At 39.2% G+C, this 57,251-nt stretch carries 59 protein-coding genes and 2 pseudogenes (2 of these 61 running past the window's edge); 51 read left to right on the plus strand and 10 right to left on the minus strand.

Annotated elements, in window-relative coordinates; genetic code table 11:
* Positions 1–318, minus strand: the start of a protein-coding gene (gene gap, locus HXT35_RS05615) for a type I glyceraldehyde-3-phosphate dehydrogenase (RefSeq protein WP_004128678.1). The gene continues 738 nt to the left of window position 1, outside the view; only the first 318 of its 1,056 coding nucleotides appear in the window; the start codon lies at positions 316–318; the stop codon falls past the left edge of the window.
* A 171-nt stretch (positions 319–489) separates the two neighbouring features.
* The gene (locus HXT35_RS05620) at positions 490–1,287 is read right to left on the minus strand and encodes a thiamine diphosphokinase (protein ID WP_004128676.1); all 798 of its coding nucleotides are present in this window, start codon (positions 1,285–1,287) and stop codon (positions 490–492) included.
* A gap of 245 nt (positions 1,288–1,532) precedes the next feature.
* On the opposite strand from HXT35_RS05620, the gene asnB reads away from it, so the two are divergent.
* The 10 genes from asnB (at position 1,533) to HXT35_RS05670 (ending at position 11,730) form a co-directional block, all read left to right on the plus strand.
* A complete protein-coding gene (gene asnB / locus HXT35_RS05625) occupies positions 1,533–3,419 on the plus strand; it encodes an asparagine synthase (glutamine-hydrolyzing) (RefSeq protein ID WP_004128674.1) in 1,887 nt (628 codons plus the stop codon).
* Between the two features lie 214 nt (positions 3,420–3,633).
* On the plus strand, positions 3,634–4,380 hold the full coding sequence (infC, locus tag HXT35_RS05630) for a translation initiation factor IF-3 (RefSeq protein ID WP_080572232.1): 747 nt from the start codon (positions 3,634–3,636) through the stop codon (positions 4,378–4,380).
* Entirely contained in the window at positions 4,361–4,555 is a 195-nt protein-coding gene (rpmI, locus tag HXT35_RS05635; RefSeq protein WP_004128670.1) for a 50S ribosomal protein L35, read from the plus strand. Before infC ends, rpmI begins: the two co-directional genes overlap by 20 nt.
* A gap of 68 nt (positions 4,556–4,623) precedes the next feature.
* Complete coding sequence (rplT, locus tag HXT35_RS05640; RefSeq protein WP_004105106.1) at positions 4,624–5,007, plus strand: 50S ribosomal protein L20; 384 nt, start codon at positions 4,624–4,626, stop codon at positions 5,005–5,007.
* Between the two features lie 96 nt (positions 5,008–5,103).
* Positions 5,104–6,063 (plus strand): site-specific tyrosine recombinase, encoded by a 960-nt coding sequence (locus HXT35_RS05645; RefSeq protein ID WP_004128668.1) that lies wholly within the window; start codon positions 5,104–5,106, stop codon positions 6,061–6,063.
* Between the two features lie 48 nt (positions 6,064–6,111).
* Positions 6,112–6,951, plus strand: coding sequence for a ParA family protein (locus HXT35_RS05650; protein ID WP_004128666.1), 840 nt, complete (start codon positions 6,112–6,114; stop codon positions 6,949–6,951).
* A gap of 207 nt (positions 6,952–7,158) precedes the next feature.
* Positions 7,159–9,084, plus strand: coding sequence for a translational GTPase TypA (gene typA, locus HXT35_RS05655; protein WP_004128664.1), 1,926 nt, complete (start codon positions 7,159–7,161; stop codon positions 9,082–9,084).
* A gap of 43 nt (positions 9,085–9,127) precedes the next feature.
* Positions 9,128–9,535 (plus strand): hypothetical protein, encoded by a 408-nt coding sequence (locus HXT35_RS05660; protein WP_004128663.1) that lies wholly within the window; start codon positions 9,128–9,130, stop codon positions 9,533–9,535.
* Between the two features lie 81 nt (positions 9,536–9,616).
* The gene (locus HXT35_RS05665) at positions 9,617–10,615 is read left to right on the plus strand and encodes a prephenate dehydratase domain-containing protein (RefSeq protein WP_004128661.1); all 999 of its coding nucleotides are present in this window, start codon (positions 9,617–9,619) and stop codon (positions 10,613–10,615) included.
* Positions 10,609–11,730, plus strand: a complete 1,122-nt coding sequence (locus HXT35_RS05670) for a prephenate dehydrogenase (protein ID WP_421788005.1) — start codon at positions 10,609–10,611, stop codon at positions 11,728–11,730. Before HXT35_RS05665 ends, HXT35_RS05670 begins: the two co-directional genes overlap by 7 nt.
* A 38-nt stretch (positions 11,731–11,768) precedes the next feature.
* Here HXT35_RS05670 and HXT35_RS05675 read toward each other — a convergent pair whose 3' ends face one another.
* Positions 11,769–12,062, minus strand: coding sequence for a DUF6725 family protein (locus HXT35_RS05675; RefSeq protein ID WP_004128657.1), 294 nt, complete (start codon positions 12,060–12,062; stop codon positions 11,769–11,771).
* Positions 12,063–12,140: 78 nt separating this feature from the next.
* Here HXT35_RS05675 and HXT35_RS05680 point away from each other — a divergent pair, with 78 nt between their 5' ends.
* The 13 genes from HXT35_RS05680 (at position 12,141) to HXT35_RS05740 (ending at position 28,492) form a co-directional block, all read left to right on the plus strand.
* The gene (locus HXT35_RS05680) at positions 12,141–13,109 is read left to right on the plus strand and encodes a tyrosine recombinase XerC (protein WP_004128656.1); all 969 of its coding nucleotides are present in this window, start codon (positions 12,141–12,143) and stop codon (positions 13,107–13,109) included.
* Between the two features lie 382 nt (positions 13,110–13,491).
* On the plus strand, positions 13,492–15,129 hold the full coding sequence (locus HXT35_RS05685; protein ID WP_421788007.1) for a peptide ABC transporter substrate-binding protein: 1,638 nt from the start codon (positions 13,492–13,494) through the stop codon (positions 15,127–15,129).
* Between the two features lie 213 nt (positions 15,130–15,342).
* On the plus strand, positions 15,343–16,269 hold the full coding sequence (locus HXT35_RS05690; protein ID WP_308582983.1) for an ABC transporter permease: 927 nt from the start codon (positions 15,343–15,345) through the stop codon (positions 16,267–16,269).
* A 14-nt stretch (positions 16,270–16,283) separates the two neighbouring features.
* On the plus strand, positions 16,284–17,261 hold the full coding sequence (locus HXT35_RS05695) for an ABC transporter permease (protein WP_421788010.1): 978 nt from the start codon (positions 16,284–16,286) through the stop codon (positions 17,259–17,261).
* A gap of 24 nt (positions 17,262–17,285) precedes the next feature.
* Positions 17,286–19,301 (plus strand): dipeptide ABC transporter ATP-binding protein, encoded by a 2,016-nt coding sequence (locus HXT35_RS05700; RefSeq protein WP_004128648.1) that lies wholly within the window; start codon positions 17,286–17,288, stop codon positions 19,299–19,301.
* 137 nt (positions 19,302–19,438) lie between these two features.
* Positions 19,439–20,305 (plus strand): exodeoxyribonuclease III, encoded by an 867-nt coding sequence (locus HXT35_RS05705; RefSeq protein WP_004128646.1) that lies wholly within the window; start codon positions 19,439–19,441, stop codon positions 20,303–20,305.
* Between the two features lie 155 nt (positions 20,306–20,460).
* Positions 20,461–21,222: a DUF3710 domain-containing protein gene (locus HXT35_RS05710; protein WP_004128645.1), complete on the plus strand. Its 762-nt coding sequence runs from the start codon at positions 20,461–20,463 to the stop codon at positions 21,220–21,222.
* 30 nt (positions 21,223–21,252) lie between these two features.
* Complete coding sequence (locus HXT35_RS05715) at positions 21,253–22,017, plus strand: DUF3159 domain-containing protein (RefSeq protein WP_004128643.1); 765 nt, start codon at positions 21,253–21,255, stop codon at positions 22,015–22,017.
* Positions 22,018–22,083: 66 nt separating this feature from the next.
* Complete coding sequence (locus HXT35_RS05720; RefSeq protein ID WP_004128641.1) at positions 22,084–23,490, plus strand: class I SAM-dependent RNA methyltransferase; 1,407 nt, start codon at positions 22,084–22,086, stop codon at positions 23,488–23,490.
* Positions 23,491–23,907: 417 nt separating this feature from the next.
* A complete protein-coding gene (locus tag HXT35_RS05725; RefSeq protein ID WP_004128639.1) occupies positions 23,908–24,516 on the plus strand; it encodes a recombinase family protein in 609 nt (202 codons plus the stop codon).
* A gap of 142 nt (positions 24,517–24,658) precedes the next feature.
* A complete protein-coding gene (locus HXT35_RS05730) occupies positions 24,659–25,975 on the plus strand; it encodes a SpaA isopeptide-forming pilin-related protein (RefSeq protein ID WP_421788012.1) in 1,317 nt (438 codons plus the stop codon).
* Between the two features lie 217 nt (positions 25,976–26,192).
* Positions 26,193–27,620 (plus strand): InlB B-repeat-containing protein, encoded by a 1,428-nt coding sequence (locus HXT35_RS05735; RefSeq protein WP_421788394.1) that lies wholly within the window; start codon positions 26,193–26,195, stop codon positions 27,618–27,620.
* 239 nt (positions 27,621–27,859) lie between these two features.
* Positions 27,860–28,492 (plus strand): metal ABC transporter permease, encoded by a 633-nt coding sequence (locus HXT35_RS05740; protein WP_004128556.1) that lies wholly within the window; start codon positions 27,860–27,862, stop codon positions 28,490–28,492.
* Between the two features lie 114 nt (positions 28,493–28,606).
* Here HXT35_RS05740 and HXT35_RS05745 read toward each other — a convergent pair whose 3' ends face one another.
* Complete coding sequence (locus HXT35_RS05745) at positions 28,607–29,410, minus strand: sulfite exporter TauE/SafE family protein (protein ID WP_004128553.1); 804 nt, start codon at positions 29,408–29,410, stop codon at positions 28,607–28,609.
* A gap of 129 nt (positions 29,411–29,539) precedes the next feature.
* Here HXT35_RS05745 and HXT35_RS05750 point away from each other — a divergent pair.
* The 12 genes and pseudogenes from HXT35_RS05750 (at position 29,540) to HXT35_RS05805 (ending at position 38,037) form a co-directional block, all read left to right on the plus strand.
* Positions 29,540–30,131 (plus strand): annotated as a pseudogene (locus tag HXT35_RS05750) (DUF4097 family beta strand repeat-containing protein).
* A gap of 91 nt (positions 30,132–30,222) precedes the next feature.
* Positions 30,223–30,507 (plus strand): hypothetical protein, encoded by a 285-nt coding sequence (locus tag HXT35_RS05755; RefSeq protein WP_004114737.1) that lies wholly within the window; start codon positions 30,223–30,225, stop codon positions 30,505–30,507.
* A gap of 107 nt (positions 30,508–30,614) precedes the next feature.
* Entirely contained in the window at positions 30,615–32,093 is a 1,479-nt protein-coding gene (locus HXT35_RS05760) for an Lsa family ABC-F type ribosomal protection protein (RefSeq protein WP_004113321.1), read from the plus strand.
* A gap of 453 nt (positions 32,094–32,546) precedes the next feature.
* Positions 32,547–32,726, plus strand: a complete 180-nt coding sequence (locus tag HXT35_RS05765) for a hypothetical protein (RefSeq protein WP_004128547.1) — start codon at positions 32,547–32,549, stop codon at positions 32,724–32,726.
* A gap of 186 nt (positions 32,727–32,912) precedes the next feature.
* Complete coding sequence (locus HXT35_RS05770; RefSeq protein WP_004128533.1) at positions 32,913–33,191, plus strand: hypothetical protein; 279 nt, start codon at positions 32,913–32,915, stop codon at positions 33,189–33,191.
* Between the two features lie 265 nt (positions 33,192–33,456).
* Entirely contained in the window at positions 33,457–33,678 is a 222-nt protein-coding gene (locus HXT35_RS05775) for a hypothetical protein (protein ID WP_004128528.1), read from the plus strand.
* Between the two features lie 163 nt (positions 33,679–33,841).
* A complete protein-coding gene (locus HXT35_RS05780; protein ID WP_004128525.1) occupies positions 33,842–34,747 on the plus strand; it encodes a BRCT domain-containing protein in 906 nt (301 codons plus the stop codon).
* A 25-nt stretch (positions 34,748–34,772) separates the two neighbouring features.
* Positions 34,773–35,576 (plus strand): KilA-N domain-containing protein, encoded by an 804-nt coding sequence (locus HXT35_RS05785; RefSeq protein ID WP_004128523.1) that lies wholly within the window; start codon positions 34,773–34,775, stop codon positions 35,574–35,576.
* Positions 35,577–35,579: 3 nt separating this feature from the next.
* Positions 35,580–35,894: pseudogene (locus HXT35_RS05790) on the plus strand (hypothetical protein); the annotation flags it as partial.
* A 449-nt stretch (positions 35,895–36,343) separates the two neighbouring features.
* Positions 36,344–36,955, plus strand: coding sequence for a CadD family cadmium resistance transporter (locus HXT35_RS05795; protein WP_421788014.1), 612 nt, complete (start codon positions 36,344–36,346; stop codon positions 36,953–36,955).
* Positions 36,956–37,441: 486 nt separating this feature from the next.
* Positions 37,442–37,621: a hypothetical protein gene (locus tag HXT35_RS05800; protein WP_004128547.1), complete on the plus strand. Its 180-nt coding sequence runs from the start codon at positions 37,442–37,444 to the stop codon at positions 37,619–37,621.
* Positions 37,622–37,938: 317 nt separating this feature from the next.
* Positions 37,939–38,037 carry an IS3 family transposase gene (locus HXT35_RS05805; protein ID WP_415692680.1) on the plus strand — a complete coding sequence of 33 codons (99 nt, stop codon included), beginning with the start codon at positions 37,939–37,941 and terminating at the stop codon, positions 38,035–38,037.
* An 89-nt stretch (positions 38,038–38,126) separates the two neighbouring features.
* Here the strand turns inward: HXT35_RS05805 and HXT35_RS05810 are convergent, their stop codons facing one another.
* Together HXT35_RS05810 and HXT35_RS05815 are read right to left on the minus strand one after the other, a co-directional pair.
* The gene (locus HXT35_RS05810) at positions 38,127–38,576 is read right to left on the minus strand and encodes a hypothetical protein (protein ID WP_032817049.1); all 450 of its coding nucleotides are present in this window, start codon (positions 38,574–38,576) and stop codon (positions 38,127–38,129) included.
* A 1-nt stretch (position 38,577) separates the two neighbouring features.
* The gene (locus HXT35_RS05815; protein ID WP_101889313.1) at positions 38,578–38,778 is read right to left on the minus strand and encodes a helix-turn-helix transcriptional regulator; all 201 of its coding nucleotides are present in this window, start codon (positions 38,776–38,778) and stop codon (positions 38,578–38,580) included.
* Positions 38,779–39,019: 241 nt separating this feature from the next.
* On the opposite strand from HXT35_RS05815, the gene HXT35_RS05820 reads away from it, so the two are divergent.
* Positions 39,020–39,667 (plus strand): recombinase zinc beta ribbon domain-containing protein, encoded by a 648-nt coding sequence (locus tag HXT35_RS05820; RefSeq protein WP_421788016.1) that lies wholly within the window; start codon positions 39,020–39,022, stop codon positions 39,665–39,667.
* 371 nt (positions 39,668–40,038) lie between these two features.
* On the opposite strand, the gene HXT35_RS05825 is transcribed toward HXT35_RS05820, so the two are convergent.
* Positions 40,039–41,313 (minus strand): ATP-binding protein, encoded by a 1,275-nt coding sequence (locus tag HXT35_RS05825; RefSeq protein ID WP_004128505.1) that lies wholly within the window; start codon positions 41,311–41,313, stop codon positions 40,039–40,041.
* Positions 41,314–41,781: 468 nt separating this feature from the next.
* Between HXT35_RS05825 and HXT35_RS05830 the strand changes: the two genes are divergently transcribed.
* Positions 41,782–42,399, plus strand: coding sequence for a DUF4097 family beta strand repeat-containing protein (locus tag HXT35_RS05830; protein WP_004128502.1), 618 nt, complete (start codon positions 41,782–41,784; stop codon positions 42,397–42,399).
* 90 nt (positions 42,400–42,489) lie between these two features.
* On the opposite strand, the gene HXT35_RS05835 is transcribed toward HXT35_RS05830, so the two are convergent.
* Positions 42,490–42,867, minus strand: coding sequence for a type II toxin-antitoxin system death-on-curing family toxin (locus HXT35_RS05835; RefSeq protein ID WP_004128499.1), 378 nt, complete (start codon positions 42,865–42,867; stop codon positions 42,490–42,492).
* On the minus strand, positions 42,864–43,112 hold the full coding sequence (locus HXT35_RS05840) for a prevent-host-death protein (RefSeq protein ID WP_004128496.1): 249 nt from the start codon (positions 43,110–43,112) through the stop codon (positions 42,864–42,866). The genes HXT35_RS05835 and HXT35_RS05840 overlap by 4 nt, the downstream gene beginning before the upstream one ends.
* A 547-nt stretch (positions 43,113–43,659) precedes the next feature.
* Here HXT35_RS05840 and HXT35_RS05845 point away from each other — a divergent pair.
* The 4 genes from HXT35_RS05845 (at position 43,660) to HXT35_RS05860 (ending at position 46,591) form a co-directional block, all read left to right on the plus strand.
* A complete protein-coding gene (locus HXT35_RS05845) occupies positions 43,660–44,094 on the plus strand; it encodes a hypothetical protein (protein WP_421788018.1) in 435 nt (144 codons plus the stop codon).
* A gap of 130 nt (positions 44,095–44,224) precedes the next feature.
* Positions 44,225–44,521, plus strand: coding sequence for a type II toxin-antitoxin system RelB/DinJ family antitoxin (locus HXT35_RS05850; RefSeq protein ID WP_004128492.1), 297 nt, complete (start codon positions 44,225–44,227; stop codon positions 44,519–44,521).
* A 494-nt stretch (positions 44,522–45,015) separates the two neighbouring features.
* The gene (locus HXT35_RS05855) at positions 45,016–45,522 is read left to right on the plus strand and encodes a GNAT family N-acetyltransferase (protein ID WP_004128489.1); all 507 of its coding nucleotides are present in this window, start codon (positions 45,016–45,018) and stop codon (positions 45,520–45,522) included.
* Between the two features lie 115 nt (positions 45,523–45,637).
* On the plus strand, positions 45,638–46,591 hold the full coding sequence (locus tag HXT35_RS05860; RefSeq protein ID WP_004128486.1) for a hypothetical protein: 954 nt from the start codon (positions 45,638–45,640) through the stop codon (positions 46,589–46,591).
* A 96-nt stretch (positions 46,592–46,687) separates the two neighbouring features.
* Here HXT35_RS05860 and HXT35_RS05865 read toward each other — a convergent pair whose 3' ends face one another.
* Positions 46,688–47,098: a hypothetical protein gene (locus HXT35_RS05865; protein ID WP_004128465.1), complete on the minus strand. Its 411-nt coding sequence runs from the start codon at positions 47,096–47,098 to the stop codon at positions 46,688–46,690.
* Positions 47,099–47,598: 500 nt separating this feature from the next.
* Here HXT35_RS05865 and HXT35_RS05870 point away from each other — a divergent pair, with 500 nt between their 5' ends.
* From HXT35_RS05870 to HXT35_RS05915, 10 genes are all read left to right on the plus strand, one after another.
* Positions 47,599–48,882, plus strand: coding sequence for a hypothetical protein (locus tag HXT35_RS05870; RefSeq protein ID WP_004128464.1), 1,284 nt, complete (start codon positions 47,599–47,601; stop codon positions 48,880–48,882).
* 212 nt (positions 48,883–49,094) lie between these two features.
* Positions 49,095–50,066, plus strand: a complete 972-nt coding sequence (locus HXT35_RS05875) for a Fic family protein (protein ID WP_004128463.1) — start codon at positions 49,095–49,097, stop codon at positions 50,064–50,066.
* Positions 50,067–50,302: 236 nt separating this feature from the next.
* The gene (locus tag HXT35_RS05880) at positions 50,303–50,752 is read left to right on the plus strand and encodes a hypothetical protein (RefSeq protein WP_004128462.1); all 450 of its coding nucleotides are present in this window, start codon (positions 50,303–50,305) and stop codon (positions 50,750–50,752) included.
* A gap of 450 nt (positions 50,753–51,202) precedes the next feature.
* Positions 51,203–52,312 (plus strand): ABC transporter ATP-binding protein, encoded by a 1,110-nt coding sequence (locus tag HXT35_RS05885; protein WP_004128461.1) that lies wholly within the window; start codon positions 51,203–51,205, stop codon positions 52,310–52,312.
* Between the two features lie 10 nt (positions 52,313–52,322).
* Positions 52,323–53,102, plus strand: coding sequence for a hypothetical protein (locus HXT35_RS05890; protein ID WP_004128460.1), 780 nt, complete (start codon positions 52,323–52,325; stop codon positions 53,100–53,102).
* A complete protein-coding gene (locus tag HXT35_RS05895; protein ID WP_004128457.1) occupies positions 53,099–54,037 on the plus strand; it encodes an ABC transporter permease in 939 nt (312 codons plus the stop codon). The genes HXT35_RS05890 and HXT35_RS05895 overlap by 4 nt, the downstream gene beginning before the upstream one ends.
* A 617-nt stretch (positions 54,038–54,654) precedes the next feature.
* Complete coding sequence (locus tag HXT35_RS05900) at positions 54,655–55,389, plus strand: M20 metallopeptidase family protein (RefSeq protein WP_421788021.1); 735 nt, start codon at positions 54,655–54,657, stop codon at positions 55,387–55,389.
* Between the two features lie 24 nt (positions 55,390–55,413).
* Positions 55,414–55,824, plus strand: coding sequence for a M20/M25/M40 family metallo-hydrolase (locus HXT35_RS05905; RefSeq protein ID WP_421788023.1), 411 nt, complete (start codon positions 55,414–55,416; stop codon positions 55,822–55,824).
* Positions 55,825–56,396: 572 nt separating this feature from the next.
* The gene (locus HXT35_RS05910) at positions 56,397–57,041 is read left to right on the plus strand and encodes a helix-turn-helix transcriptional regulator (protein ID WP_004128450.1); all 645 of its coding nucleotides are present in this window, start codon (positions 56,397–56,399) and stop codon (positions 57,039–57,041) included.
* Positions 57,042–57,046: 5 nt separating this feature from the next.
* A protein-coding gene (locus HXT35_RS05915; RefSeq protein ID WP_050543269.1) for a type II toxin-antitoxin system RelB/DinJ family antitoxin crosses the window boundary here: on the plus strand, positions 57,047–57,251 show its 5' portion. It continues 44 nt past the right edge of the window; only the first 205 of its 249 coding nucleotides appear in the window; its start codon is at positions 57,047–57,049; the stop codon falls past the right edge of the window.

Consider the following 57,251-nt stretch of genomic DNA (forward strand, 5'->3'; position numbering starts at 1 on the left):
AAATTCAACGCCATCATTCTTAACCCATGGAATGTTATTGGCATCCTTCTCGGCGTATACCTTATAAGTCTTACCATCTACGACGATTGCGTCTTCGGTAGAAGTCACCTCAACTGGGGTGCCGTCATCGTGGCGGAATGTGCCGTGGGTGCTGTCGTACTTAAGCAAGTAGGCGAGCATAGAAGGAGTGGTCAGATCGTTGATGGCTGCGACTTCGATATCACCGGCTTGACCGCCGCGAGCTTGAAGCTCAAAAATACGACGGAATGCAAGACGACCGATGCGACCGAAACCGTTAATACCAATCTTGACTGTCATGTGGTTCTCCCTTGAGTGAGACCTCGTGCGCAACGTTTAAGTCGCGCTATTTTCGCGATGAAAACTCACGCATTGTGGTCATCGTTATTTGAATTAACGGTGTTCATTTTAGTGTGCGGTCTGTACGAAAAGTTGCAGAACAGTGCACGTAATGTGTAAAGAGTTCAAGGTCTAATCGTTGTAAGTCATAGACTCTGCAGCTGCAGTAGTTGAGTCAGTTGGAGTTGCTTCACTTTCCAGAGGAACAGCTAATGCTTCAGAAATAGAAGTGTCAACTTTGCCTAAATCTCCAACAGGCCTTTTGAACCAGCTAACTTGCGGCAAAGGAGCGTTAATTGGGAAGGTTACAATAAGCGTTCCTTCATGAACATCAATATGAGCCGGTGTGTTGTTTAATAATTCGTTGCTTAAACCTTGAACAGCGTCGCCGTGCATAACAGCATGCTCAAGCTGATATTTTAAACCAGTCTCGTTTACATCATTTGAAACAGGAGTGTGCGAAAACACTGAAACTATGCGAGATTTGCTTCCGTTTGATGCTGGAAAATCAAGTGAACCATCGTGAATAGCAGTAACTATTTGACCGTCGCCATATAAGAAGCCAATTCCGCCGCGACGAGCTAAGCGAACCATAAGTTGAATATTGGAAATTGTATGGTCAACGCGTCCACCTAAGCCGCCAAAAATATGGAATTCTCTAGCTCCTTTAGACCATCCAACTTTTAATGCGGAAAGTAAATCTGGATCATCCTTTTCGGATGGCAAACGTGTAATAATGGCGTCGGTAGGAAGCTTAAGGCGAACAGAATCAAAATCTCCAATAAGGGCATCTACATGCAAACCTAATTCGCATGCATGATCCCATCCACCATCTGCAGCAATGGTTAGTGCGCGATCCGGCACATGCTCACGTGTATTGTCGTAATAATCTCCTGCTGCTAGTACTACGCAGCGTTGCAAAGGTTCCATATCATCATAATAACGCTCTATTAGTATCTATTTAATGCTTCCAAACAATAGTTTACAAACGCTGTATTGAGTAGTATTTTGTTATGTTTTTGCTTGATATTCTTCAATAACATAAAGCGCTTGATGTAACATTGCATATCAGACTAGATTTTCTAAGACATTATAGATTTTCTGCATTAGTAGCAGGAAAATAATTTGTCGGAAAATAATATGACTTGTGTTGTGCACTTTACGAGGAGAAATAAATGTGCGGAATTGCTGGGTTCATTAATGACACCCCAATTAACGTCAAAAAACAAATTGTTAAAGATATGACGGATGTAATTGCTCACCGTGGGCCTGACGAGTATGGCACAATGATTGATAATCATGCAGCATTGGGATTTCGTCGTTTAAGCATTATTGACCTTCACGGTGGTTCTCAGCCAATGTATAACGAAGACGGAAATCTTGCAGTTACATTCAACGGTGAGATTTATAACTACAAGCCACTTCGTGAAGAACTTATTAAAGATGGTCACATTTTCCACACTGATTGCGATACAGAAGTATTAGTACACGGTTATGAACAGTGGGGTAAGGATTTACTTAAGCGTTTGCGCGGAATGTTTGCGTTTGTTATTTGGAATAAGCAAACTCAAGAATTGTTCGGCGCTCGCGACCATTTTGGTATTAAGCCTTTCTATTATGCGCATATGAACGGCACTTTTATGTATGGTTCCGAAATTAAATCTCTTCTTCGTCATCCGGATTTTAAGAAGGAATTAAACGAGAATGCTCTTAAGCCTTTTATGACTTTCCAATATCCTGCAATTAGTGAGACTTTCTTTAAGGGTGTGTTTAAGCTTCCTGAAGGACATTGTTTCACTTATAAAAATGGTGAGATGAAAATCGAACAGTATTACGATCCTAATTTCCGTGAAAGCAAGCAGCATTTGAACGAGCTTGTGGATTTAATCGATAAAACTGTTTGCGATTCTGTTAAAGCTCATCAGATTGCAGATGTTGAAGTTGGTTCCTTCCTTTCTTCAGGTGTAGATTCTAGCTATGTTGCCGCTGTTGCTCGCCCAGAGCACACGTATTCAATTGGTTTTGCTGGCGGACGTTATAACGAGTCCAAGCAGGCTGGAGAATTGGCGAAAATTATTGGCTTAAATAATAAATCTGAAATTATTGATGCTGAAGATGCATTCCGCTATTTCCCGCAGATTCAATGGTATTTAGATGAGCCTGATTCTAACTTCTCTTGCGTTCCATTGTTCTTCCTGGCGAAGCTAGCTTCTCAGGATTTGCGTGTTGTGTTAAGCGGCGAAGGCGCAGATGAATTATTTGCAGGATACATTGATTATGGTGTTCACACGCGTTCCAAGCTTATTAAAGTTGTGACGCGTATGCTCGCAAAGTTGCCGAAAAAGTTGCGTTATGCAATTGGTAGAGCAGCAAAAGGAAAGCATTTCCATGGAGCATGGCATTTGTACGCTAATTTGGCTCCAGCTGAGGAGCATTTTATTGGCCAGTCAAAGGTTTTCAATGAGGAAGATGCTGTAAAACTTTTGAAGCCTGAATACCGTAAAGGTCCGCATGTTATGGATATTGTTGGTGCTATTTATAACAGAATTTTAGGTAAGGGTCTTTCGGAAGTTAAGAAGAAGCAGTATCTCGATATGCATCAGTGGATGCCGGGAGATATTTTGCTTAAGGCAGATAAAATGACAATGGCTCACTCTTTGGAGCTTCGTGTGCCTTTACTTGACCGTATGCTTATGGATGTTGCAGAGCAGGTTCCTACTAAGTATTTGATTACTGATGAAAATACGAAGTTTGCTTTCCGCCAGGCGGCTGCACGTCATTTACCTAAGGCCTGGTACGACCGTGAAAAGCTTGGTTTCCCAGTGCCAGTTAAAGATTGGTTGCGCGAAGAACGCTTTTATAAGATTGTGCGCAAAACTTTTGAAAGTGACGATGCGGCAAAGTTCTTCGATCGTGACGCTTTACTTCAAATGATAGATAACAACTATGCTAAGCGTACTGACGATCGTCGCAAGATTTGGACAGTTTACACTTTCTTGACCTGGTATGACGTGTACTTTAATCACGATGGATTGAAGCCTGATCCTGTGCAAGTTGCGTAAGTAAGTCTATTAGCGATTTGCGTAATGATTATTTGTCAAGGCATGTAGTATACTAAACATTTGGCTTGAGTAATCAAGAAAGTGGGATGTCCCCACCTGGAAGCCTACTGTGGTTTCGGGTTCATGACTTCGGTCACGCAAGTTAGTCTCTTGTGCTGCTTGCTGCGCTGTTATACAGCGTTTTATTGATATGAAGTGTTGAATCCTTAAACTAATGGACTTCTTGGTGTATTGCATTCTACCAGTATTTAGAAGGATTGGAGTCATCATTAGCGACGAACCACGCATTAACGAGGAGATTCGAGTCCCTCAGGTGCGCCTTATTGGTCCAAAAGGCGAGCAGGTGGGAGTTATCGCAACCTCTGTCGCGTTAAACCTTGCAAGGGAAGCTAACCTCGATCTCGTCGAGGTAGCGCCTACTGCTAAACCTCCAGTAGCCAAGCTTATTGACTATGGTAAGTACAAGTACAACGAAAAGATGAAGGCTCGTGAAGCGCGCCGTAATCAGACCACTGCTGAGGTTAAGGAAATTCGTTTCCGCCTCAAGATTGATGATCATGATTTTGACGTTAAAAAGGGTCATGTACTTCGTTTCTTGAACGGTGGAGATAAGGTAAAGGTCACTATTATGCTGCGTGGCCGCGAACAGTCTCGTCCAATTGGCGGCGTTGAACTGTTACGCCGACTTGCGGATGAGGTCTCTGAAAGTGGCACCGTTGAGTTTGCGCCGAAGCAAGAGGGTCGCAATATTATTATGACTCTCGCTCCAAAGGGCAAGAAGATTCATACACAGTCTGAGCAGCGTCGTCGAGGCGCTGAATCTCGTGCAGAGCGTCAAGCTCGCCAGGCTGCACGTCTTGCGGCAAAGCAGGAAGTGCAGGCACAGGCTGCAGCTGCAGTAAATGCTATGCAATCCGATCAACATCACAAGGAGGGCAGCAATGCCGAAGATGAAAACTAATTCCGCAGCGTCCAAGCGCGTTCGTCTTACCGGTACCGGTAAGGTGATGCACGATGGTAGCGCCATGCGCCACAACTTGGAGCACAAGTCGGCTCGTAAACGTCGTGCTCTTTCCGAAGATAAAGTATTGGCTACTGCGCAGAGCAAGAAGCTTAAGGGCTTGCTCGTTAAGTAAGTAACAAGTAAGAATTGCTTGTAAACGAATACGCAATCATAAATTTTTAAGAAAGCTGAGGAATACTTATGGCACGAGTAAAGCGCGCAGTAAACGCTCACAAGAAGCGTCGCGTTGTTCTTGAGAGGGCTTCTGGCTACCGCGGTCAGCGCTCCCGTCTTTACCGCAAGGCAAAGGAACAGCTGCTCCACTCATTTACTTATAACTTCCGCGACCGCAAGGCTCGCAAGGGTGATTTCCGCAAGTTGTGGATTCAGCGCATCAACGCTGCAGTTCGCGCTGAAGGCATCACCTACAATCGCTTCATTCAGGGCTTGCACTTGGCAGGGATTGAATTGGATCGTCGCGCTCTTGCTGAGCTCGCTGTTTCCGATATTGAAGCATTCAAGGCTGTTGTCGAAGCTGCTAAGGCTGCATTGCCAGCTGACGTAAATGCTCCAGTTGAAGCCTGATTTCGCTTTAATAGAGTTTGATTTTAAGCCCGTCCATTTTAAGGCGGGCTTTTTCTTTTAAAACAACAAATTTACTTATTAGCTATAATTATTTTTATGCGCTCAAATCTTGATTCTGACAATAGAAAAAATAATATTCCTGAAGAATTTGCATCTTATATTCAACGTTTTATTGCGCATATTGATATTGAGCGTGGTCTTTCTAAAAAAACAGTATCAGCATACGCTTCAGATTTGCAAGATTACGCATCTTGGCTTTATAGTGAACGAAAAATTAAAGATATTACCGCTATTTCGCAGTTAGATATTGAATCATATATTAGAACTTTGCATAAATTAGGTTTGGGATCTCGCACTGTTGCTAGAAGACTTGCAAGTATTCACGAATGGCATCGTTTTATGCTTGCTCATGGAGATATTAGCTCTGACGCCTCAGCGCAAGTAAAAGCGCCAAAGCAGGCGGATTACTTGCCGGATGTGCTAAGCGTTGATGAAGTAAATCGTGTTATTGAAGCTGCTGGAAATTTTGGTAGCGAGGACGCGATTTCTCTTAGAGACGCAGCATTACTCGAATTTTTGTACGCTACAGGAGCGCGAATTTCAGAAGCAGTAGGCGTAAAATTTGAAGATCTTGATTTAGAAGACTCCGTTGTAAAACTTACTGGAAAAGGCGCAAAACAGCGTCTAGTTCCAATTGGTGGTTGCGCTGTTAGAGCTATTTGCAAGTATATTGAAAAATCTCGCCCAATATTATCTTCAAAAGGAAAGCGCGAATTGCACACTATTTTCTTAAATAAACGCGGCAATGCTTTATCTCGACAGTCAGCATGGTTTGTGGTTGTTGATGCAGGGGAGCGCGCAAAACTTGGACGCCCCTTGCATCCACATACTTTACGTCATTCTCTTGCTACGCATTTAATAGCAGGTGGTGCGGATGTTCGCACAGTTCAAGAGCTTCTTGGTCACGCTTCTGTAACAACTACGCAAATTTACACGCATATTAGCCCAGATGCTTTATTTGAAGCGTATGTAATGAGTCATCCTCGTGCTAGATAATTTCATTCTCAGAGTTTCGTGAGTATACCTGTTGATAAAGTGGGGAACATGCCTACTGATTTACTTGGACGCGAATACGAGACTTTTCATGCGCCGCAACCGCTTACTTCTCACGGTCCTGCGCGAATTATTGCTATGTGCAATCAAAAAGGTGGAGTCGGTAAAACAACCAGCTCTATTAATATTGCTGGAGCTTTAAGCCAGTATGGTCGTCGCGTTTTAATTGTTGATTTCGATCCGCAAGGTGCTGCAACTGTTGGTCTTGGAATTAACGCTAACGCGCTTGATAACACGGTTTATACAGCATTATTCGATTCGTCAGTAGACGTTCACGACGTAATTCGTCATACTGAAACCGAAAATATTGATATTATGCCGGCTAATATTGATTTATCTGCTGCAGAAGTTCAGTTGGTTACAGAAGTTGGCCGTGAACAGATTCTCGCAGGCGTATTGCGTAAAGTTAGAGACGAGTATGACGTTATTATCGTAGACTGCCAGCCTTCTCTAGGTTTGCTTACAGTAAACGCGCTAACAGCAGCAGATGGTGTAATTATTCCGCTTGCTGCAGAGTTCTTTGCACTTCGAGGTGTTGCTCTCCTTATGCAATCTATTGAAAAAGTGCAGTCTCGAATTAATCCAGATCTTAAAGTATTTGGTGTTCTAGTTACTATGTATACACGCACTTTGCATAGCGAAGAAGTCTTACAGCGCATTTACGAAGCTTTCCAAGATCGAGTTTTGCATTCCGTGATTTCCCGCTCTATTAAATTGCCGGATTCTACTGTTGCTGCAGTTCCTATCACTATTTTTGCTCCTGAGCACAAGACTGCAAAAGAGTATCGTGAGGTTGCGCGCGAGCTTATTGCTAAAGGTGTTGTTGCTTAAGTTTTTTACGGCTTGATTTGCGCGAGTTGTTTTTACTTCTCGCGCTTTTTGTAAGACTGTCTTAGCTCGCGAGTAAAATCGGCGAGGTTTGGCAGTCTGCCGATTTTGGTTTTGCCAATAACGTATTGCGGCTATTTAATTAGCTTCATGCTTAAGATAGCTGCTCGTAAATAATTACTTAAACGCTAAGAATGGAAGAGGTTTGTGATGACTGTTCGCGGTGATATTCGAAATGTGGCAATTGTGGCGCACGTCGACCACGGTAAGACCACTCTGGTAAACGCCATGCTTCAACAGTCTCACGTATTTTCTGAGCGTGAAGAAGTTCCAGATCGCGTTATGGATTCCAATGATTTGGAACGCGAAAAGGGCATTACTATTCTTGCTAAGAACACTGCTGTGCAGTACACCGGCCCGTTGGCTGAAAAATATGGTCACCCAGAAGGCATTACTATTAACGTGATTGATACCCCTGGCCACGCTGATTTTGGTGGTGAGGTTGAGCGCGGTATTTCTATGGTTGACGGTGTTGTTCTGCTTGTTGATGCTTCTGAAGGTCCACTTCCGCAGACTCGTTTTGTGCTTCGCAAAGCTTTGGAAGCTAAGCTTCCTGTGATTTTGTGCGTGAATAAGGTGGATCGTCCGGATGCTCGCATTGAAGAAGTTGTTGGCGAATCAACAGATTTGCTTCTTGGTTTGGCTCAGGACGTTGTTGAGGAAGGTATTGATCTTGATCTCGACGCTTTGCTTGATTTGCCGGTAATTTATTGCGCTGCTAAAGCCGGTTACGCTTCTGCAAATCAGCCAGAAAATGGTGGTTTGCCAGATAATGACAATTTGGAACCACTGTTTGATTCTATTATTTCCAACATTCCAGCTCCGCAATACGAAGAGGGTGCTCCTCTTCAAGCTCATGTTGCAAACATTGATTCCTCCGACTTCCTTGGACGCTTAGGCTTGGTTCGTATTTATAACGGCGTTTTGGAAAAGGGCAAAACTTACGGTCTTTCTCGAGTCGACGGCTCTATTGAAAACTTCCGTGTTTCTGAGCTTCTTCGTACTCAAGGTTTGGAGCGTACTCCTGTAGCTTCTGCAGGTCCTGGCGATATTGTGGCTGTTGCTGGCGTTAACGACATTATGATTGGCGAAACGATTGTTGATCAGAACAATCCAAAGCCTCTTCCGTTAATTCATGTTGACGATCCTGCGATTTCTATGACTTTCGGCGTAAATGATTCTCCTCTTGCTGGTACTGAAGGAAAAGATCATAAGCTTACTGCTCGTATGATTAAGGATCGTTTGGACCGCGAGCTTATTGGTAACGTTTCTATTAAGGTTATTCCAACTGAGCGTCCAGATGCTTGGGAAGTTCAGGGTCGTGGCGAGCTTGCGTTGGCTGTGTTGGCTGAGCAGATGCGTCGCGAAGGCTACGAGCTTACGGTTGGCCGTCCTCAGGTTGTTACTAAGACTATTGATGGTCAAATTAACGAGCCTATGGAAAGTACAACTATTGACGTTCCAGAAGAATACATGGGTACTGTTACACAGCTTATGGCTGATCGTAAAGGCCGCATGGATTCTATGAGCAACCACGGTTCTGGTTGGGTTCGTTTGCAGTTTACTGTTCCTTCTCGTGGTCTTATTGGTTTCCGCACGGCTCTTCTTTCTGCTACTCGCGGAACTGGTATTGCAAGCTCTATTTCCGCCGGTTATGCTCCATGGGCTGGTCAGATTGTTACTCGCCAGAACGGTTCAATGGTTTGCGATCGTAAGGGTGTTGCAACTCCTTATGCTATGCAGCGTTTGCAAGCTCGCGGCATCTTCTTTGTGGATCCGCAAAGCCCAGTTTACGAAGGTCAAATCGTTGGTATTAACAACAAGCCAGACGAGTTGGATGTAAACATTACGCTTGCTAAGCATATGACTAACATGCGTTCTTCAACCGCTGATGTTCTCGAAACTTTAACTCCGCCAATTAAGATGAGTTTGGAAGAGTCTCTTGATTTTGCTAACGAAGACGAGTGTGTGGAAGTTACACCTGAAGCAATTCGTGTTCGCAAGATTATTTTGAGCCGTGACGAATGGTATAAGTGGCGTGCTAAGCAGCGTCGTCAAAATAATAATGCTGCGTGATGCATTCTCGAAAATACTATTTGTAAATTAAGGCTGATTTATTATGACAGCAAAACCGTGGTCGCATCGCTTACCTTTATGGGGTAGGTATGCGACCACGTGTGTTTCTTCTGCAATATGTGCGCTAATTGGAACTTTTGTGCATCGTGCTGGAGCAATGGATAATTTGCCATATGGTTTTGTTGTTGCCATAATATTACTTGCGCTTTCTGCTTGGTGTTCCAGAGCTCGTAGTGGATGGTGGGGATTATTTATTCACGCAGTAGTTTTTTCTTCTGTTGTATGGATTCTAGCGCTTGGTTTTATTGGTAGTGCAATTCTTGTTCCTGTAGGATTTACTATTCCTATGCCTTGGTGTGTGAAATACGTTGGGTATTTTTGGCTTTATGGCATTCTTATTGCTCACGCAATTTTGCTTTGTATGCCTCAGCGTTGGTTTGTTGTTGAATAGTGTTAAATAAGTAAAGAATTTACAGTAGTCTTTACAATAGTTTTGACAGTATTTTTTACAGTGGTCTTTAAGGAAATAGTCATGGATAGTAATAAGAACAGTAATAGTGCTCGTAAATTATGTTATTTAGGGCCGGAAGGTTCTTTTACTCATCAAGCTGCTTTAAAAGTTCAACAGCAGTTACAATCATTTGATAATTTGCAACTTATTCCAACTGCTTGCGAAAATGTTCTTAGCATTGCTAGTGAAATTGAAGAGCATAACCATTGGGGTGTTATTGCGTGGGAAAACAATATTGAAGGCGTTGTAATACCTAATTTAGATTTACTAATCGATGCAAAAAATATGGTTGGCATTGCTCGCGTAGGCGTTGATATTAGTTTTGATGCTGTTATTTGCAAGTCAGATTCAATTGATAACTGTTCGACTATTGTTGCTCACCCTCACGCGCTGGCGCAATGCCGTAAGTTTGTTCAAGAGCGCGGGTTGCAAGAAAAAACTGCGTCTTCAAACGCTGCTGCCTGTAGAGATTTAGTTCCTGGCGAAGTTGCTTTATGCCCTAGAATTTGTGCAGATTTATACAATAGGCGGATTGTGAGCGAAGGTGTTGAAGATTTTTCCGGTGCGCGCACTGAGTTTTTAGTATTAGCTCCTCGAGATGAGGTTTTAGATTTTGTTAATATTCAGCGTGAAAACTTTTCATCATTTTCATCAATTATTGCTTTTATTCCGCGTTGCACAGGCGCTGGCGTGCTAGCAAATTTGCTTGACGTTGTTCGTGATCATGGTCTTAATATGACTTCTTTTATGTCTAGACCGATTAAAGGGCAGGATGGTTTATACAGTTTTATTGCAACAGTTGATTCTGCCCCTTGGGATTCTATGTGTAAAGATATGATTCAAGAGGTTCTTGAGCATGGAGATTGGGTTCGAGTCTTAGCAGTGTATCCTTCTGAGAAGCGCAATAATCCCGTGATGAACGATTGGATGCTTCCTAATGGCGGAGTGTGTGTTGATCCTTCGGTTGATTCTTTGCGCAATTTGAACGTAATGCAGGCAGAAAGAGAATTATTATGGTAGAGAACGCTGAATTTTCTCAAAATTTTTCTGTTGGTATTGTAGGTCTTGGTCTTATTGGTGGATCTCTTGCAAAAAGACTTGCAAAATTGCCTGAATGTAGCGTTTATGCGTGGAATCGTCATCATAATCCATACGAAGAAGCTGAAAATTTAGGAATTGACTGCGTAGAAAATGTGCAAGATTTAGCTAAGCTTCGCCCAAACGTCCTAATTTTGTGCAATTCTCTATCTTCTATGCCAAGTATTTTGCAGGAAATCGCACCTTATGTTGACAAATCTCGTACAACTATTAGCGATGTTGGTAGTGTAAAAGCTTTAGTTCGTGAGCAAGTTGCTGCGGCAGGTTTGCAGGATTGTTACGTTGGTGCGCATCCTATGGCGGGTAGTGAATTTACTGGTTGGAAAGCTTCTAGTGCTGAGCTTTTAAATGGTGCTTTGTGGGCTTTAACTGTTGATAACAACACTGAGTTTTGGCGAGTTAGCAATGTTTTACGAATGATTGTTTCGCTATGCAAGAATCGTGCAATAGTTTTAGACGATGAAACGCACGATAAGTCTGCAGCTCTTATTTCTCACATGCCTCACGTTGTTGCAACAGCTCTTGCAAACGTATTATGTGAACAGTCTAACCGCGCTATTGCTTTGCAATTATCTGCAGGCTCTTGGCGAGATATGACGCGCGTTGCTCTTACGGATCCTCAACGCACGCGCGCAATGGTAAGCGAAAATCGTCATAATACTGCGAAATTATTGCGTTCTGTAATTTCTGAGCTAACTTTTGCTGCAAATATGTTGGATAAAGATGAGCAACTTGCTGACGATGATGAGCAAGAGTTTTTTGCTAAAGCTCAATCGTGGCGAGAATATAAATATCAGCAGCGCAAATCGTCTAAAACTAATACGAATCAAAGCGATGATACGAATCAAAGCGATGATACGAATCAAATAGATGATGCAAATATTAGATTGTGGAAGTATGTTTCCAGCAGCAATTGGCAGAAAGATTTGCTGGATTCAGCGCGCTTAGGTGAATCTATTGTTGAAATCTGCGGATTTAATACCAACGAATCTTCGCAACTACTATTGCGTGCAAATAGTTCGCTAAACAACTTATAATGTGAGTTCCTTGCTTGCTGTTGCGCGAGTTTTAATGTCTATATTTTAAGCGGCTTTTGGAATTTGCGTTCCGGAATTGGCTTTAAGCGTGCAATTGTTCTGGCATCAATGAACATTTCTTCGGCAGCTCTAGTGCCGTTTGCTGCAGGATCTCGAAGTAAGTGAAGCGTTTCTCCATCCCACTCGAGTACGTGCCCAATCGCATCATGATACTCGATTTTTTGCACTCCATCGTTATTTTCTTCTATAATTTTGTATGTTCTTACTACTATGCGCGTGCCTGCAGGTATTCGCTGTGGTAGTGTAGTCAAGTTTTTTATACGTGTTTCCATAACATGCTCCTTGTTGTATTATGCATGTGGCTGACGCGTATGGCAAACGTTTATAAAGTTACGCAAGGGTGATTAAGCATGGAAAATAAGCGAGTGGCTTCCAATAGTTTCGTAAATTTTCCTGCCCAATATGCGAGTTTAGTAGATGATTACATTACGTATGTGAGCGCGAATAAGGGCTTGGGGGAGCGCACGAATCGAGCTTACACAATTGATATTAAACAGTGCTTATCATGGTGTAATCGTCATGGTTTTAAAAATATTTCAGATCTTACTACGGATGATTTGCGCTCTTGGATGGCAGACGCTTCTAGAAATCATGCTCGTTCAAGCTTGGCTAGAAAAGTTGTTGCGGTGCGCGGATTTTTCGCATGGTGCCAGCATGTTGGGTTTATAAATAGTGATCCTGCAGAAATTTTGATGACTCCAAAAATTAAGAATGTTCTTCCATCTGTTTTAGATGAGTCTCAGGCAGAAGCGCTAATGAATAATATTGATTCTAAAGCTAATGATTCATCTTCGTGTAATAAAAATCAGAAAGCTGTTGAACTTCGCAATGCTGCAATTATTGAGCTTTTATATGCCACCGGCATTCGCGTTGGTGAGCTTACTGGCTTGAACATTCAAGATATTAATTTTTCATCGCATACTATAAAAGTTACAGGTAAGGGAAATAAGCAGCGCGTTGTTCCTTTTGGGATTCCGGCCGCAAAAGCTTTGTCTGAATGGCTTTCAGAGAGCGGGCGAAAAATTTTATTGAAAGATTCTGCACAAACTGCAATATTTCTTGGCGCTCGTGGGAAGCGCATTGATCAGCGATTAGTAAGACAAGTAGTTCATGATGCGGCTAAAAGTGCGCATGTGCCGGATATTTCTCCGCACTCTTTGCGCCACAGTGCGGCTACACACATGCTTAACGGTGGAGCAGATTTGCGCGAAGTGCAAGAATTGTTGGGTCATTCTTCGCTTAACACTACTCAACGCTATACGCATGTATCTATAGAAGCGTTGAAACAGCGCTATTTACAAGCTTTTCCGCGTGCTTAATTATCTGTATAATAAATACATAACTTTTCGCTAATTAACAAAGCCTTTACATAATATATTACATAATTTACATATATGTAATATATCTAAATTAGTAAAAAACAGTAAAATTTATTGATAAAATAGTAATTTTTTTGGTTTTTACGCGAAAAAATGGTGTTTTAATCAGTAATTTTTATATATAAACAATAAATTTTACAATTTACTTATTCTCTTGCATTGTTTGCAAAAATACGTATTATTGAATTTTAATCAACGAAGAGGCCTTGTCATTGGCTAAAAAAATCCATCTGGCAATAAAACTAGATGGATTTATTTTATTCATGACTTGGCTTTTTGTATTGATATAGCATCCTGCCTACCAGACGTTAGGAGAATAAATATGAAGAATAAGGCTTTAGCTTTTGCTGCTGCGGCCTGCTCGCTGGCCATGTTGCTTGGTGGTTGCGGCTCATCTGCTTCGAAGACTGCGCAAACAAACGGTGGAAAAGTTATTATTACCGTAAATAACACTGAGCCACAGAATGAATTGGTGCCTGGCAACATTAACGAAAACGCTGGTGCACGTCCTGCTATGTTGGTCAACTCAACGTTGATCACTTTTGATGAAAAGGGCAATCCGGTAAACGAGGATGCTGAAAGCGTGACTCCAAACGCAGACGCAACTCAGTACACTGTTAAGCTTAAGGAAGGCAAGAAGTTCAGCGATGGTACTCCTGTTACCGCTGAAAGCTTCACCAAGGCTTGGAGCTTTGTTGCTAACGCTAAGAATGCACAGAAGTGCGCTTCCTTCTTCCAGACCATTAAGGGTTATGACGAATTGCAGAAGGATGGCTTAAAGGGCGACGAACAGCTTTCCGGTTTGAAGGTTGTAGATAAGAACACCTTTACCGTTGATTTGAAGCAGCCAGATTCCGTGTTCCCAATTAAGGTTGGCTACTTGGCATTCGCTCCACTTCCAGAATCCTTCTACAAGGATCCAAAGGCTTATGGTGAAAAGCCTGTTTCCTCCGGTCCATACTTGTTCAAGTCTTGGGATCACAACAGGCAGATTGAAGTTGTGAAGAACCCAGCTTACGAAGGCCCTCGCAAGGCTCAGAATGATGGCGTTACCTTCAAGATTTACACCGATGGTAATGCTGCTTACCGTGACGTACAGTCCGGCAACCTCGATATGACCGATAACATTCCAGATACTGAAACCAGCAACTTCCAGAGCGATAGCACAATCACTGCTTACAACAAGCCTGGTTCTGTAATTCTTCAATTCACTATTGCTTCCAGCCTCCCACACTTCGATGTTAAGACTGAGGAAGGCCGCTTGCGTCGTCAAGCAGTTTCCATGTCTATCGATCGTAAGGCAATTGCTGAAAAGGTGCTGAACAAGACTGCTGCTCCTGCTAACGACTTCACTTCTCCAAAGACCCCAGGCTATGATCCTAAGTTGAAGGGTAGCGAGCATTTGAAGTTCGATGCAAAGAAGGCTAAGGAATTGTGGGCTAAGGCAGATGCTATTTCCAAGTATGATGGTCCTCTTACCTTCACCTACAATGCTGATAACGCTGTTGCTAAGTCTGTGTTCGATGCAGTTGTGAACTATGTGAAGAACAATTTGGGTGTTAAGGCAGAAACTACGCCAATCCCAACCTTCCAGGAGTTCCGCGATGCATGCACCAAGCGTAAGATTAAGGGCGCATGGCGTGCAGGATGGATGCCAGATTACCCAAGCCCAGAAAACTACTTGACTCAGCAGTTCGCTTCTGTTGCAGCTGATGGCAATGGTTCTAATGATGGTGATTACAAGAATACAAAGTTTGATGAATTGCTTACTAAGGCTACTGCATCTTCTGACGCAAGCGAAGCAACTAAGCTTTATCATCAAGCTGGCGAAACCCTTCTTGAAGATCTTCCATCTGTACCACTGCTCTACATGAATGCTAAGGCTGTTATGAATCACAATTTGAAGGGATTCGTAATGGATTGGCAGAACATGCCACTTTATTACCAGCTTCATAAGTAAGATTTAAATCTTCATATGGAGTTTATATAAATTAATTTCATGATATTCAGAAAAATACTTAATTCTGATATCACCTATCAATAATTTAATACCGCGTATAGCGAAATTGCTACTCCAGTTTAAGGAATGAAGGAAGTAATCCAAAAATTTCTTTAACTGGAGTGGCACTTTGTTGTTTTTGCGAGTAATTGTTAACAATTCAAGGAGAATCCGATGGGTAAGTACATTCTGCGTCGAATTTTGCAGATGATTCCTGTTGTTCTCGGCACAACATTATTGGTTTATGCTTTAGTATTTGCTTTGCCGGGTGATCCGGTAACTGCAATGTTTGGCGATAAACCAGTTAATCCTGCTGTCGCAGCACAAATTCGAGCTAATTATAATTTAGATAAACCATTTATTATTCAATATTTACTGTTCTTAAAGAATGCGCTTACTCTTGACTTTGGCCAAACCTTTGCGGGTCAGCCTGTTATTGATGAGATTGGTCGTGCATTCCCTGTAACCATTCAGCTTGCTGTTATGGCGTTTGCATTTGAAGCTCTGTTTGGTGTAACTTTTGGTATTATTTCTGGTCTTAAAAAAGGCAAATGGTACGATAGCGTAATTCTTATTGTTTCTCTGCTTCTTATTTCCGTGCCAACCTTCGTAACTGGTTATGCTATGCAGTATTTGCTTGGTATTAAGTGGCATATTCTTCCTCCTAATGTAAGTAATGATCCTGGATTCTTAGATATGCTTACTCCTGCAATGGTTCTTGGATCTGTATCTATGGCATATGTAATTCGACTTACAAGGTCTGAAGTTTCGTCAAATATTGCGCTCGACTATGTTCGTACAGCTCGTGCGAAGGGTTTAAAAGAAAGCTCGGTAATTATTCGTCATATTTTGCGCAATTCGCTTATTCCTGTAGTTACTTTCTTGGGCCAGGATTTGGGTGCATTGATGGGCGGCGCTATGATTACAGAAACAATATTTAATATTCATGGTATTGGCTTCCTTACTTATCAAGGTATTTTGAAGGGTGAAAGCAACCTGGTAGTTTCTGTAGTTACCTTGCTTATGCTGATTTTCGTAGTCAGTAATTTACTTGTTGATATCTTGTACGCGGCTCTTGATCCGCGAATTCGTTACGCGTAAGGAGAAGCATAATTATGCAAGAAAAAGTTGAGGAAAATTTGACTGCTGCAGATATTGCTCTTCCAGGACAGGAACGTTACGTTGCTTCCTTGGATGAAACTCCGTTACAAGAAGTTGATTCCGTTGACGAGTCTGCTCCTGCTACGAGCATGTGGGCTGATGCTTGGCGTACTTTGAGACGAAATCCTTTGTTTATTATTTCCGCAATATTGATTATTGCAATTTTATTTATTGCATTATTCCCAGGATTGCTTGTTAAGCAAGATCCTATGTATTGTGTACTTAATAACTCTTTGATGCCAAGGTCTTCTGGTCATCCTCTTGGATTCGATAAGCAGGGATGCGATATTTACGCTCGTGTAATATACGGAACTCGCACTTCTGTAACAATCGGCATAATTGCTACAGCTTTGGTTGTTTTAGTTGGTTCTTTAATTGGTGCTATTGCAGGCTTCTTCGGAGGTTGGGTTGATGCTGTTCTTAGCCGCATTACCGACATCTTCTTGGCTTTGCCTATGCTTCTTGGCGCTATAGTTGTTCTCCAAATGTTTAGAACCACAAAATCAATGTGGAAGATAATTCTAGTTATGGTTCTATTCGGTTGGGTTAGTGTTGCTCGAATAGCTAGAAGTGCTGTTATGGAATCAAAGAATCTAGAATTTAACACAGCTTCTACAGCTTTAGGATCTAGGCCTATACGAAATCTCTTTAGGCATATTATCCCAAACTCTTTGGCTCCAATCATTGTTGTTGGCACAACTTCTCTCGGCTCCTACATCGTGTTGGAAGCAACACTTAGCTTCCTAGGTATTGGTTTGCCAACTACTACAGTGAGCTGGGGTGGAGATATTGCTACTTACAGCAGGTACTTCAATAATAGTCCAGAAGTATTGTTCTATCCGTCATTTGCGCTTGCTATTACAGTTCTTACCTTCATTATGATGGGTGACGCTGTAAAGGATGCGTTGGATCCAAAGAGCCGTAAGGCGTGAAGTTAGCGTGGAGGAATAAAACTTATGAGCATTTCAACGCATAAAAATGTAGACGCTCTCGCTATGCAGCGTGAGCAAGGTCCATTGCTTGAAGTGAAAAATCTTCAGGTTGATTTCACTACTGATTCTAAGAAAGCTGTTCACGCTGTTCGAGATGCAAGCTTTAGCGTATATCCCGGCCAGTGGGTTGCAATCGTAGGTGAGTCTGGTTCTGGAAAGTCCACTTCTGCAATGGCAGTTTTGGGTTTGCTTCCAGGAACAGGTCATGTTACGGGCGGCTCTATTAAGCTTAATGGCCAAGAAATTAGCAAATTAAAGCCAAAAGAGTTTGCTTCTTTGCGCGGTACTGCAATGGGCTTGGTACCTCAGGATCCTATGAGTAACTTGAACCCTGTTTGGCGTATTGGTACACAGGTTAAAGAAGCTCTTCTTGCAAATGGTGTTGACGTAAGCCATGAGAAGCGTTCTGCTCTTGCGGAAGCTCTTGCAGGTGATGCTGTAGAAGTTAAAAGCAATGAGGACGAAACGTTCCTCGGTTCTAAAGAATTACCAGAATTGATGGAAGTTGCACGCAAGTCTTTGGCAGAAATCGGACTTGATGAATTCAAGATGAATGAAGCCATGGGCTACTACAAAAAAGAGTGGGTTCCAGGTTCTGAAACTCGTTGGCGCGTTGCAGACGATTTAATCAAGTACGGTGTGAACGACGACAAAGCTTGGGAAATTGCCAAAAAGTATGTTGTTGGCGCTAATGTTGACGACCGTATTGCAGGTTTACTTGATGAGGCTGGTTTGCCTGATGCTGCAACTCGAGCACGTCAGTTCCCGCACGAGTTCTCTGGTGGCATGCGTCAGCGTGCGTTAATTGCCATTGGCTTGGCTTGCCGTCCAGATTTGCTGATTGCAGATGAGCCAACTTCCGCACTCGACGTTACCGTGCAAAAGCGCATTCTTGACCATTTGCATACGCTTACTGATTCGCTCGGAACTTCCGTTCTGTTCATTACTCACGATTTAGGTTTGGCCGCAGCTCGCGCACAGCACGTTGTTGTTATGTATAAGGGTCGTGTTGTTGAATCTGGTCCATCTTTGGACGTTTTGCAGCATCCACAGCATCCTTATACTAAGCGACTTGTTGCTGCCGCTCCAAGTCTTGCTTCTCAACGAATCATTTCCGTTAAGGAGCATGGTGGTAACGCGGATAATTTGCTTGAGCATCACGTAGTAGGTGAGCAAACTCTTGAAAAGAGTGAGCATATTATTACAGTCGATCACTTAACCCGAGAGTTTAAGCTTCCTCGCAAGAAGGAGCTTTTCAAAGCTGTTGACGATGTTTCGTTCTCTATTAAACGCGGAACAACGTTGGCAATTGTGGGTGAATCCGGTTCTGGTAAGTCTACTGTTGCAAACATGGTTTTGCGACTTCTTAATCCAACAAGCGGAACTGTTACTTACGAAGGCAAGAATATTGCTGACTTAAAGGGTGCGGATTTGCTTGATTTCCGCCGTCATGTTCAGCCAGTGTTTCAGAATCCTTATGGTTCGCTTGACCCAATGTATTCGATTTATCGTTCTATTGAAGAGCCTTTGCGAATTCATAAGATTGGTGATAAAAAGAGCCGCCAGAATCGTGTGCGTGAACTCTTGGACATGGTTCGTATGCCTGCTTCTGTTATGACTCGCTTCCCGAACGAGCTTTCAGGCGGTCAGCGTCAGCGCATTGCAATCGCGCGCGCAATGGCATTGGATCCGGACGTTATCGTTTGCGACGAAGCTGTGTCGGCTTTGGATGTGCTTGTGCAAGATCAGGTTTTGCATTTGCTTAACGATTTGCAAGCGGAGCGCGGATTGAGCTACTTGTTCATCACTCACGATTTGGCAGTGGTTCGTCAGATTGCGGACGAGGTTGTTGTTATGCAGCACGGCAAGCTTGTTGAGCACGCTACAACCGACGAAGTGTTTGATCATCCTCAAAAGGAATATACTCGTGATCTTCTCGACGCAATTCCTGGTGGAAACTTGGAGCTTGGATTAGATTAAATTAAATAATACAAGCTAATAATAAAAGGTGCAGAGTTTATAACTTGGTTAATAACTAGGTTTATAAATTTCTGCACCTTATTTTTTGTTTTACGTAGCGTGCATATTTGTGTAACGCGCATATTAGAGTTAGATTTATGATCACAATTACTACTTCAAACTTAAATGGTATTCGTGCGGCCGAGCGTAAGGGGATGCTTGACTGGTCCGATTCTCACACTCCTGACGTGTGGTGTATGCAAGAAGTGCGCGCTCCGCAGGATGCAATCGACCCAATTATGACAAAAATTGAAATGGGATATCGCGCGTCTGAAAATATCTCAAATCCTGTAGAAAACGATAATTTTACTTATGCAAACGAAGTTTGCCGCATAAAAGGTCGAGCTGGGGTAGCGCTAGTAACATCACTTCCTGTAATTGAAAAACGATACGGTTTGCCCGGCTTAAGTGATGATGTTGATTCTGGGCGATGGGTTGAAACTGACGTTCGTACTCCTGAAGGGTATGAAATTACTATTGCTTCAGTGTATGTTCACGCTGGAAACGTGGATGATCCGCAAAAAATGCAGCAAAAATTCCGCTTCTTAGACACAATGCTTATTCGCTTGGGGGAGCTTAGAGATATTGCTGCAAGTGGCGGAAATCAAGCGATTTTGTGCGGTGATTTTAATATTGCGCATACGCCGTTAGATATTAAAAACGCTAAAGCAAATGAAAAAAGTGCAGGATTTTTGCCGGAGGAACGCGCGTATATTGACCGCTGGATTAACGAGTATGAATTTGTGGACGTTATGCGCATGCTTGCGGGAGATATTCAAGGACCATACACTTGGTGGAGTCAGCGCGGCAAAGCTTTCGACAATAACGTTGGTTGGAGATTAGACTATCAGTTTGCAACGCCAGAAATTGCAGAAAGCGCTTGTGGCTTTGTGATTGATCGGGCTGAAAGTTATGAGGCAAGATGGTCGGATCACGCGCCTTTAACCATAAAATACGGTGTGTGATTATTAATCACATAACTGAAATAAATAAAGTAATAGCATTTGCTCATATGCATATTTTCAGTGCTTTGTTTGTGATAATCTGGTGAAGTTGAGCAATTTACGACGATTAGCATTATGCTTATTGTTGTGCTTGTTGTTTTAAGAAATGAGGAATAATGGGCTGGTTATTTGGCCGAAATAAAGAAGTAGAATCTTCAAAAGATATAGATGAAGCTGTAAAGTTAAAAACTGGTCCATGGGATTTCAACGATGAAGATGCTCCTGATTTCAGTGATTATCTTGATTTTGGCTCAATTTATATTCCATATTTCCAAGGTATAGAATTACGCGTAAAAAAGCAGCGTGAAAATGATCAAGTAATTGGCGCAACAGTAACTTACGGATCGTCAAGTGTTGAAGTTGAAGCTTTTGCTGCTCCGAAATCTACTGGTATTTGGAATGAAGTATGCAAAGACTTACTTGACGGGAATAGCCAAGCTTGCACCGCACAAGGCGAATTTGGAACTGAACTTTTGCTGCCTGTAAAAGTTGGAGAAAAGAGTATTACAACTCGTATCGTTGGAGTTGATGGTCCTCGCTGGATGCTTCGTGGAGTATTTTCTGGGCCTGCAGCAACAGAGTTGGCAGAAAATAATAATGAAACTAAGCAATTAGACGAATGGTTTAAGGGGATTGTTGTAAATCGCGGTGAAGAACCATTAGCGCCTCGTGATCTTATTCCTATGCATGAGCCATTAACTCGTGAAGAAAAAGAATCAGCGCATAGATTAGAAGAAAATAATGATGAAAGTAATAGTTCATCTGAAGAAAATGCTGATGACGCTTTAAAAAAAGAAGATAAGCCTTTAGGATACGATCAGCAAGTTGATGTAAAAACTACGCTTTCTCGCGGACCAATGTTTTCTGAGGTTAGATAGCAGTAAGTTAAGTAGCATAAGGATATCGTCTTGAAGAAAAATAACGCTTATGGCAAAAAAAGTTCTGGGCTTGCTTCCCTTGCCTCTATCGGTTCTGATGGAAGAAACTTTTCTGTAATTGATTCCATAGGTGGCGTTCGAGGCGTAATTGAATCCATGCTGCCAGGCTTGCTGTTTGTTATTTGCTTTGTTGTAACAAACAATTTGCATACAACTGTTATTGCATCCGCTGTTCTTGCTGTTTTGCAAGTTGTGATTCGTCTTATTCAGAAGCAGTCGCTTATGGGAGCAATTAGTGGACTTGTTTCCGTTGGAATCTGCCTTATTTGGGTGTGGACGAGCCATCAAGCGCGCGACTACTATATGATGGGCTTCATTACAAACGCTGTGTATGGTGTGCTTCTTGCGATTTCGCTGATTGTGCGCGTGCCAGCGCTTGGGCTTGTGATTGAGTCGATTCGCAAAATGCCTACGGAAAATTTTGGCAAGTGGCTGCACGAATGGCTTGATTATAAGCCGCTTAAGCGAGCATACATGTATGTTACTGGATTGTGGATTGCTGTTTTTGCGCTGAGGCTTGTTTTGCAAGTGCCACTATATTTGACGAATCACGTTGTGTGGCTTGGCACAGTACGTTTGATTATGGGATTGCCGTTCTGGGCGCTCGCGATTTGGGTTTCTTACTTGATTATTGCAACTCCATTTATGCGACTTCATCATAAAAATCGCAACGAAAAGCAGATTGACGAAAAGCAGAGTGGTGTAAATCCAATCGGAGAAAGTCAGATTAACTAAAATCAGCGTTAGAGGATTAGCGTGACGAAAAGCAGCTTAACAAAACGCAGAACTAAGGGGTAGTACATGCAAGTGACGATGCGAATCGAGAGATATGCGGATCAAGGAAGATGTGTAGGTCATCTTGACGGACGCGTTGTATTCGTGCGATTTGCGCTCCCTGGTGAGCTGGTTGTTGTGCGCATGGATGAGCCGATGCGTGCAAAAGCGCACTTTTTTACCGGCGAAGTTGTAGAAGTTTTGGAGCCTAGTGCGGATCGTGTGGAGCCGCAATGGAAGCTCGCTGGTCCTTTGGCTCAGGGCGGCGGAGTTGGCGGCGCGGATTTAATTCACGTTTCTTTGCCTGGTCAGATTCGTTGGAAGGCTTCCGTAATTGCCAATCAATTCCAGCGCTTAGCGCATATAGATGTTTTGGATAGTGATGTTAACGTTGAGCGCATTCCAGGGGACGAGGAGCTTAACGGATTTAATTGGCGTACGCGCATGGAGTTGGTTGCGGATGATGAAGGCCGATTGTCTATGCGTAAGCGCGAGTCGCATGATCGCATTGCGATTGATACTATGCCACTTGCGTCGCGCGCGGTTTTAGCAGTTGCGGATTCTTTGGACTTGTGGAATCGTTCTTTCTCGCCAAATGCGCAAATTCGCCTTGCTGTTCCAGAGCCTAGGGTTGATGGTTTGGATTTTAATGACAAGGCTGCGCTTCTTAGTGCGATTGGCGAAAATTATGCGCTTATAGTAAATGATGAGTTGGTTGCAGGTTCGGCTTTGTTGCGCGAGCGCGTGCGTGTTGCGGCTGCTTGCGATTCATCGCGTATGCGCACTTTTGACTACGATGTTGACGCGCGCGGTTTTTGGCAGATTCATCGCGCAGCTCCAGAGCATTTAGTGAACTACGTTTTGGGATTAGTCCGTTCTGCGCTTGGTGGTCGCACTAAGAATACGGTTTTGTGGGATTTGTATTCTGGTTCGGGTTTGTTTACGATTCCGCTTGCGACTTTGGCTAATGTTGGCGGAGATGCTGCTGGTGCTGCAGGTTTCGCTGGCGCTGCAGAGCCAGCTCGCGTGCTTAGCATTGAGGGTGCGCCGATTGCTGTAAAGAACGCAAGGCGAAACATTGGGCGCGCAGGGCTTAGCAGGGATGTTGTTGAAGCTTTGCAAGGTGATGTTGCACAAACGCTTGAATCGCAGGTGTTTAAGGCGAGTAAGTCGTCTAAGATTGTGCGCCGATTTGCGCATCCAGATGTTGTTGTGTTGGATCCTCCTCGCGCTGGTGCTAAAGCTCAAGTTTGTAAGCAGATTGCGAAGTCTGGAGCAAGAGCTGTTGTGTATGTTGCTTGCGATCCGACTAGTCTTGCTCGCGATGTTGGTACGTTTAAGGAGCTTGGCTACAGCGTTCAGTCTTTGCGCGCGTTCGACATATATCCCAACACTCATCATACAGAATCAGTGGCGTTCCTTTGCAAATCGTGATTGTTTCGAGATATCGTTTTGATGACACCTACTTGCGTGCATTCTAGTTCCTGCATTTTAGGCTTTGTGTGTATGGGCTTAAGAGTCTATCGTTAAAAGGTTTAGCGTGTGGCGGCTTCAAGCTGGGTTCTCGTGATTTTTGAGCGCAGTTTGGCTGTATGAGGGAACATGTCTACGCTCTAGGGTTGAGTGCACAGGATGTTAACGTACTTCGCTTGCGTTGAAAGCACACTGTGCTTTCAACTTTGAGCAAGCTCAGCGAATCGAAGTGCATTCGCGAATTATATTTAATCGCTCATGCAAGTCGATTCGCCACTTTGCACCCAGCTGATGAAGTGGGGTTTTATAATTCTTCATGCTGAATTATTCTTTTCTTTTTTGAAATAATGGTGTTCAAAAAAGGAGTAGATAATAAGTATGCGCTATGGGTATGCGAGGGTGTCTACAAAGGATCAGTGTGTAGACAGACAGTTTAAGGCCTTGGAAGACAATGGCATTAGAAAAGGCTGTATTTATGTTGACAAGGCATCAGGGAAGGATTTCAACCGTAGAAATTATTTGAGATTGTTTAGACGTTTGAGATCTGGTGATGAGTTGTTTGTGAAGTCGATTGACCGTTTAGGTAGAAACTATGATGAGATTATTGAGCAGTGGAACAAAATCACGAAAGAAAAAGAAGCAAATATTGTAGTGTTGGATTGTCCTTTGCTGGATACGAGAAAACATGTAAATGGTGTAACAGGTAAGTTTATTGCCGATCTTGTATTGCAGATTTTATCGTATGTTGCTCAAGTTGAGCGAGAAAATATTCATCAAAGACAGATGGAAGGGATTCGTGTTGCCAGACAAAGAGGTGTGGTGTTTGGTAGGGCAAAGATTGAGCTTCCTGATGATTTTTATGCTGTGGCGACTAGGTGGCAGCGTGGACAGGTAAATTTGCGTGAGGGTGCAGAAATGCTTTCTGTTTCGCATACTACCTTTTCTAAGTGGCTACATGCAAGAAAAATTGAAAAAATTTGTAAATAAATCTAGGAATTAATTTACAAATAAATATTGCAAATCAACCCTACCTTTTCCTTGATTTTACTACGCTTGCTGACAAAAAGCCACTGTGTAAATTAAACCCTACTTTAGTTGCCATCAACATGAAAATGCGGGGTGAATAAATATGACAGCAAGAATAATAAAAAAATGGATGATCCTATTACTGGCGGTGGTCATGCTTATAAGCATGGCTCCATTAAATGTGAGTGCAAGTGCAAGTGCAAGTGAAACTGATAAGACTTATCAGGCATATGATGCTAGTCAGCATAGAAAAGTTATAAGTGAAAATGGGACAACAGATTCAGAATGGTCCTTATGTATGGATCATCATAAACAATCTCCAGGAAAAACCGATAAAGCCACAGGGAAATATTCAAAAAACGAAAATGCTACGAATGATACGTATGCTAGTAACGGTGGAAAAGGAGATTTTCAGAAAATCAAAAGGATGCTATTTTATAAATTAAAACATCCGCAACTTAATTATACAGTCTTACAAAATGAATATTACTATCAGCAAGACAATAAAAAAATTTATGATACAGATTATAGTCAAATCCCAGAATTGAACAAGCAAAAACAAGACTTAAGAACTTTTGCTGAGGATTCTTCTCATGATGATGAGATTAATAGCACAATGGAAGTTTTTATTTATAAATCAAAAAACCCAGAGATGCAAAATTTAATTAGCGCGAAGCTGAAAGAAGTTCCAACACCAACAAAAGTTAAGTTTTCTAAGAAAGCATTAACAGAGAATGGAGAAGATCTTAAGGGCGCAACTATCCAATTGACAAAAGCAGATGGAAGCTTAGTCAAAAAATGGGTAACGGATGGAACGGTAACAGAGTTTGAATTAAAAGACGGTAAGTACACATTCACAGAAACATCTGCACCAGCTAAATATCAAGTAGCGACAGCAATAACATTTGAAGTAAAAAATGGAAAAGCAATAGTGAAAGGTATAGCTGTAACAGGAAATACGATAGTGATGGTAGACAAACTGAAAGAAGTTCCAACACCAACAAAAGTTAAGTTTTCTAAGAAAGCATTAACAGAGAATGGAGAAGATCTTAAGGGCGCAACTATCCAATTGACAAAAGCAGATGGAAGCTTAGTCAAAAAATGGGTAACGGATGGAACGGTAACAGAGTTTGAATTAAAAGACGGTAAGTACACATTCACAGAAACATCTGCACCAGCTAAATATCAAGTAGCGACAGCAATAACATTTGAAGTAAAAAATGGAAAAGCAATAGTGAAAGGTATAGCTGTAACAGGAAATACGATAGTGATGGTAGACAAACTGAAAGAAGTTCCAACACCACCATCAACATTACCTAAGACTGGTGAATCCAGCTCTCTTGGCGCATTTCTTTCTGCGTTGGGGCTATCTTTAGCTGGTCTTGGAGTACTTTACAAAAAAATGAAGGATTGTGAATAACGTCTTAGCATAAAAGGTTGGCAAGCCATGAAAAGACTGACAAAATCCTTGACAGATAAACAGACAGACAGCATAACTCTGTCTATTTTCACGTAGAATTTTTTAATTTGCAGAATTATATACCTGATGGATAGGTATGTGTTTCTGCCTATTTTTATGCAGTTTTTTCAAAGTAATAAAAAGAACATTTTTAGATTAATAAGGAAATGTGAATAAGATGAAATTGTTAGCAAAAAAGACAATGGGGCTACTGCTGGCAACATTAGTAGCATTTGGCGTAGTAGCTGGAACTACGCAGGCATTTGCTGGTGGCGATGCGGTAGCATCTAAGCAAGCCAACAAATATACGGAAATAGACATGCAGGAACCGTATATAAAAGACGCAGAGCTGCATGTTTATTCTGTAAAAGACGATAACGGCTCGCCTGCAGCCGCGATAACTATCACTCACAAAAATTCGGGTGGAGTTGACCCTCAGCTTACAGGCGTAAGGGAGTACACTGCCGCTGCAAAAGAAGGTTGGGTTTTTAAGAATTGGACGTACGAGCAGTTTTTTAAAGACAAGGACTACGGAAACTACAAAGGTGTTTTCTATTCATTTTCGAAAGATCACAACAACAAGAGCATTCCTTATACATCGGGAAATGTGATTTCCGTAAACAGAACGGGGACTATAGGAGAATCAACATTAATTAAGCGAATTTATAAGGTCTATGCAAACCTTAATCCTACTATCACGGCAACTGCCGGTGAAGGCGGATCGATAACTCCTGCCGGAAAGACAGAAGTCACATACGGAGAAAATCAGAAATACAATTTTACAGCCAACAAAGGATACATAATAGCTTCGCTGAAGATAGACGGAGTAGAACAGACCGTCGAACATACAGCTTCGGGTTCATATGAATTCAAGGCTGTAAAATCGCCTCACACTATAGAAGTAAGCTTTGTAAGAGAATACACGATAACTTATACTGATGGCGTTGACAACGAAGCAATTTTTACCGATCAGGTTTACAAAGCTGCTTCGGGTTCCGATACTCCTGCTTTTAAGGGAACCGCTCCAAGCAGAACAGATTATGTTTTTACAGGCTGGACTCCTACCGTTGCGAATAAGGTAACTCGTGACGTAACATACGTCGCTCAGTGGAAGCGGATTCAAAGAACAGTTACTTTCAAGGATGGCAATAAGACTCATGCAAAAGTGAAAGTGGAAACTGGTAAGGCTATTAATACTGATGCGTTGACTAATGAGTACATGCCGAAGAATCCAACGAAGGACGGTTATACCTTCAAGGAGTGGAATACGAAGGAAAATGGTAAGGGTGAGACGTTTACGGGAGAAAGCGTAGTTAATGGTGATATGACTGTGTATGCCATTTACGCGAAAGATTCTGCTCCAACTCCGACACCGGCTCCAACTCCGACTCCGACACCGGCTCCAACTCCGACTCCGACACCGGCTCCAACTCCGGCTCCAACTCCGACGCCAGCTCATAAGCCGCAGCCTGAAAAGCGTATTGGCATGATTCCTAAGACGGGTGAATCGGCGTCGTTTGCAGGCTTGCTTGCAGCACTTGGTTTCTCGATTGCCGGACTTGCAATTCTTCTTAAGAAGAAAATGACGGAAGAAAACAATAAGTAAGCACGCTTGTTTTAAGTAACTAGCATTGTTTATTAGAAGATGGCTCTAGCGATATGTTAGAGCCATCTTTTTTGAGTGTTATTTTTTAAGTGTTATTTGAGATGTAAGCTTTTTTATTCTCAATAAGAAATAATATGATGCTCCAAGCTCTAAAGTTTCAGAGTACAGAGTAATAGTTTCAGAGTACAGAGCAATAGTTTCAGAGTTCAAAAGCAAAGCTTCATTGTATACAACACGTAATGAAGCTAGATGTAATCTCCAAAGTAAAAGGACAAGGTCCAAATACAGCGTCTGGAGTGCTTTTAACTGTAGGATTCGCCCTAGGCTTTTTACTATTGAAACTTTTCCAACCAATACCTTTAAAAGTAAATAGTTTTATTTCTGGCAATATATTAACAGCTAACTCATTGGATATACAAGTAACTTCAATAGCATTAATAGCATGCATAATCACATTACTTGCATATGGTAAACAAATTATTTTTGCATGCCTCGATGAAACGTGTATGCAAGCAAGCGGATATAATTTGCGTAAAACTGACTTTATCATACTAATAATGATTACAGTTACAGTCGTTATAGTGATGCCTGCTGTTGGTTCAGTATTATCTATCTCTCTGATAGTAGGACCTGCAAGCGCAGCTATAAAACTTAGCTCATCAATATGGCAAACGGTAATTTTTGCTCCAATACTTGGAATTATAGCTGGAACTTTGGGTCTCTATTCAAGTATTTATTTAGGTCTATCTTCCGGAGGAATGATAACTGTATTTTCTGCAATTGTTTATATAGTTTGCGTAATTATTTATCACGCAAAAAACATGATAATAAAATTTATACAAGCAAAAAGAGATGTTACTCAAATGGCATAATTGTAAAAAGTTACTTTATAACATTCTCCTATATCGTGGGGCTTAAATCTAAGCCCCACTTTTTATATTCAAAACTATTTTTTCAAATAAATAAAAGTCAAAGACTTTACATATTTAACGCTTATTCTTAGCTAAAATACCTGTTTTTAATATCATTCGTAAGCATGCACTGAACAAAAAAATACAAAACAATATATTGCATATAAAAGGTGAAATACTGCGCGCAGTTATTGCGCCTAAGTTTACAGTAAATGTCGCAAAAATACCGATAATAATTCCTTCAGTAAAATGAGTATAATGGTAACGAGCATTAGCAATACTACCACTTATAGCTGTAGGAAGCGTGACAAGCAAAGCAGTTCCTCTTGCCATAAGGTCTCCCATGCCGAGCAAAAGTTGCACGCATGGCACTATAATTCCTCCGCCACCAACGCCTAAAATACCTGAAAAAATACCAGAAAAAACGCCTATAAATATAAGACATATAGCTTTTAAAAAATTAACATTAAAATCTACATTTCTTAACGGAATCCAAACTTGACTAGAACATATAACTAGTAATACAAAAAGTGTAAAACACCAAGGAAATATTTTTTTAGGCAAAATATGTGAAAAATATACCCCAATTTGTGATCCGAAAACTGAACCTATTATTAGAAAAAATGCTGATAAAAATGACACTTTGCCGTCTAAACCGTAAACAATGCTTCCACAAAGCGACGTTATAATTATGGCAACAAGAGAAGTAGCAGTAGCATGACGCTGATCAAATTTCATAAAAACAGTTAATGCAGGAACTATCACAATTCCCCCACCTACAGCGAACAATCCTGATAAAAAACCTGCTAATAGTCCAATGAAAACGATTAAAACAATATTATGGAAATTATATTTGGTTTTAAAAATATTTTTCAACATATATCTTTTCTTCACAAATTACCTCCTCGTACTTTATTCACTACTTTTACTATGTTATGTGAAAAATAGAATATTTCTATACTAGTTCAATTGTAATTTATGTATTTATTTATCTAATTAACGTAAGTAATGGATAATAAGAAGTTTATCGCAGAGACGAAAGATGTTCGTTTAACGGTGAAACGTGCTGATACCTTTGGTGTGAGCTTTTAACTGTGAACAAGATATATTGAGGGTTGAGGAAGCGCAAAATGTTATAAGGCTTATTCAAACTAAAAAAGTTTCAGCTTCGAATTGGCTGAGGTGGTTTACTCAGGGTATGCCTGAAATTGTTGTGAGTTTGCCACATGATGTGGAAGTTTGTGAGGTTGAATCTGATTCTAATCAAGTGCTCATCACGGATATTGAGATTGGTAAGCTTTATGTAGAAGTGAACAATGGCAAGGTAGAAGTTGTTAATTTGAAGGCGGATGATGTCTTTCTTAAATGTTATAATGGGTTGGCTTCAGCAACAAACGTAGAAGTAACTCATGTTTGTACGCTTGATACGTTAAATGGCATGAGTATTTTAGAAGGAACAATCACCAAGGATGCAAGCCTTGAAGTAGATTGTGAGAATGGTGTCACCGAGGTTTCAGATAAGAAGAAGGTAAATTGTAAAAACGATGGATTTGCGCATTACATGGTGCACTGTCTTAATGGGAAAGCTATTGCGAAGTAGCAGACATATAGATCAAAAAAGAAGCAATAAAACTTGATATAAGTTGGAATTAGAGCGTATATAGACATACCGATAAAGGAGGAAGCCGTATATGCTCTATGTAAAATTTGATGATTTCGAAGATGTTAGCGTCATGGGAAATGAGAAAGATCATGGAATGTTTATTCCGATTAAGGATGGGAATGTGTATGCTGAGTGCGAACGGTGCGGTGTAGTTGAAAGGATCACCTCACCATGCGAATTCATTGCTAGCACATTTAGGTCAAGAGTGAACTTCAATGAAGGTTATGAACTTTGCGAGAAGTGCTTGCAAGAGGTTGAGTTTGTTACTGTCGCTTTGAGAACTGGAAAATTACCTAATCGAGAATTGAAATGACTGAAAAGCAAAGCAGTGATAACCGTAGTAATACATGAAAAACTAAACGTTAAAAGGTGCACACACTTTGCACCCGGGCGGTAAATGATAATTTAGGGAGGCGTTTTATGTCAGTAATTAAAATTGAAAACCTCACTTTCTCATATTATGGATATGTAAAACCCATATTTAAAAATGTATCGTTTTCCTTTGATACAAACTGGAAAACGGGATTGATAGGAAGAAATGGAATCGGTAAATCAACTCTATTTAAGTTACTTTTAAATCAAGAAACTTATCAAGGTAAAATAAGCAAGGATGTTGAATTTATTAAATTTCCACCAAATATAAGCGATACTTCAAAATTAGGAATTGAGTTATATAAAGAACTAATATCAGATGATGAAGAATGGAAGTTATTTAGAGAACTCAGTTTGCTAAATGTAGATGAGAACCTTGTTTACAGAGAGTTTGAAACGCTTTCTAAAGGGGAACAAACAAAAATCCTTTTAGCTATTTTGTTTACAAGAGAAGATGGCTTTTTACTTATTGATGAACCAACAAACCATTTAGATATGGACGGAAGAAAAATTGTAAGTGAATATCTGAAAAGTAAAAAAGGATTTTTGCTTATATCTCATGATAGAGATTTTTTAGATGGTTGTATCAATCATGTTATTTCTATTAACAGGAATTCTATTGATGTCCAATCGGGAAATTTTACATCATGGTATGAAAACAAAGTGATGAAAGACCAATTTGAAATTAGTCAAAATGAGAGATTAAGAAAAGATATTAAACGATTAAAAGAGTCTGCAAGACAAAGTCAAATTTGGTCTGATAAAATTGAAAATACTAAAAATGGTGTAAAAGTATCAGGTGTAAAACCAGACAAAGGACATATAGGTCATCAATCAGCCAAGATGATGAAAAAATCTAAGAATTTGGAGAATAGACAAAACAAGGCAATAGAAGAAAAACAGAGTTTACTAAAAGATATCGAAACAAAGGAAAGTCTATTATTGCATCCATTACATCATCATAAAAATCCTCTAATATCGGTTAGCAATTTATCATCATGCTATGGAGAGAGACAGATCCTAAATAATGTAAGTTTCGAGATAAAGCAAGGCGACATAGTGGCTATATATGGGGGTAATGGTAGCGGAAAATCAACCTTGATTAAAATTTTATTAGGTATAAATCACGAGTATACAGGTGAGATAAAATTAGCAGGTAATTTAAAAATCTCGTATATTCCTCAAGACACATCTAATTTAACAGGTAGCCTAAATGAATATATTCACAAGCAAGATGTTGATGAAACATTGTGTAAAACAATTCTAAGAAAATTAGATTTTTCAAGAGAATTATTTGAAATGGATATGAAGAATTATAGTGATGGACAAAAAAAGAAAGTTTTAATTGCTGTAAGTTTCTCAAAGCCAGCTCATATATTTGTTTGGGACGAACCACTGAATTATATAGATGTAATATCAAGAATACAGATTGAGGAAATTATAAAAGAAGCAAAGCCTACACTCATATTTGTGGAACACGATAAGCGATTTGTAGAAGATATCGCTAATAAAATAATACAATTTTAAGTAAAATCCAAATCCCAGTTTGTAGTGCCTTAGACTTTTATCATCATACGACATTCCCCTTGCCAGTTTCTCTCCTGCAATGAACGTTAAGGCTCTTTTATTGATGCATGGTTATCATAAGGGTAGTCTTGATACACGTGAGACTGTCGTATTGATGTCAAGGGCTTAATAGGTGGGTGCATTTTTGCCCTTGTGCAGCAAGGCTTAGTGAGGGCTATTGTTAAAAGGTTTAGCGTGTGGCTGCTTTAGGCTGGCTTGGCGTGATTTTTTAGTGCTATTTTTCTGTATGAGGTAAGATATCGACGCTCTAGGGTCGAGTGCACAGGATGTTAACGTTAAAAGGTGCACCCACTTTGCACCCACCCTGCACCCACTTTGTTGAGTGGTAAAATATAGCTCAAAAGTTAAAATGAAACCTGATTATTAGTATGTGAACGAGGAGGTATTTAAGGAATGGACAAGCTCGTTCGTTTTTGCCGTGAAGTAGCGACATTCGGCTTGACGGTTGCCTTAATCGCGATGCTGGTTGCCTTAATATGGGATGGCACACTTGCTATTAGAATTGGTTTTACCTCTTTTGCTATTGGTGTCACAGTGATCTCGCTTAAGACTGTCCTTCGAAAGACTGATTGAATTTTGTTTGGTTCAAGTCAATAGTTGAATATCTCACGTTGGGTGACTATTACTGATCTCTGTCAGTAATAGTCACTTCTTTTTATGAATCTTAAAGTCAGGCTCAATGTCCGTCCTGTTTAGCCGGTGATTAGTTAGGGTAATCGTTAAAAGATTAACAACTGTATCAATGAAAATGCACGGAAATTGCAGAACCAGGATGAGTATGAGAAAAAATATACGAGTCTAGTGAACAGGTTTAATACTGTAGAATCAAGGCTTAAGGAAGTAAAAGCTCGCATTGTTGACAAGCAAATGAGGCATGATGAAGTTGAATATTTTATCGAGGACTTGAAAAAACAGGACTTGTTAACAGTGTTCGATGAAAACGTCTGGCTTAGCATGGTTTACTATCTAATCGTGCATCAAGATGGAAAGGTTGATATTATCTTCCTTGATGGGAGTGTAATGAAAGTAGACGAGTAAATAACAAATATACAATATATGAAGGCAAGTCAATATAGATTTTTTCTTGTATGATTAACTCAAGAAAAGTTAGCATAAAAGGTTGGCAAGCCATGAAAAAACTGACAAAATCCTTGACAGACAGACAGCGTAGTTCTGTCTCTTTTCACGTAGAATTTTTAATTGGCAGAAATATATACCTGATGTATAGGTATGCGTTCCTTCCTATCTTTATGAAATTTTTCAAAACAATAAAAGAACATTATTAGATTAAAAAGGAGGATTTATGAAAAATACGAAAAAATGCCCAAAGTGTGGGGGAAGTGAAATTATATTTGTGCCTGGATCTGCTGGGGTTTATGGGACTGGAAATAATATTATGACTGGCCATACAATTATGTCGGCAGTACCTATTGATAGGTATATTTGCACTGCCTGTGGTTTTAGCGAGGAGTGGATTGACCTTGATAATATGGATAAATTAAAAAAGAAATATGATGAGATTTAAATGAGAGTTACTTTTATATGAGGGTGGGATAATAGTTAAAACAGCAGGTCGAGGATTAAAATCGACCTGTTTTTATGTTTAAGGCACTTAGCTTTCAAGATATAATGAGTATTAGAAGATAAATTTGTAAAAGCTCATTTCAATAGATGAAGGAGGTGCTTTCATGTCCAATTCAAACTCAAATTACACTAAGCAACTCATTGATGATTACTGTGTGCTAGATACCGAAACGACCGGCTTTTCTGCGTATTATAATGAGATTATTGAGATTGGTATCTTAAAAGTTAGAAATAATGAGATAGTAGACCGTTATGATCAGCTGATTAAACCGAGTATAGAAGTAGACGGTTTTATTACAGCATTAACAGGAATAACTAATGACATGCTGGAAGGTATGCCATCTATAGACAGTGTGAAAACGTCTGTGCTTTCGTTCATAGGTGATGACATTATCCTTGGTCATAGGACTTCTTTTGATATGCGCTTTTTGAATGAAGGCTTTAAGGAACAACTGACTAACCGGTATATGGATACGATGCAATTTGCAAGAAAACTGTATCCTGAGCTGAAACATCACAGACTCTCCGATTTAACTGACTACTTAGGATTACACAATAATGAACACCGTGCTTTATCAGACTGCACATCAACGAAAGAATTATATGATGCTGTTAAAACACGCATGGCTGAGAAGAATCTAGTCATTGAAGACTTATGGCCTGCCAGTGGAAGTCACAGTGGTAAAGGGATAGATATCAAAGCAATTAAGCCTGATGAAGTGGTTGTTGATAAAGATGGGTTTTTCTATAATCGGCATGTTGTTTTCACTGGTAAGCTTGAGAAAATGCTTCGCAAGGATGCTCAGCAGATTGTAGCGAATCTCGGCGGTGTCTTAGATAATAGTGTGACTAAGCAAACAAACTATCTGATACTTGGGGATAATGATTACAATGCAATTCTTAAAGGTGAGAAGTCATCAAAGCATAAGAAAGCAGAAAAGCTCAAGCTTGAGGGGCAAGATATAGAAATTATTGATGAGCGTACTTTCTATGATTTGTTAAATGAGTGAAATTGGATGATTGAGAGGTGATTACGTGTCTAAAATAAATGTTGAAGGTTCAGAAATTAGCATTATTGCCATTGACAATAGAGATTATATTTCTTTAACGGATATGGTTAGAAATATTGATAACGGTTCTGCTTTGATTGAAAAGTGGCTTAGGAATAAGAATACGATAGAGTTTTTAGGTATTTGGGAAGAAATGTATAACACGAATTTTAATTCCACCGAATTCGAGGGAATTAAAAATGAAGCAGGACTTAACCGTTTTATATTATCTGTTAAGCAATGGGTGGAGAAAACCAATTCTATCGGTATCGTTGCTAGAGCGGGAAGATATGGTGGAACTTATGCTCATAAAGATATAGCGTTTGAGTTTGCTTCTTGGGTATCGCCATACTTTAAATTATATTTAATCAAAGAATTTGAACGTTTAAAGGAAGAAGAACAGAAGAAGTTAGGATGGGATATTAAAAGAAATTTGGCAAAAATAAATTATAGAATTCACACAAATGCCATTAAGAACAAACTTGTACCAGATAAACTTTCAAAAGAAAAAATCAATTTTATTTATGCAAATGAAGCGGATATTCTTAATGTTTCTTTATTTGGAATAACAGCTAAAGAGTGGCGTGATGAAAATCCGGATTTAAAAGGCAATATTAGAGATTATGCGGATATATCTCAGCTTGTTTGCCTTTCTAATCTTGAGAATCTTAATGCTGTATTTATAAATGAAGGTATGAGTCAATCTGAAAGATTGGAGAAATTAAATGCAATAGCTATTGAACAAATGAGGATACTATCTGAAAGTGAATCAATTAAAAAATTGCAATAAGCTGCGTCGTATCATTGGGAAACAGTAGCGATGTCTCGGGAAGAGTTTCGTATACCGGAAAACTATATGGATAAAGATGAATTGTATCTCTTTGTGTCGCGCGATATTCTGGATTCTCATTATGATTTGTCTAAAGTCACTCTTGGAGATAAGCGTATCAAGTTAGTTGACTCACAGTTTAATTTGTCTAGTTCAGGACTTAAAGCTTTATTTTTAGTTGGGAAATTTGATTTAAAAGACAAGTCAAGTTCTGATATTCTTAAAGTACCAGGGATTAATAAAACAGGTAATGTTGCTGTAGGTTATAAGAAGAAATAGTAATATTTTGCACTCAAGAATCAAGCTATTAAGCCAATCTTAAACCTTTTAACGATAGCTTTTCCTATCGTTAAAAAGTGCACCAAGTATCCATAGTGTGCACTCAAAAAAGTGTAGCTATACTACCCGTTCTCTCAATCCATACAGAATCAGTGGCGCTCCTTTACAAATCGCACTTAATCAAGATATCGTTTTGATGACATCTACTATGCGTGCAGTCTAGTTGCTGCGTTTTAGTCCTTGTGTAGCAGGGTTTAGCGAGGGTTATCGTTAAAAGGTTTAGCGCACTGCGGCTTTAAGCTGGGTTCTTGCGGTTTTTGAGCGCAGTTTGGCTGTTTGAGGGAACATGTCTACGCTCTGGGGTCGAGTGCACAGGATGTTAACATTAAAAAGTGCACACACTTTGCACCCCCTTGTCTAAAAAATTTAACATTTTGAAAGGAGGAATAATGGAAACAATAGTATCCGCTTTATTAGTTTTTGTTTCTACATCCATTGACTACTTAGTTGTTTTGACTATTTTATTCGCTAGTCAAGGAAAGAAAGGTTTGAAATCAATTTATGTAGGGCAGTATTTAGGTACAGGACTGCTTGTACTGGCTAGTCTTATTGCCGCTTACTTTTTAAATTTTATTCCACAAGATTGGATTATCGGACTCCTTGGTCTAATTCCGCTAGGTCTTGGTATAAGAGCAATTTTTGTGGATGAAGATATTGATGAAGAAGATATCGAGGGGAAAATTGCCGGAAATGGATCAAAAATCTTAGCATTTACAAGTTTAACAGTGGCAATGGGTGGAGATAATTTAGGAATTTATATCCCTTATTTTACAGGAAAGAGTTTGATTGAGATTGGTATAAGTTTAGTAATATTTGCCTTAGGGATTTTGGTTCTATGCAAATTATCTCAAAATCTCGCCTCAATTTCTGCTATCGGAGAGACTGTGGAAAAGTACGAAAAAATAATTGTACCTGTCGTGTTTATTGGACTCGGTCTTTATATATTGATTGAAAATGGAACTATTAATTATTTCATAGGTCAAGTCCTAAAAGTGGTGTAAATTCATTTCCTTCCCTTTATCTGCTATTTTTATGTTCAAACTCAAACGAGAAAATAAGTGGTGCTTCCCACCGTCACGGCGCTTCACCGTGCTATAAGATGCAGTAGGCTGATTAGGTGGGTGCATTTTTGCCCTTGTGCAGCAGGGGTTTGCAGGGTCTATCGTTAAAAGGTTTAATGCGAAGTGGCTTTAAGCTGGGTTCTCGCGGTTTTTGAGCGCAGTTTGGCTGTTTGAGGGAAGATATCAACGGTGTAGGGTCGAGTGCACAGGATGTTAACGTACTTCGCTTGCGTTGAAAGCACACTGTGCTTTCAACTTTGAGCAAGCTCAGCGAATCGAAGTGCATTCGCGAATTATATTTAATCGCTCATGCAAGTCGATTCGCCACTTTGCACCCACCTTGCACCCACTTTGTTGAGTGGTAAAATATAGCTCAAATTGTAAAATGAAATCTGATTATTAGTATGTGCACGAGGAGGTTTTGGAATGGACAAGCTAGTTCGTTTTTGCCGTGAAGTAGCGACATTCGGCTTGACGGTTGCCTTAATCGCGATGCTGGTTGCCTTAATATGGGATGGCACACTTGCTATTAGAATTGGTTTTACCTCTTTTGCTATTGGTGTCACAGTGATCTCGCTTAAGACTGTCCTTCGAAAGACTGATTGAATTTTGTTTGGTTCAAGTCAATAGTTGAATATCTCACGTTGGGTGACTGTTACTGATCTCTGTCAGTAATAGTCACTTCTTTTTATGAATCTTAAAGTCAGGCTCAATGTCCGTCCTGTTTAGCCGGTGATTAGTTAGGGTAATCGGGTTATAGGCCAAAAGGGGCTTAGGACAAAATTCTGTACAAAATGGAAGGAGTCTGAAAGTCACAATGAAAGTTATCTATACAGAAGCTCAAAAGAAACATGCTATACAAACCTACAAGAAATATAAATCCTATAGTAAAACATTAAGAGTATTAGGATATCCATCAATGCATGTCTTATATTGATTTTTACAACAATCACAGAATTAAAATAAGTCTTAGTGGAAAGACAATTATGGAACATCGTGCTATGATTGCACAAAATGTCTAAAAATTGTCCTAAGCCCCGTTTGACCTATAACCCTAAAAAGACGATAGAGTTTTAACTGTCTATCGTCTAATACCTTTACTACGATATTTTTAAATCTTTTTTGACCAATATACTTTTAATAATTTAGAAAATATTATTTGTACAAATGCAACTATTATTAACGCTAAAAAGGCTTCATAACTTACATATGCTACAAATAAAGAAACTATTACAATAACCATTGAAAATATAGGTATTATATTTGATCCTGACTTCATCTTTATTAATATCATTCTTTCATCTGTTTCTTTAGTATGCATCTTCTCCAATATATCTCTATTTCTATATGCTCTACCAAGCATTGACATGTAGAATACAGATACAAGTTCAAGTCCAATAAAAAATACTGCTACATAATATGTCACATCTTCTTTTAATGGAAATTTATATTTTAAGTAAAAATTTCCAATAATAACTGCGAGTAAGGCAACCATGCATAATAAGACTAAAATACTAATTCTAAATCCTATTTCTTTTTTATATTTTTCTAATTTGTTCATATTAATCATCCTCTTCTATACTAAATATTTCTTCAATACTCATATCAAAAAACTTAGCAATTTTAAAAGCCAACGGCAGTGACGCTATATACTTCCCAGTTTCAATGGAAGTTATGGTCTGTCTTGTTACTCCAACTTCATTTGCCAATTCTTCTTGAGTTATTTTATGCTGTTTTCTTAATTGAGAAATTGCATTTTTCATTTTCCTCCTTCAACAGCAAGCTCACTTTACATATAATGTATAGCTCGCTTTGCTTTTTTTGTCAAGCGTACTTTGCTTTTTTATAATTTCTTAAACTAAAAATACGACAGATTTTATCAACCATGTTCGTATAAAAAATGATGGAACAGAACCACAATATTATGTAAAAGATAGCCACACGCCTATTATTCCAAGAGATATTTTCTTTAAAGTTCAAGAAGAAATGTTAAGACGAGCCAACATGTTTAGCGGTGAGGAGAACAAAAAAAGGAGAGTTTATTCCAGTAAGTACGCTCTATCCAGCCTATGTGTTTGCTCTAAATGCGGGGATGTTTACAGAAGAATTGCTTGGAACAACCGAGGAGTGCATTCTGTTGTCTGGCGTTGTTGCACCAGAGTGAAAAACGGTCCTAGTGCTTGCGATGCTCCGACAGTACAAGAGAACGAACTACAATCTGCCATAGTGAAAGCCATAAACAAGGTGTTTAGTATATCGGATGAAGTATTGGATACGTTGAATAACAATATTAGAGAAATTATCGCAGGCAACAACTTAAACGAGATTGAAACGGTTGATAAAAGAATTGCAGACCAACAAGCGATACTATTAACCTTGCTTAAAGCTAAAAAAGACTACACGAAAACTGCCAACGAGATTGATGAGCTTAAAGTTAAGAAACAGCAGCTTCTTATAGAAAAAGCAGGTCAAGAAGATGCTAAAAGACGAATCAGAGAAATGGAAGATTTTCTGAAAAGTGAGCGTCGCGATATTAGTGAGTATGACGAGAAGCTGGTAAGAAAGTACATCAAGAAAATAAAAGTTTACGAGGACAGGTTCAGTATAACTTTTAAATCAGAGATTAGCGTGAACGTTGAAAGAGCATCATAAAAGTCAAAAGACTGTTAGCGTTTGAAACGTTACCAAATCTAGCCTAGGGGAGTTCCTCTAGGCTGTTTTTATGCTCAAAAACCAAGCTATTAAGCCAATCTTAAACCTTTTAACGATAGCTTTTCCTATCGTTAAAAAGTGCACCCACTATCAATAGTGTGCACTCAAAAAAGTGTAAATATACTTGGAGTTCTCTCAATCCATACAGAATCAGTGGCGCTTCTTTGCAAATCGCACTAAACTGCAATGGCATTTTGCTGATTTCACTGTGCTTGCATCCTGTTGTAGTGTTTTTGTACATTTTGTAGTAAGTCTTAGCGAGGCTAAACGTTAAAAGGTTTTTAGTGTTTGTAGTTATGCAAGACTTCGTATTAGTTTTTTAAGCAACCGATAGGAACTACGCAAACACCGTCTTTGCGACAATACGCAAAATCGCCTGTTCCAGTTAAAACCATAAGGAAGGACGGTGCGTTCATCTTATCGGTGTCGATTTTTTCTTTCATTGCTTTAAGGCTTTTTGCACCTTCTTCAATGAGCTTTTCCCCTCCGAGTTTAATTTCAATAAGACCGTATTTACCGTTTCTTAAATGAATAACTGCATCGCATTCCTGTCCGCCTTTATCTCTGTAGTGGTAAACCTCGCCACCTAGAGAATCTGCAAAAATTCGCAGATCTCTGATGCAAAGTGTTTCGAATAGAAAACCGAAAGTATTTAAGTCGTTTATCAAGTCTTTTGGTCCAATTCCCAAAGCAGCTGCAGCAATAGATGGGTCGATATAATAACGCGTATTGGATGAACGAATGGCAGTTTTTGATCTTAGATTTGGATTCCAAGCAGGCATATCTTCTACAACAAATATTTTGCGAAGCGCATTAACATACGACGCAACGGTTTCCTCGCTAATTGGCTTATCTTCATTAGCAGAAATATCCCGCGAAAGCACAGTATTTGGTACTTGTGCCCCTTGATTCCTTGCATATGAGCGCATAAGACGCTTAACTTTTTCAGCATCTTTTTGTACGTCATCTGCACGATTAATGTCGGAGTGTACAACAGCATCATAGTAATCAACAGCTTGATCTAAAGCAATTTCATCGCGCATGTCCACTGATTGTGGCCATCCTCCACGGCATGTAAGAAAAGATAGGCGGTCAATACTCAAGTTTGAATCGCCTTCAATACTCTTAATTCCTGCAAAAAGGTTTTTCAAGCTAACTTCGCCCGTTGAATCACCGGATTCATACAAACTCATTGGCCTCATTGTTAGCCATGTGAAGCGTCCAGTACCAGAGTGGGTAATTTCTGTAGTGTTTGCAGGAACGGCGGAGCCGGTTAGTATAAATTGCCCAAGGTCACTGCGGTGATCAACTTCAAATCGTATTGCATCCCAAAGTTTTGGAGCAAGCTGCCATTCGTCAATTAATCTTGGGGTAACTCCCTTCAGTAATCGCTTTGGGCGTAGCTCCGACATAGCGATATTCTGTTCTTTCTTTTCCGGGTCGTCCATATATAAAACGCTTGCTGCAAATTGTTCTGCAGTAGTGGTTTTCCCACACCACTTCGGACCTTCAATCAGTACCGCGCCTTTGCCTTCTAGTTTTCTTTTTAAAATATCGTCAGCAATTCTTTTCCTGTATTTTTTCAACTGTGTCACCGTATTTCAATTAAGTATGCTCGTATTTTCTAATAATAACTATGAATTCTATCATTATTTTCCGACGATTGGCGAGTTTTTGTTACGACGATTGTCGGGATTTCATTCCGATGATTGGCGAAATTCTGTTCCGATGTTTGGCGGCATCAGTGAGGATGATTGGAAAGCGCGGTGCGTGAAATACATGTCATCAAGTCATAAAGGGCAAGATATTTAGTGCGCTGTGATAGTTTGCGTTTTCGTTCTGACGTTTGTTTGTGTTCATGAAGGTGAGTGTAAGACTAAATAATCTTGTTAGAAAGAAAAAAATTTGTGTTAGTTTGAAAGATTTAATAAAATACTCTCATTGGTGTAGCGTATGTAATTAACAGTACCCGATGCGCCTCTTAACAATGCGGACCAAGTCGGGTCTTTTGATTTTGGCCTATAACCAAGATATTTAACAAGGGAGTTGTTCAAGTGGTGAATAGTAGGAAGTTTGTAGCAAAAACGAAAGATGTTAGCTTAACGGTTAGAAGGGCTGATTCTTTTAGTATTAGTTATGTTAATTGTGAAAAAGACGTGTTTGGGATTGATGAAAATCAAGATGGTATAAAGCTCGTTCAAACAGAGAAAGTATCGGCTTTTTACTGGTTGCATTGGCTTGCTAAAGGCAGTCCTGAGGTAATTGTTTCGTTGCCAGAGAGTGTTGATTTTTGTGAGATTGAAGCTGAGTCGAATCAAGTACTAGTAACAGATATTAAAGCTGACAAGATTTATGCGGAAGTTCATAACGGCAGGGTGGAAGCAAGAAATGTTCAGGCGAATGATGTTTTTCTAAAGTGTCTTAATGGTTCTGCTGTGGCGAATAATGTTAAGGCTGTTGCTTCTTGCATGGTGGATACGTTAAATGGTACGAGTGTTTTAGAAGGAGAAATACCTAAGGATGCATGTCTTGAAGTAGTTTGTGAGAATGGTATTAGCGAGGTTTCTGATAAGCATAAAGCTAACCTTAGTTGTAATAATCTTGGGCGCAAAACAGATGCATGTGCTCACTACGTTGTGCATTGCTCGAATGGGAAAGCTGTAGTGAAGTAATACTGTTTTGGTGTTTTGTGTCCGTCACTGTGACTAGTCGCACGAAATAGAGTTTGGCATATTCTAAAAATGCTTCGGAATGTTGGAGTATTAGGCTTGGTGGTTTTTAATCCAAGTGTAAAGGTCATTTTCATTTGCTTTGCTTGATGCAACTTTGAGAATAATATCGATCAGTTCTTCATCTTTATAAGACAACATAATGTTGTTGAGTGCCAGAAAGATTAGCATGACATGTGTGCCGATACGCTTGTTTCCATCTATAAAAGGGTGGTTTTTTATAAGACCAAAAGCTAGACGTGCTGCCTTATCTAATACAGATGGGAAAAGTTCATTCTCGTCAAATGTTTGCAGTGGAGTCTTTAATGCAGAATCAAGCATTCCTACATCTCGGATACCTGAAGAACCGCCGCTTGTTTCAATCAGAGCCTGGTGAAGTTTAATCACCTGTTCTCGTGTTAAATACTTCATTTGGCAAGTTCCTCATAGACTTTTTTATTCTTTTTGATGAACATGTTGGATAACGCCATAACTTCATCGTCTGCTGGAACAGTAACTTTTTCAGTTTTGGCTTTTGGGAATTCTAAAATTACATAGCGAGGAGCGTTGTTTTTCAAAATAACAGCTGATCCGTACGTGTCAACAAGTCGCGCAACTTTAGAAAAGTTTTGATTTGCTTCGGAAATAGAAACAAGTGTGTCTGTATTTACATTCATATGTATAACCTCCATTTTTAGGAGAATTATAGCATATATTTTAGGATAAATAAATCCTAAGTATTTTGAGAGTCATTTTATAAATGACATATAGTCTATATGCGATTTAGTTGTTTATGTTTTGGGGAACAAAATGGTATAAAAATTGTAAAAAGTTCCCTACATTATTTGATTTCTCACGGTAGGGGCTTGTTGGTTATTCCAGAAAATAAGGTTCCTGAGTTTAAGAAGTTGCTTGTTGAGTATTATGAGGGTGAAGATTTGCAGGTGATTGCTTCGTTTATGAGGGAATGTTGTTGGAGGCATTAAACCGCGTGATTATGTTGGTTCTTCTGTTTCTTCGAATCTTGCTGTTTATGAAAATTATAGTTTGCTAGTAAATGAAGAAATTAGTGTCGATAGTCTAGACAAATTAATAAAAAAAAATAGGATATTTATTAAGATTATTACAGTAATCAGAGCGAATGGTAGATCTTGTTTACTTAATAGTCTGTTTTATGAGCATTTGATACAAAGTGGTGTTAACGAAAAGGAGGCTAGTAGTGTTATGAGAAGTAAAACTATTTTTTGTAAAAACATTTTTCAAAGTTGTCTTGTTATGCTTCTGCTGCTAGGTTCTCTCTTTTCTCTTGCTGGATGTTCCGACGATGATGAGAAGGCGGAGCTTGCGTCGTATCATTGGGAAACAGTAGCGGTGTCTCGGGAAGAGTTTCGTATACCAGAAAACTATATGAACAAAGATGAGTTGTATCTCTTTGTGTCACGAGATATTCTGGATTCTCATTATGATTTGTCTAAAGTCACTCTTGGAGATAAGCCCATCAAATTAGTTGACTCACAGTTTAATTTGCCTAGTTCAGGACTTAAAGCTTTATTTTTAGTTGGTAAATTTGATTTAAAAGACAAGCCAAGCTCTAATGTTCTTAAAGTACCAGGGATTAATAAAACAGGTAATGTTGCTGTAGGTTATAAGAAGAAATAGTAGTATTTTGCACTAAATGCTTAGTGTGAATGTTGAAAGTGTTTATATCAGTCGAGGAATCCTATTCATGTAAATTGTGTTGCAATATGCGACACAGTATTTTATGATGTGTGTATGGAGGTTGATTGATATGGCAGTTACTAAAACAGCGAATGTGAATGTGAGAATACAGGAAAATATTAAGCAGCAGGCGGAGAAGATTTTGGAAACTATTGGAGTTCCTAGGGCTACTGCTATTGACATGTTTTATCGTCAAATCATTCTTAATAAGGGTATTCCGTTTTCGCTTACTATTCCGAAGTCGCTTCCGGCGCAAGATGATATGGATGAGAAAACGTTTAACGCGTTGATGGCTAAAGGCTATGATCAGGCGGTTCGCGGTGATAGTTATCCGATAGATGATGTTTTTGAAGAGCTTGAACGTTGATTAGCAGCCGTGGTGTGAGCTTGGTTTTAGAAGAATACGCGTAAAAAATTATTACGTTTATTTTTGTATTGATGAGAGTAGAAAAGAAGTTCAAATACTCGCGGTTATTTACGTGAGAAGAGATCAGGCTAATCAACTGGAACAATTGTAATGTAAACGTTGTTATCAAGCCAATCTTAAACCTTTTAACGATAGCTTTTCCTATCGTTAAAAAGTGCACCCACTTTTTTGTTTGTATATTTGGTTGTATCATACATTATTTTTCTAGTAGAAGCTGTGATTTATGGAAAAGAAAAATTTTATGTATGCGAAAAGCTTGCACTTATTGGAAAAATAAAAAATTTTTCTTTAATAAAGTTTGTATGTATGGTTTTTTTTTAATAGTAATACTATTAAAGCTAAACAGACTATTATGGATTCTAATTTTAATAGAATTGCATTCTTATTAGAATTGCAATCTTATTAGAATTGCATATTAAAAATAAGGAGCACGTATGCGACTAATTAGACCAGATAGTAAATATATCCAAGGTTATATAGAAGCTAATGAAGAAGATGAAATTTTTAGGCCGAATGCAGAAAGACGTTTTATACACCCTGAGACGATTATAGAGAGTTCTTATAACTATGAGCATGGTATAAATTTGCCTGAAAATTATGTTAAAGCTACTACATTTTGGCTGATAGATAATGAAAAATTTATTGGTGAAATTAATATTAGGCATGAATTAAATTCTTTTTTAATTAACTATGGTGGTCACATAGGGTACGAGATTAGACAGTCTGAATGTATGAAGGGCTATGGAACAAAAATGCTTTCTATGGCACTTACATATTGTAAAGAGACTTTGAATCTGCATAAAATTTTGATTACGTGCGATGATGACAATATTGGCTCGATACGAGTTATAGAAAATAATGGTGGAATTTTAGAAAATAAAGTGAAAAATAGCTTATCAAGAGGAAACGTTACAACAAGAAGGTATTGGATTAATATATAGGAAAAATATTAAATTTTATCTATACTGACCACTCAATCGTGGATTAGGACAATTTTTAGACATTTTGTATAATCAAAGCACTATATTCCGTGATTGCATTTTCTGGAGAAAGATGATGAGTGAGATGAATGTGAGGCCAGTTCTTTTCAAGCATGCTTTTTGGGATAATGTGATTATAGAAACTATTGCTGGCGTTTGCACTCTTATTATTGCGCTGCTTGTACAGCAGTTCGTAGGCCACCGCGTACTAGGTTGGGAAACTGTGGTCATACTCGCGTTGAGTGTTGTGGTGTTTTCGCTGCTAAGTGCAGCGTATCTGCAGTGGTATAGGCATCGCAGACCAGATGACGGGTATTTGCTTATTGGAATCATCGATTTTGTGCTCAGGCTTCTGGTGACTTCTGGTATTGCTTTATTGCTTGTTTCAAATACTACGCTGCTAAGCATTATTATTGGTGCAGCGATTACTAGTGTGTTGCTGTTTGTTTTTGAAAAGCCTTGGCAGCCAGGTATGACGGATGTGCAATTACAGGAAGCTTCAAAGAAATCGGTTGAGCTTGGCGTTCAAATGCTTGAAGAAGAACGCGTAAAGCGCGCCGAGGTGAGAAACAAGATTGCATTACAGCATGCGAGTGCAGGTAAAACAGGCACTCCTGGAGGTACGTCTTTAACATTCTCCTCGTTAATTGTTGCGAATATGCTGATGGAAGCAGTATATGCTGTTGTTACATTTTTGCTTGCATTGATGCTGCAATGGTGGATGCTGGGTAGTATCGCTGGCTGGCGAACGCTACTCGTCATATTCTTGGGCAATATGCTATTTTCTTGCGCGGCGTCTGCGGTTATGGTTCTGATGGGCGCATTGAAGGCTGATCAACAGAAATGCCTAACAAAAAATTGGCCTTTCTTGGTTATTGTTGTACTGCTTCGACTGCTGATCTTTGGTGTTCTCGCTTGGCTGCTTACACCGAGCTTGGTGTGGGTAAGCGTAGTCGTTGGTATTGTGCTTACCAATATTGTTCTCGTTATAAAGCATCATCCATGGAGAAGAACCGCAGTAGCCGCATAAGATTTTATAAAACTGTTTTCTTCTTCTTTGAGCAAAGGGCTCTACGTACGTCGAAAGCGTTGTGTTGATGTTAAGGTCTGATTAGGTGGGTGTATTTTAGGCTTTGTGCTTTTGGTTTCTTCTTCGTAAAAACTCTTTAACAATGATTGGAATTATAGTTGGGATACATTCAAGAGTAATAAAAAATGTAATGTACGTGCAAGTCCAGCTACTACCCAATTGCCGAGGAGACTCTTGTAATATCAATAAATCAATAGCAGGGGCGATAAGCGCGATAGCGATGGTTTTACAAACTCCTAAGTTTTCGAGTGTTTTTTGATTGACAACAATCGAGTAAAGAAGAATTTTTGTTAAACCAAGTGCATGAGCTATAACAATGAGTAAAAAGGGTGAGTCATAAACAATTTCCCAATCGAGTGATTTAAGAGAATTGATAATAAGTCCTAAAAGAGGGAGTAATAATGAAAAAAGGAATAATCGTATAGCTTGATATACAGATTTCTTCATAACTAACCTCCTTAAATTTATATAGTCAAGTGGATGCCTACTGTCATAGACAGACTATTTTTCACTCATTTTACGTTAATTTATCTTACTTGGAAAGTTGGGATAATCATATCCGATTAAAATCTAGCGGTCATTGGCAGACGGGGTTTAAGGAGCTTGGGTAAATACTGTACCGTTTTCACTAAGGCAGCGTAGGTGTGATAAGCGAGATTTTGTTTGCTTTTATGAGCATGACATAAAGTTCAGAGAAATTTTGACGATTTGATGTGTCATAAGTATTGGTTCGTATAGAAGTAGCGTCTTTAATATATTTAATATTGCGTATCGAATATGCTTGCTTATATGGATGAGAAAACGTTTAATGCTTTGATGAGAGTAGAAAAGAAGTTCAAATACTCGCGATTATTTACGCTAGAAGAGACCAGGCTAAGCAACTGGAATAATTAGAACAATTGTAAATCGTAAGCGCAATATAGGAAACAGAATGTAGGGATAGAAAAATGTTAGATTCGTCGACGAAAGAGAAAGAAAAGCAGGAACATACTCCTACAGATGAGAAAAATCCTCTATATTGTGAATCACATGAGCAAATATGTGAAAACCTTCGCAGTGCAAATAAGGGATCATCCAAGTATAAGGTTTTGCAGCCGAGTGCGGAAATCTTTTCCATCTTAATGATTATTGGAACTGTTTTTATGGCGTTCAATAAGCTACAGCTTTTTGGATGGATCACTTATTGTTTTGCAATTCTGCTTCTTGTTGTAGTTTCTCTTATTTGGGTTATTTGTGTTATTTGGCAGCGCAATATACATAGTCGTTTTAGGAGTGCAAATGTAGAGCGTAATAAATCTTTTCTTAGCTATGGCAAGCAACGGTGGAAGGGTAGAATCTCGCTGATTCTTTGTTGCTTTTTTGTGTTAAGTGGTATTCTAACTGCATTCTTTGGAATAACTGCGGTACGTCTTCCAAATCAGTGGCTTTTGCAGACTTGGGCGTATGTTATATGCGCGGCAATGCCAGTTGTTTGGATGATTACGATTTCTCTTGTATGTGTCTTCTATAATCTTTATCTTATCTCACTCGTACGGAAGATAGGTATAAGAATTGTACTTCGTTGTCTACATGTTCTGCTTTGTGTGCTGATTATCTTAGGTCTTGGATTTTTTGACGTTTTGTTTATTGTTGGCAGATATTCTGTGAAACAAAATGATAATGGTACGTACACAGAGCACGTGGATGATATGTATGCTCCTTTTGAGTATTATCTTTATAAGTCTGAAGGCCCATTTTTCCTTAAGTATCTTCGGCCAATGAAAGATTCAAGTGATACTGATCCAAAAATAAGTGAATCTGAGTGGTGTAGTAGAATTGATCGTAATAACAGGAAAGATACAAGATTAAAAGATGCAAGATTAAAGGCTGAAGAGCCAGATAAAAATTACGATTTGCATGATGCCGCTGAGCGTGATTTAGAATCAAAGAGGGAAAGAAATGCAGCGATTAAGATATTTGATAAGTATTTTGCGGCGAAAGGCTTTGCGTTCAAGGAGAACTATACCGCCAAGGGGGATATGTATTTTGTTCTGAGTGAAAGCCGTTCGGACATTACCTATCTGCAGTATAACAGGGACTCTCAGGATGGAAAATGTGGTCTTTATATTCTGTTTAAGGCTTCAAAATCTTCAGATGGAAGCTGGTCGCCGAGTGATGCTTGTATGCAGAACACCTATACTTATGAATATAGCACTGGGCTAATTGCAAAGAGCAGTAGGTCATATTGGTAGTAGGGTTGATTGGTTATATGTAGGAATATAAGACTATCGGAAGATTACTAGATAGTAGCATCCATAATTGTGTGCTCTAGTTGCTTATATTTTGGGGAACAAAACGGTGTAAAAATTGTAAAAAAGTTCCCTACATTATTGATTATTGGGGAACAAAACGGTATTTTATTTAAGTAAATGTTCCCCAATTTATGTGAAAAAGGAGTGTGAAGATGGCTGCAAAATATGATGATGTGCAAGAATTGCTTAGAAAAAAGGCTGATATTAATGCTCGCTTGAGTTTGCTTGCGTATGATGGTACTCCTGAAATCAAAAATCGTGGAGATGGTAAATATTTATACACCAGAAAGCGTGTTTCGGGAAAGTTGACGTCCACGTATGTTGGTGTGTATTCGGACGATTTGTATAATCTTCTTCTTCGCAATGCAAGTGAATCTAGGCAATTGCGTAAGGAACTTCGCGCTGTAGTAAGGCAGCTTGCGAATGCCGGATATTCTAATAGTGAGTTATCTGCTGATTTGGTGAACAATATTGCTTTTGCAAGGGCTAACTTAAAGGCGAATATTTACGATCAGGCGGTTTTGGAAGGTGTTGCTACTACTTTTCCTCAAACTGAAGAGATTATAGATAACGGGAAAGTGTTTGGTGTTTCTGCGAGTGACGTTCAAAAAATCTTGAATTTGAAGCATGCTTGGGAGTTTATTTTAGACGAGGATGTTGTATTAAGCAGGTCTGATTATTACATGCTCAGTCATATAGCGAAGCTTGTTAATGAGGGTTTTTTCTTAGACGGCGGTCGTATTAGGGGTGTTCCTGTTGCGATTGGTGGATCTACTTATATTCCGCCTATTCCTAATGAAATAGATGTTAAAGAAAAAATAAGGAATATTGTTGAAAGTGAGGAAGATAGTGAGAATGTTGAAGGTAGAGTTGGAAGGAAAGAGCCTATTGATATTGCGATTGAATTATGCGTTTATTGTATGAAGTCGCAGATATTTTTAGATGGGAATAAGAGGGCTTCTGTGATTTTTGCGAATCATTATTTGATTTCTCACGGTAAAGGCTTGTTGGTTATTCCAGAAAATAAGGTTCCTGAGTTTAAGAAGTTGCTTGTTGAGTATTATGAGGGTGAAGATTTGCAGGTGATTGCTTCGTTTATGAGGGAATATTGTTGGAGGCATTAAACCGCGTGATTATGTTGGTTCTTCTGTTTCTTCGAATCTTGCTGTTTATGAAAATTATAGTTTGCTAGTAAATGAAGAAATTAGTGTCGATAGTCTAGACAAATTAATAAAAAAATAGGATATTTATTAAGATTATTACAGTAATCAGAGCGAATAGGAGATCTTGTTTACTTAATAATCTGTTTTATAATCATTTGATACAAAGTGGTGTTAACGAAAAGGAGGCTAGTAGTGTTATGAGAAGTAAAACTATTTTTTGTAAAAACATTTTTCAAAGTTGTCTTGTTATGCTTCTGCTGCTAGGTTCTCTCTTTTCTCTTGCTGGATGTTCCGACGATGATGAGAAGGCGGAGCTTGCGTCGTATCATTGGGAAACAGTAGCGGTGTCTCGGGAAGAGTTTCGTATACCAGAAAACTATATGAACAAAGATGAGTTGTATCTCTTTGTGTCACGAGATATTCTGGATTCTCATTATGATTTGTCTAAAGTCACTCTTGGAGATAAGCCCATCAAATTAGTTGACTCACAGTTTAATTTGCCTAGTTCAGGACTTAAAGCTTTATTTTTAGTTGGGAAATTTGATTTAAAAGACAAGCCAGGCTCTTGTAAGTCAAGCTCTTGTGTTCTTAAAATACCAGGGATTAATAAAACAGGTAATGTTGCTATAGGTTATAAGAAGAAATAGTAATATTTTGCAAATGTTAAACAAATGTTTTGTGATTGCTTATATTTGAGTTTTTTGCGGAATGCTCATATAATTTTCCACGTAAAGCACATTTAAGTTTATGAGGTGTTGCGCTATGACTGCCCAAATGATAGCTAGTCTTAAGAACGGTTTGAAAGGCATATAAAAGCACATAAAACAGCTTAAGATACATATTCTTTAGCAGTATTAAACACGCATTGCACATGATGTTTTGTCATTATGTTTGCACATGCGCGCTGGTTTTTCTGTGGTTTTTGCACGTTTTTTGCATGTTTTTGCGTGTTCTTATCGTTCTTGTAAGCAAGCGTTATCTTTTCTTATCTGACTAACTGATTTTCATTGTTGAAATTTATTCAATAACAGTAAGAATTAAGGTTTAATAAAAGTAAGAATTAAGCTTTAATAACACGTAAGAACGAAGCAATAATAATGAATAATAATATAGAAAATGCAACTAATAGTCGCGATAACAATAATAAGCAGTCATCTAGCAACTTAATATTGCGTATTGATAATATAACAAGATCTTATTCTCGTGGATTCGGTCGTAAGAAAACAACTCGCCAAGTTTTACATAACGTATCTTTTGATATTCATTCTGGTGAAATATTTTGCTTGCTTGGCCCTAATGGTGCAGGTAAAACAACTACCGTGAAAATTGTTGGCACGTTGTTAGCTCCTGATAGTGGTAGTGTTCGTATTGCCAGTATTGATGCTGTGAGTAATCCTCGAGAAGCACGTAAGCACGTGTCGTTACTTCTTGGAGGTGAGCGAGGATTTTATCAAAAGTTAAGTGCATTAGATAATCTTCGTTATTTTGCGGATCTTTCCGCTGTTCCATATAGGGAGCAAGGAAAGCGTATTCACGATGCTCTTGAGCAAGTTGATTTACTTGATAAAGCTCATGATGCTGTTCAAACTTTTTCAAGGGGAATGTGGCAGCGATTACATATTGCTCGATCGCTGGTTGCTAGAACGGATCTTATGCTTTTAGATGAGCCTACCACTGGTTTGGATCCTGAAAATGCTAGGAAAGTACGTGAAATTATTCATGCTTTACGAGATCAAGGAATAGCGATTTTGCTAACTACGCATGAGATGAGTGAGGCTGAAAAATTAGCTGATACTGTTGCTGTAATAAATCACGGTAATATTATCGCTCAGGGAAGTGTGCAGCAGTTGGCTTCTTTGCAGCATATTGATCATGTAACAATGTACGCGTATGACGGTGAAGCATCAAGCGGAACTCCTAGTGTTAAGGAAGAATTGCAAAAACTTGATGGAGTGTTGTGGTGTGATGTTTTTGAATCACACGGAGTGTTAAATATTACTATCGCGTGGAGTAAAACATTATCTCAAGAACGAAATATTAAAATTTCTGTTGATGGGATTACGCGTTTAGGTGATCGTGCTGCAAGTTTGGAAGAAACGTATCTTGCTATTGTGCAAAATGATAATATTTCTGCGTCAAATACTTCTACTTCTACTTCTGCTGTTACGCTGTCTTCTTCGCCGTCCTCACTCCCATTAAGTAAGTAGGAGGCTTAATATGAATACTTCTACTCATTCATACGCTTCTGTGATTCGTGGCATGTGGTTTCAGCTTAAAAGCTTAGCGAAAACAACGTTTTTCTTGCAAAATGCGATACTTGCTCCAGTATGTTTTGCGTTGATGAAAATTGTTGCCTACTATGGTTTTTCTCATAATTGTGCTAATTGTCTTAATAATATTTGGGTTGATTCTTCTATAGCTGGATTATGGTCTGCTACAACTACTGCTGTTGGAATTATTGGATACCAGCGTTATTTAGGAACATTACAATATTTAACTTTAAGTGTTATCTCACCTTCTGCAGTGTTTCTTCCTATTGTAGGATCCGCAGCTTTACTTGGGTGCATTGGTATGCCGCTTGCGATTATTACAGTGGCTGTTTTCTGCCATGGGTTCTTTATGATAACATTCACGCAGCTAGTTGGATACTTACTTTCTATGCTTGCTTGCGTAGCTTCTGCTGCATTATTATCTGGAATTTTTGTATTATGCCGTAAAGCTACAGTTTATGAAGGTTTGATTTTAATTCCTGTATGGATGCTTTGTGGAATAGTGATCCCTGTAGAATCAATGCCATTGCCTGCTCGCATTATTGCGTTTATTCATCCGCTTACGTCTGCAGTGTGGGTGTCTCATGCGCAAGCGTTTAATGCTACTACTGTGTTAGCAATTGTGTTATGTGTTGTATTATCCAGCGTTCTGCTTGTTATTGCAGGTTTTATGTTACGTCATGCTATTCGACTTGCAACGCTTAATGGAAGTTTGAACATAATATGATACGAAATAATAATCAGGTTGAAACTATGCGAAATAAAATTATTCAAAATAGTAAGTGCGCTAGATTGCATCAATATAATCAATATTCACAGTATGGTCACGTGAGCGTGTTATCTAGTATACGAACTGGTGCAAGAGTGAGTATACAGAGTATACCTAGCTTAAATAGTTGGAATACTGCTGTTATTCGTATGATTATTGAGCCTCTTTTATCCACGTTCTTATACGTTTTTCTAGCTGGAGCTGTAAGCGGAGGATTCAATGGAGCAGCTAGTGTAGCGACTAGCGCTGGTTTTAATCATAGTTTGATTGCTTCAACTCTTGCTGCTGTGATGGGTGCGTGTTCTATTTCCACAAGTATGACTGTGTCAGAAGCACTAGCATGGGATCGTTTTGAAGGCACGACACCATTCGTGCTTACAAGCGCGAAAGTTGCATTACCATTATGGTTCGGTCGTATTATTGCGCTCGTGACTATTTCTTTAGTGAGTGATGCTGTGACTTTGTTCATAACAATGCTTGTAGTAAGCCCAAGTGCTTTCTTTGTGATTAATATGAGTGCGTTGATGCTGTTGTTCCTTATTGTTCCTGTTGTTTCTACGGGATTTGGTATCGCTATAGCTGCTATAAGCATGATGATGAATGATGTTTATACTATTTCTAACGCGCTTAGTGCAATACTTCCTATTGTTTGTGGTGTGATTGCTCCAATTAGCGTATTTCCTAAGATGATGCAATACGTGTTATATGTGATTCCAGTAACTCATGTTACTCAAGCATCTCGTAGTATAGTTGATGGTTCTGTAAATGTTGGTGTATCGATACTTGTGATTCTTGTTGTTGGTGCGTTGTGGGCAATTGTTGGTGTGATCATATGGAATGTTGGTGTGGCGGTTCAACAGCATAAAGGTACTTTAACAAATATAGGGTTTTAGCTGATAAATATGGGATTTAGTTAATTATATAAAGATTAAATTCGCGTATGGAGAGTGGGTGTAAGACTAGTGGCATGTTGATTATTGCGTAAGATTGCTCAGCAAACTATTAAGCCAATCTTAAACCTTTTAACGATAGTTTTTCCTATCGTTAAAAAGTGCACCAAATATCCATAGTGTGCACTCAAAAAAGTGTAGCTATACTAGGAGTTCTCGCAAGTCAAGCTGAGTTTGATAAGTTCTAATTTAAAGACTTGAGTATTCTTGGCATAATAGGGTTATATATTAAAAACAAATTAGAACTTGAGTGAGGCTAAAAAGATGAAATTAAATAAAAATAATTATGTACTGATAGGAATGTTATTTCTAGTTTTGGCAATAGTTTTAAATGTAATATCTAACATAAGTGATTTAGCAATTGGTATATTATATGGAATATCAATTGGTATATTGATTACAGGCATTATTAGGAAAAAGAAAACCTGTGATGGAAGCTCGCACGATAGAGGTGTACGGCAAGACATATAAGAAAATGCAGCATCACCGGATCGCACTACGAAAAACGCAGATATCCGTGCAGGTCGAGTCGAGGCGATGGGAAAAAGGCGGAATGAATTATGACTGATTATTTTAAAGAAGCTTTAGAATACAAAGGTGAGCTAATTGAAAAAAGAAGAGCCTTGCATCAAATTCCTGAAGTTGGACTGGATTTACCAAAAACAAAGGCATATGTAAAGGGTGAGCTCGAAGAACTTGGTCTTGAAGTAAAAGAATATGGTACATCCGGTTTATCTACCCTTATTCAAGGTGAAAAAGGTGAAGGAAAATGCATTATGATTAGGGCAGACATGGATGCCCTTCCAATGAATGAAGAAAGTGGTTTGCCCTTTGCATCAACCGGAAATACTGCCCACGCCTGTGGCCACGATCTCCATTCTTCTATTGCCTTAACTGCTGCAAAAGCTCTATTAAAAGAAAAGGCACATTTCAAAGGCGCAGTAAAATTTATGTTCCAACCTGCTGAAGAAATTTTTGCAGGAGCTAAAATGATGATTGAGAACGGAGTATTAGAAAATCCTCAGGTGGATAGGGCCCTTGCACTTCACACAGGTCTTGACGGAGAAACAGGTTCAATTTGTTACAATGAAGGCTATTTTGCTACAAGCTCAGATAACTTCAAAATTACAATTAAGGGTAAAGGCGGCCATGGCGCATATCCTCACACTACGATTGATCCGATACATGTAGCTGTCAATATTTACACAAATTTCTTAGAGCTAATCGCCCGCGAATGTCCACCTCAAGAAACGAGTACATTGACCTTTGGAATGCTAAGTGCCGGTTCAAACTAAAATGTTATTCCGGCTTTTGCAGAAATGCAAGGAACACTTCGCGCATACAATCCGGAGGTTAGAAATAAATTAAAATCAAGAATGCTGGAAATTATTGAAGGATTAAAGATCTCAACCAAAGCTGAAATCGATCTTGACTTCTTCACCGGAGTTCCAAGCCTTTATTCAGATCCGGAATTCACAAGAGAAATTGTGGGCTATATAAAAAATAGTGATTTTGATGGCGAACTTATTCCTGACACAAAAATAATGGCAAGCGAAGATATGGCTCTTGTGGCTGAAAAAGTTCCAACCGCCTATTTCAGTGTAAATTGCAAATTGCCGGACAACAACTTTAGCCACCACAATCCTGGAGTGAATTTTGACGAGAATATGATGCCAATTGGGCTGGGGCTAATGCTTACAGCCGTTGTCAACTGGCTAAACAACAACTAATTTGCATTAAAAAGGCCTTAAGATTTGACCACTTTGCACTTACCTTCAAAAGTTGGATTTCTTGGTTCAACTTTTGGAGGTCAGTGCATGACTCAAACAGCTCTTTTATGGGCTGTTTTTTTTTTATTTGCTTCGGAATAATGACCACTCAAGCTACGTGGAGAGCGTTTGCTTGATGTCAAAGGCTTTTGAGTAGCCGAGTGCATTTTTGCCCTTGTGTAGCAGGGGTTTACAGGGTATATCGTTAAAAGGTTTAATTATTGGTGACTGTAGGCTGGCTTGGTGCGGTTTTTGAGCGTGTTTTGGCTGTTTTCACTCGAGTGATATTAATTCGATTGTGTATGTTTTGGGGAACAAACCGTCGCAATAATCGTAGAAAAGTTCCCTACATTATTTGCATTCTTATGCTGTTACGGTTGGTAACTATAGTGTTTCACCTTGTTTCTTTTTCCGTTGTAAATTATTTGTTAGTTTGTAATTAGGCGGTATCTAAATCAAATGTTTCAATACTAATTTGGTTTCCGTCAAGTAATTTCATGATGTGTAATAAGTGATTTGAAAGGAGTTTTGTCATGAGTAGTGTTATATCTTTGGGAGAAAAAATTAGAAAGGCTCGTCTGGAAGCCGGGTTGACGCAGGAGGAGCTTTCGGAATTATTGATGGTATCTCGTGCTGCTGTAGCAAAATGGGAAACGAATCGGGGTTTGCCGGATATCGAGAATCTGAAATTTATTGCATCTGCTTTAAGCGTGAGTGTTGATTATCTTTTAGATGAGAACAATAGCGTTGATTTTTCTATTACTAAGAAGCCTATTAATCTCAATAAATATGGTTTAGACGGTAGGTTGAGCAGTTTTAAGAAGTCGAAAATTAAAGAGCAGGTTGTTCTAGATGAATATCCTGACTCAGAAATCAATATGCTAACTGTTGTTAAAACTTATAACAGTTCATCTGAGAAGATAGTGGATAATTTTGTTGGATGGTTTTCTACTCTCCTTGGAGGATTGCCATTGTTTGGCATATATGATTTCAGTAAAGCTGTCTCCACTCTTGGGGTTGATCAGTATTATTTGGTGGATAAAAAAGATAAGCAGTATTTCGTGCTTATAAACGATGAGTATATTATTAGCAGAATTATGGGAGTGGCGTTTAATAGTAAAAAGTTCCGTATTGGAGATAAAGAATTTATGAAAGTTGGTTTGCTTCGTAATAAGTAGTAAATATTAAGCAGAAGACTGAGCAGATTTTGGAAACGATTGTAGTTCCTAGGGCTACTGCTATTGACATGTTTTACCGTCAAATCATTCTTAATAATGGTATTCCGTTTTTGCTTACTATTCCAAAGTCGCTTCCAGTACAAGATGATATGGATGAGAAAACGTTTAATGCTTTGATGGCTAAAGGCTATGATCAGGCGGTTCAAGGTG

This window comes from Gardnerella sp. DNF01141, assembly GCF_049244255.1.
GTDB lineage: Bacteria > Actinomycetota > Actinomycetes > Actinomycetales > Bifidobacteriaceae > Bifidobacterium > Bifidobacterium vaginale_E.

What these genes read in the sequence shown, in the direction of transcription:
- HXT35_RS05620 (WP_004128676.1), bottom strand. Translation starts at nt 1,287, where the DNA reads ATGGAACCTTTGCAACGCTGCGTAGTACTAGCAGCAGGAGATTATTAC.
- asnB (WP_004128674.1), top strand. Translation starts at nt 1,533, where the DNA reads ATGTGCGGAATTGCTGGGTTCATTAATGACACCCCAATTAACGTCAAA.
- infC (WP_080572232.1), top strand. Translation starts at nt 3,634, where the DNA reads ATGGACTTCTTGGTGTATTGCATTCTACCAGTATTTAGAAGGATTGGA.
- rpmI (WP_004128670.1), top strand. Translation starts at nt 4,361, where the DNA reads ATGCCGAAGATGAAAACTAATTCCGCAGCGTCCAAGCGCGTTCGTCTT.
- rplT (WP_004105106.1), top strand. Translation starts at nt 4,624, where the DNA reads ATGGCACGAGTAAAGCGCGCAGTAAACGCTCACAAGAAGCGTCGCGTT.
- HXT35_RS05645 (WP_004128668.1), top strand. Translation starts at nt 5,104, where the DNA reads ATGCGCTCAAATCTTGATTCTGACAATAGAAAAAATAATATTCCTGAA.
- HXT35_RS05650 (WP_004128666.1), top strand. Translation starts at nt 6,112, where the DNA reads ATGCCTACTGATTTACTTGGACGCGAATACGAGACTTTTCATGCGCCG.
- typA (WP_004128664.1), top strand. Translation starts at nt 7,159, where the DNA reads ATGACTGTTCGCGGTGATATTCGAAATGTGGCAATTGTGGCGCACGTC.
- HXT35_RS05660 (WP_004128663.1), top strand. Translation starts at nt 9,128, where the DNA reads ATGACAGCAAAACCGTGGTCGCATCGCTTACCTTTATGGGGTAGGTAT.
- HXT35_RS05665 (WP_004128661.1), top strand. Translation starts at nt 9,617, where the DNA reads ATGGATAGTAATAAGAACAGTAATAGTGCTCGTAAATTATGTTATTTA.
- HXT35_RS05670 (WP_421788005.1), top strand. Translation starts at nt 10,609, where the DNA reads ATGGTAGAGAACGCTGAATTTTCTCAAAATTTTTCTGTTGGTATTGTA.
- HXT35_RS05675 (WP_004128657.1), bottom strand. Translation starts at nt 12,062, where the DNA reads ATGGAAACACGTATAAAAAACTTGACTACACTACCACAGCGAATACCT.
- HXT35_RS05680 (WP_004128656.1), top strand. Translation starts at nt 12,141, where the DNA reads ATGGAAAATAAGCGAGTGGCTTCCAATAGTTTCGTAAATTTTCCTGCC.
- HXT35_RS05685 (WP_421788007.1), top strand. Translation starts at nt 13,492, where the DNA reads ATGAAGAATAAGGCTTTAGCTTTTGCTGCTGCGGCCTGCTCGCTGGCC.
- HXT35_RS05690 (WP_308582983.1), top strand. Translation starts at nt 15,343, where the DNA reads ATGGGTAAGTACATTCTGCGTCGAATTTTGCAGATGATTCCTGTTGTT.
- HXT35_RS05695 (WP_421788010.1), top strand. Translation starts at nt 16,284, where the DNA reads ATGCAAGAAAAAGTTGAGGAAAATTTGACTGCTGCAGATATTGCTCTT.
- HXT35_RS05700 (WP_004128648.1), top strand. Translation starts at nt 17,286, where the DNA reads ATGAGCATTTCAACGCATAAAAATGTAGACGCTCTCGCTATGCAGCGT.
- HXT35_RS05705 (WP_004128646.1), top strand. Translation starts at nt 19,439, where the DNA reads ATGATCACAATTACTACTTCAAACTTAAATGGTATTCGTGCGGCCGAG.
- HXT35_RS05710 (WP_004128645.1), top strand. Translation starts at nt 20,461, where the DNA reads ATGGGCTGGTTATTTGGCCGAAATAAAGAAGTAGAATCTTCAAAAGAT.
- HXT35_RS05720 (WP_004128641.1), top strand. Translation starts at nt 22,084, where the DNA reads ATGCAAGTGACGATGCGAATCGAGAGATATGCGGATCAAGGAAGATGT.
- HXT35_RS05725 (WP_004128639.1), top strand. Translation starts at nt 23,908, where the DNA reads ATGCGCTATGGGTATGCGAGGGTGTCTACAAAGGATCAGTGTGTAGAC.
- HXT35_RS05730 (WP_421788012.1), top strand. Translation starts at nt 24,659, where the DNA reads ATGACAGCAAGAATAATAAAAAAATGGATGATCCTATTACTGGCGGTG.
- HXT35_RS05735 (WP_421788394.1), top strand. Translation starts at nt 26,193, where the DNA reads ATGAAATTGTTAGCAAAAAAGACAATGGGGCTACTGCTGGCAACATTA.
- HXT35_RS05740 (WP_004128556.1), top strand. Translation starts at nt 27,860, where the DNA reads ATGAAGCTAGATGTAATCTCCAAAGTAAAAGGACAAGGTCCAAATACA.
- HXT35_RS05745 (WP_004128553.1), bottom strand. Translation starts at nt 29,410, where the DNA reads ATGTTGAAAAATATTTTTAAAACCAAATATAATTTCCATAATATTGTT.
- HXT35_RS05755 (WP_004114737.1), top strand. Translation starts at nt 30,223, where the DNA reads ATGCTCTATGTAAAATTTGATGATTTCGAAGATGTTAGCGTCATGGGA.
- HXT35_RS05760 (WP_004113321.1), top strand. Translation starts at nt 30,615, where the DNA reads ATGTCAGTAATTAAAATTGAAAACCTCACTTTCTCATATTATGGATAT.
- HXT35_RS05765 (WP_004128547.1), top strand. Translation starts at nt 32,547, where the DNA reads ATGGACAAGCTCGTTCGTTTTTGCCGTGAAGTAGCGACATTCGGCTTG.
- HXT35_RS05775 (WP_004128528.1), top strand. Translation starts at nt 33,457, where the DNA reads ATGAAAAATACGAAAAAATGCCCAAAGTGTGGGGGAAGTGAAATTATA.
- HXT35_RS05780 (WP_004128525.1), top strand. Translation starts at nt 33,842, where the DNA reads ATGTCCAATTCAAACTCAAATTACACTAAGCAACTCATTGATGATTAC.
- HXT35_RS05795 (WP_421788014.1), top strand. Translation starts at nt 36,344, where the DNA reads ATGGAAACAATAGTATCCGCTTTATTAGTTTTTGTTTCTACATCCATT.
- HXT35_RS05800 (WP_004128547.1), top strand. Translation starts at nt 37,442, where the DNA reads ATGGACAAGCTAGTTCGTTTTTGCCGTGAAGTAGCGACATTCGGCTTG.
- HXT35_RS05805 (WP_415692680.1), top strand. Translation starts at nt 37,939, where the DNA reads ATGTCTTATATTGATTTTTACAACAATCACAGAATTAAAATAAGTCTT.
- HXT35_RS05810 (WP_032817049.1), bottom strand. Translation starts at nt 38,576, where the DNA reads ATGAACAAATTAGAAAAATATAAAAAAGAAATAGGATTTAGAATTAGT.
- HXT35_RS05815 (WP_101889313.1), bottom strand. Translation starts at nt 38,778, where the DNA reads ATGAAAAATGCAATTTCTCAATTAAGAAAACAGCATAAAATAACTCAA.
- HXT35_RS05820 (WP_421788016.1), top strand. Translation starts at nt 39,020, where the DNA reads ATGTTTAGCGGTGAGGAGAACAAAAAAAGGAGAGTTTATTCCAGTAAG.
- HXT35_RS05835 (WP_004128499.1), bottom strand. Translation starts at nt 42,867, where the DNA reads ATGAAGTATTTAACACGAGAACAGGTGATTAAACTTCACCAGGCTCTG.
- HXT35_RS05840 (WP_004128496.1), bottom strand. Translation starts at nt 43,112, where the DNA reads ATGAATGTAAATACAGACACACTTGTTTCTATTTCCGAAGCAAATCAA.
- HXT35_RS05845 (WP_421788018.1), top strand. Translation starts at nt 43,660, where the DNA reads ATGAGAAGTAAAACTATTTTTTGTAAAAACATTTTTCAAAGTTGTCTT.
- HXT35_RS05850 (WP_004128492.1), top strand. Translation starts at nt 44,225, where the DNA reads ATGGCAGTTACTAAAACAGCGAATGTGAATGTGAGAATACAGGAAAAT.
- HXT35_RS05855 (WP_004128489.1), top strand. Translation starts at nt 45,016, where the DNA reads ATGCGACTAATTAGACCAGATAGTAAATATATCCAAGGTTATATAGAA.
- HXT35_RS05860 (WP_004128486.1), top strand. Translation starts at nt 45,638, where the DNA reads ATGAGTGAGATGAATGTGAGGCCAGTTCTTTTCAAGCATGCTTTTTGG.
- HXT35_RS05865 (WP_004128465.1), bottom strand. Translation starts at nt 47,098, where the DNA reads ATGAAGAAATCTGTATATCAAGCTATACGATTATTCCTTTTTTCATTA.
- HXT35_RS05870 (WP_004128464.1), top strand. Translation starts at nt 47,599, where the DNA reads ATGTTAGATTCGTCGACGAAAGAGAAAGAAAAGCAGGAACATACTCCT.
- HXT35_RS05875 (WP_004128463.1), top strand. Translation starts at nt 49,095, where the DNA reads ATGGCTGCAAAATATGATGATGTGCAAGAATTGCTTAGAAAAAAGGCT.
- HXT35_RS05880 (WP_004128462.1), top strand. Translation starts at nt 50,303, where the DNA reads ATGAGAAGTAAAACTATTTTTTGTAAAAACATTTTTCAAAGTTGTCTT.
- HXT35_RS05885 (WP_004128461.1), top strand. Translation starts at nt 51,203, where the DNA reads ATGAATAATAATATAGAAAATGCAACTAATAGTCGCGATAACAATAAT.
- HXT35_RS05890 (WP_004128460.1), top strand. Translation starts at nt 52,323, where the DNA reads ATGAATACTTCTACTCATTCATACGCTTCTGTGATTCGTGGCATGTGG.
- HXT35_RS05895 (WP_004128457.1), top strand. Translation starts at nt 53,099, where the DNA reads ATGATACGAAATAATAATCAGGTTGAAACTATGCGAAATAAAATTATT.
- HXT35_RS05900 (WP_421788021.1), top strand. Translation starts at nt 54,655, where the DNA reads ATGACTGATTATTTTAAAGAAGCTTTAGAATACAAAGGTGAGCTAATT.
- HXT35_RS05905 (WP_421788023.1), top strand. Translation starts at nt 55,414, where the DNA reads ATGCAAGGAACACTTCGCGCATACAATCCGGAGGTTAGAAATAAATTA.
- HXT35_RS05910 (WP_004128450.1), top strand. Translation starts at nt 56,397, where the DNA reads ATGAGTAGTGTTATATCTTTGGGAGAAAAAATTAGAAAGGCTCGTCTG.